Origin of the sequence: Pontibacter lucknowensis (assembly GCF_900156415.1) — a bacterium.
Classification (GTDB): domain Bacteria; phylum Bacteroidota; class Bacteroidia; order Cytophagales; family Hymenobacteraceae; genus Pontibacter; species Pontibacter lucknowensis.
Map to the genome: position 1 here is coordinate 229,119 of NZ_FTNM01000003.1, position 57,671 is coordinate 286,789.

Annotated in this window: 47 protein-coding genes (2 of these 47 cut by a window edge); 19 read left to right on the forward strand and 28 right to left on the reverse strand. The window is 51.7% G+C overall.

Annotation, left to right across the window (positions count from 1 at the left end):
- From BW972_RS11815 to BW972_RS11825, 3 genes are all read left to right on the forward strand, one after another.
- On the forward strand, window positions 1–1,167 hold the 3' portion of the coding sequence (locus tag BW972_RS11815) for a replication-associated recombination protein A (RefSeq protein ID WP_007654882.1). The gene continues 102 nt to the left of window position 1, outside the view; 1,167 of the gene's 1,269 nt are visible here — the last part of the coding sequence; its start codon lies beyond the left edge, outside the window; it ends in the stop codon at window positions 1,165–1,167.
- Between the two features lie 470 nt (window positions 1,168–1,637).
- Window positions 1,638–3,401: a signal peptide peptidase SppA gene (gene sppA, locus BW972_RS11820; RefSeq protein ID WP_076422292.1), complete on the forward strand. Its 1,764-nt coding sequence runs from the start codon at window positions 1,638–1,640 to the stop codon at window positions 3,399–3,401.
- Window positions 3,402–3,619: 218 nt separating this feature from the next.
- Complete coding sequence (locus BW972_RS11825) at window positions 3,620–4,435, forward strand: purine-nucleoside phosphorylase (RefSeq protein WP_076422462.1); 816 nt, start codon at window positions 3,620–3,622, stop codon at window positions 4,433–4,435.
- 79 nt (window positions 4,436–4,514) lie between these two features.
- Here the strand turns inward: BW972_RS11825 and BW972_RS11830 are convergent, their stop codons facing one another.
- From BW972_RS11830 to BW972_RS11870, 9 genes are all read right to left on the reverse strand, one after another.
- Window positions 4,515–5,282 (reverse strand): CPBP family glutamic-type intramembrane protease, encoded by a 768-nt coding sequence (locus BW972_RS11830; protein WP_076422293.1) that lies wholly within the window; start codon window positions 5,280–5,282, stop codon window positions 4,515–4,517.
- Window positions 5,283–5,290: 8 nt separating this feature from the next.
- The gene (locus BW972_RS11835) at window positions 5,291–6,106 is read right to left on the reverse strand and encodes a DUF4249 domain-containing protein (protein ID WP_076422294.1); all 816 of its coding nucleotides are present in this window, start codon (window positions 6,104–6,106) and stop codon (window positions 5,291–5,293) included.
- Window positions 6,106–8,421: a TonB-dependent receptor gene (locus tag BW972_RS11840; RefSeq protein WP_076422295.1), complete on the reverse strand. Its 2,316-nt coding sequence runs from the start codon at window positions 8,419–8,421 to the stop codon at window positions 6,106–6,108. The genes BW972_RS11835 and BW972_RS11840 overlap by 1 nt, the downstream gene beginning before the upstream one ends.
- Before the next feature lie 162 nt (window positions 8,422–8,583).
- Complete coding sequence (locus BW972_RS11845) at window positions 8,584–10,455, reverse strand: M61 family metallopeptidase (protein WP_076422296.1); 1,872 nt, start codon at window positions 10,453–10,455, stop codon at window positions 8,584–8,586.
- Between the two features lie 23 nt (window positions 10,456–10,478).
- On the reverse strand, window positions 10,479–10,931 hold the full coding sequence (locus BW972_RS11850; RefSeq protein ID WP_076422297.1) for a DoxX family protein: 453 nt from the start codon (window positions 10,929–10,931) through the stop codon (window positions 10,479–10,481).
- Window positions 10,932–10,934: 3 nt separating this feature from the next.
- Window positions 10,935–12,161, reverse strand: coding sequence for a hypothetical protein (locus BW972_RS11855; protein ID WP_076422298.1), 1,227 nt, complete (start codon window positions 12,159–12,161; stop codon window positions 10,935–10,937).
- 117 nt (window positions 12,162–12,278) lie between these two features.
- Window positions 12,279–14,669 carry an ABC transporter permease gene (locus BW972_RS11860; protein WP_076422299.1) on the reverse strand — a complete coding sequence of 797 codons (2,391 nt, stop codon included), beginning with the start codon at window positions 14,667–14,669 and terminating at the stop codon, window positions 12,279–12,281.
- A 165-nt stretch (window positions 14,670–14,834) separates the two neighbouring features.
- The gene (locus BW972_RS11865) at window positions 14,835–15,554 is read right to left on the reverse strand and encodes an ABC transporter ATP-binding protein (RefSeq protein ID WP_007660718.1); all 720 of its coding nucleotides are present in this window, start codon (window positions 15,552–15,554) and stop codon (window positions 14,835–14,837) included.
- 77 nt (window positions 15,555–15,631) lie between these two features.
- Window positions 15,632–16,885: an efflux RND transporter periplasmic adaptor subunit gene (locus BW972_RS11870; protein ID WP_076422300.1), complete on the reverse strand. Its 1,254-nt coding sequence runs from the start codon at window positions 16,883–16,885 to the stop codon at window positions 15,632–15,634.
- A gap of 290 nt (window positions 16,886–17,175) precedes the next feature.
- Here BW972_RS11870 and BW972_RS11875 point away from each other — a divergent pair, with 290 nt between their 5' ends.
- Both BW972_RS11875 and BW972_RS11880 read left to right on the forward strand, forming a co-directional pair.
- Window positions 17,176–18,555, forward strand: a complete 1,380-nt coding sequence (locus BW972_RS11875; protein WP_076422463.1) for a sigma-54-dependent transcriptional regulator — start codon at window positions 17,176–17,178, stop codon at window positions 18,553–18,555.
- Window positions 18,545–19,924: a sensor histidine kinase gene (locus BW972_RS11880; protein WP_076422301.1), complete on the forward strand. Its 1,380-nt coding sequence runs from the start codon at window positions 18,545–18,547 to the stop codon at window positions 19,922–19,924. The genes BW972_RS11875 and BW972_RS11880 overlap by 11 nt, the downstream gene beginning before the upstream one ends.
- 124 nt (window positions 19,925–20,048) lie before the next feature.
- Here the strand turns inward: BW972_RS11880 and trxA are convergent, their stop codons facing one another.
- Window positions 20,049–20,354 (reverse strand): thioredoxin, encoded by a 306-nt coding sequence (trxA, locus tag BW972_RS11885; RefSeq protein ID WP_007660722.1) that lies wholly within the window; start codon window positions 20,352–20,354, stop codon window positions 20,049–20,051.
- A gap of 242 nt (window positions 20,355–20,596) precedes the next feature.
- Here trxA and BW972_RS11890 point away from each other — a divergent pair, with 242 nt between their 5' ends.
- Window positions 20,597–21,832 carry a lipase family protein gene (locus BW972_RS11890; RefSeq protein WP_076422464.1) on the forward strand — a complete coding sequence of 412 codons (1,236 nt, stop codon included), beginning with the start codon at window positions 20,597–20,599 and terminating at the stop codon, window positions 21,830–21,832.
- A gap of 10 nt (window positions 21,833–21,842) precedes the next feature.
- Here BW972_RS11890 and BW972_RS11895 read toward each other — a convergent pair whose 3' ends face one another.
- Window positions 21,843–22,640 carry a class I SAM-dependent methyltransferase gene (locus BW972_RS11895; protein WP_007660731.1) on the reverse strand — a complete coding sequence of 266 codons (798 nt, stop codon included), beginning with the start codon at window positions 22,638–22,640 and terminating at the stop codon, window positions 21,843–21,845.
- 112 nt (window positions 22,641–22,752) lie between these two features.
- Here BW972_RS11895 and BW972_RS11900 point away from each other — a divergent pair, with 112 nt between their 5' ends.
- From BW972_RS11900 to BW972_RS11915, 4 genes are read left to right on the forward strand one after another with little or no spacing between them, the layout of a single operon-like run.
- Complete coding sequence (locus tag BW972_RS11900; RefSeq protein WP_007660733.1) at window positions 22,753–23,064, forward strand: hypothetical protein; 312 nt, start codon at window positions 22,753–22,755, stop codon at window positions 23,062–23,064.
- A complete protein-coding gene (locus BW972_RS11905; RefSeq protein ID WP_076422302.1) occupies window positions 23,064–23,723 on the forward strand; it encodes a hypothetical protein in 660 nt (219 codons plus the stop codon). The genes BW972_RS11900 and BW972_RS11905 overlap by 1 nt, the downstream gene beginning before the upstream one ends.
- Window positions 23,720–24,550: a sensor histidine kinase gene (locus BW972_RS11910; RefSeq protein ID WP_007660738.1), complete on the forward strand. Its 831-nt coding sequence runs from the start codon at window positions 23,720–23,722 to the stop codon at window positions 24,548–24,550. The genes BW972_RS11905 and BW972_RS11910 overlap by 4 nt, the downstream gene beginning before the upstream one ends.
- A 10-nt stretch (window positions 24,551–24,560) precedes the next feature.
- Complete coding sequence (locus BW972_RS11915) at window positions 24,561–24,983, forward strand: response regulator (protein WP_007660740.1); 423 nt, start codon at window positions 24,561–24,563, stop codon at window positions 24,981–24,983.
- A 42-nt stretch (window positions 24,984–25,025) separates the two neighbouring features.
- Here BW972_RS11915 and BW972_RS11920 read toward each other — a convergent pair whose 3' ends face one another.
- Complete coding sequence (locus BW972_RS11920) at window positions 25,026–26,282, reverse strand: MFS transporter (protein ID WP_076422303.1); 1,257 nt, start codon at window positions 26,280–26,282, stop codon at window positions 25,026–25,028.
- 584 nt (window positions 26,283–26,866) lie between these two features.
- Between BW972_RS11920 and BW972_RS11925 the strand changes: the two genes are divergently transcribed.
- A complete protein-coding gene (locus tag BW972_RS11925) occupies window positions 26,867–27,157 on the forward strand; it encodes an HNH endonuclease (RefSeq protein WP_007660744.1) in 291 nt (96 codons plus the stop codon).
- On the opposite strand, the gene BW972_RS11930 is transcribed toward BW972_RS11925, so the two are convergent.
- Window positions 27,154–28,671: a nicotinate phosphoribosyltransferase gene (locus BW972_RS11930; RefSeq protein ID WP_076422304.1), complete on the reverse strand. Its 1,518-nt coding sequence runs from the start codon at window positions 28,669–28,671 to the stop codon at window positions 27,154–27,156. The two genes, BW972_RS11925 and BW972_RS11930, sit on opposite strands and share 4 nt — an antisense overlap.
- Window positions 28,672–28,869: 198 nt before the next feature.
- Between BW972_RS11930 and BW972_RS11935 the strand changes: the two genes are divergently transcribed.
- Both BW972_RS11935 and BW972_RS11940 read left to right on the forward strand, forming a co-directional pair.
- Window positions 28,870–29,937 (forward strand): DUF6687 family protein, encoded by a 1,068-nt coding sequence (locus BW972_RS11935; RefSeq protein WP_076422305.1) that lies wholly within the window; start codon window positions 28,870–28,872, stop codon window positions 29,935–29,937.
- 420 nt (window positions 29,938–30,357) lie between these two features.
- The gene (locus tag BW972_RS11940; protein WP_007655963.1) at window positions 30,358–31,206 is read left to right on the forward strand and encodes a universal stress protein; all 849 of its coding nucleotides are present in this window, start codon (window positions 30,358–30,360) and stop codon (window positions 31,204–31,206) included.
- A 79-nt stretch (window positions 31,207–31,285) separates the two neighbouring features.
- Here BW972_RS11940 and BW972_RS11945 read toward each other — a convergent pair whose 3' ends face one another.
- From BW972_RS11945 to BW972_RS12000, 12 genes are all read right to left on the reverse strand, one after another.
- A complete protein-coding gene (locus BW972_RS11945) occupies window positions 31,286–31,684 on the reverse strand; it encodes a hypothetical protein (RefSeq protein ID WP_076422306.1) in 399 nt (132 codons plus the stop codon).
- 44 nt (window positions 31,685–31,728) lie between these two features.
- Window positions 31,729–32,565: a thermonuclease family protein gene (locus BW972_RS11950; protein ID WP_076422307.1), complete on the reverse strand. Its 837-nt coding sequence runs from the start codon at window positions 32,563–32,565 to the stop codon at window positions 31,729–31,731.
- Window positions 32,566–32,688: 123 nt separating this feature from the next.
- A complete protein-coding gene (locus BW972_RS11955) occupies window positions 32,689–34,737 on the reverse strand; it encodes a tetratricopeptide repeat-containing sensor histidine kinase (protein ID WP_076422308.1) in 2,049 nt (682 codons plus the stop codon).
- Window positions 34,738–34,960: 223 nt separating this feature from the next.
- The gene (locus tag BW972_RS11960) at window positions 34,961–38,611 is read right to left on the reverse strand and encodes an AAA family ATPase (protein ID WP_076422309.1); all 3,651 of its coding nucleotides are present in this window, start codon (window positions 38,609–38,611) and stop codon (window positions 34,961–34,963) included.
- A gap of 69 nt (window positions 38,612–38,680) precedes the next feature.
- Entirely contained in the window at window positions 38,681–39,907 is a 1,227-nt protein-coding gene (locus BW972_RS11965; protein ID WP_076422310.1) for an exonuclease SbcCD subunit D C-terminal domain-containing protein, read from the reverse strand.
- Window positions 39,908–40,177: 270 nt separating this feature from the next.
- Complete coding sequence (locus BW972_RS11970) at window positions 40,178–40,600, reverse strand: hypothetical protein (RefSeq protein ID WP_076422311.1); 423 nt, start codon at window positions 40,598–40,600, stop codon at window positions 40,178–40,180.
- 77 nt (window positions 40,601–40,677) lie between these two features.
- Entirely contained in the window at window positions 40,678–41,073 is a 396-nt protein-coding gene (locus BW972_RS11975) for a rhodanese-like domain-containing protein (RefSeq protein WP_234986367.1), read from the reverse strand.
- A 123-nt stretch (window positions 41,074–41,196) separates the two neighbouring features.
- Window positions 41,197–41,505, reverse strand: a complete 309-nt coding sequence (locus tag BW972_RS11980) for an ArsR/SmtB family transcription factor (protein WP_007655982.1) — start codon at window positions 41,503–41,505, stop codon at window positions 41,197–41,199.
- Window positions 41,506–41,657: 152 nt separating this feature from the next.
- Window positions 41,658–43,166 (reverse strand): catalase, encoded by a 1,509-nt coding sequence (locus BW972_RS11985; protein ID WP_007655984.1) that lies wholly within the window; start codon window positions 43,164–43,166, stop codon window positions 41,658–41,660.
- A 119-nt stretch (window positions 43,167–43,285) separates the two neighbouring features.
- Entirely contained in the window at window positions 43,286–44,236 is a 951-nt protein-coding gene (locus BW972_RS11990) for a YeiH family protein (protein WP_007655986.1), read from the reverse strand.
- 77 nt (window positions 44,237–44,313) lie between these two features.
- Window positions 44,314–45,462 carry a BamA/TamA family outer membrane protein gene (locus BW972_RS11995; protein ID WP_076422312.1) on the reverse strand — a complete coding sequence of 383 codons (1,149 nt, stop codon included), beginning with the start codon at window positions 45,460–45,462 and terminating at the stop codon, window positions 44,314–44,316.
- A 679-nt stretch (window positions 45,463–46,141) separates the two neighbouring features.
- Window positions 46,142–47,275 (reverse strand): BamA/TamA family outer membrane protein, encoded by a 1,134-nt coding sequence (locus BW972_RS12000; protein ID WP_076422313.1) that lies wholly within the window; start codon window positions 47,273–47,275, stop codon window positions 46,142–46,144.
- Between the two features lie 229 nt (window positions 47,276–47,504).
- Here BW972_RS12000 and BW972_RS12005 point away from each other — a divergent pair, with 229 nt between their 5' ends.
- Both BW972_RS12005 and BW972_RS12010 read left to right on the forward strand, forming a co-directional pair.
- Window positions 47,505–50,534 (forward strand): amidohydrolase family protein, encoded by a 3,030-nt coding sequence (locus tag BW972_RS12005; protein WP_076422314.1) that lies wholly within the window; start codon window positions 47,505–47,507, stop codon window positions 50,532–50,534.
- A gap of 99 nt (window positions 50,535–50,633) precedes the next feature.
- A complete protein-coding gene (locus BW972_RS12010; protein WP_076422315.1) occupies window positions 50,634–51,965 on the forward strand; it encodes an amidohydrolase family protein in 1,332 nt (443 codons plus the stop codon).
- Between the two features lie 59 nt (window positions 51,966–52,024).
- On the opposite strand, the gene BW972_RS12015 is transcribed toward BW972_RS12010, so the two are convergent.
- The 3 genes from BW972_RS12015 to BW972_RS12025 are packed head-to-tail and all read right to left on the reverse strand — an operon-like array spanning window position 52,025 to window position 55,608.
- The gene (locus tag BW972_RS12015; RefSeq protein WP_234986368.1) at window positions 52,025–54,130 is read right to left on the reverse strand and encodes a ComEC/Rec2 family competence protein; all 2,106 of its coding nucleotides are present in this window, start codon (window positions 54,128–54,130) and stop codon (window positions 52,025–52,027) included.
- Window positions 54,130–54,558 (reverse strand): GNAT family N-acetyltransferase, encoded by a 429-nt coding sequence (locus BW972_RS12020; RefSeq protein ID WP_076422317.1) that lies wholly within the window; start codon window positions 54,556–54,558, stop codon window positions 54,130–54,132. Before BW972_RS12020 ends, BW972_RS12015 begins: the two co-directional genes overlap by 1 nt.
- 21 nt (window positions 54,559–54,579) lie before the next feature.
- Entirely contained in the window at window positions 54,580–55,608 is a 1,029-nt protein-coding gene (locus BW972_RS12025; protein WP_076422318.1) for a PhoH family protein, read from the reverse strand.
- Window positions 55,609–55,706: 98 nt separating this feature from the next.
- On the opposite strand from BW972_RS12025, the gene BW972_RS12030 reads away from it, so the two are divergent.
- From BW972_RS12030 to BW972_RS12045, 4 genes are all read left to right on the forward strand, one after another.
- Window positions 55,707–56,483: an SAM hydrolase/SAM-dependent halogenase family protein gene (locus BW972_RS12030; RefSeq protein WP_007656919.1), complete on the forward strand. Its 777-nt coding sequence runs from the start codon at window positions 55,707–55,709 to the stop codon at window positions 56,481–56,483.
- Window positions 56,484–56,541: 58 nt separating this feature from the next.
- The gene (locus BW972_RS12035; RefSeq protein WP_076422319.1) at window positions 56,542–56,898 is read left to right on the forward strand and encodes a hypothetical protein; all 357 of its coding nucleotides are present in this window, start codon (window positions 56,542–56,544) and stop codon (window positions 56,896–56,898) included.
- 28 nt (window positions 56,899–56,926) lie between these two features.
- The gene (locus tag BW972_RS12040) at window positions 56,927–57,217 is read left to right on the forward strand and encodes a putative quinol monooxygenase (RefSeq protein WP_076422320.1); all 291 of its coding nucleotides are present in this window, start codon (window positions 56,927–56,929) and stop codon (window positions 57,215–57,217) included.
- Window positions 57,218–57,547: 330 nt separating this feature from the next.
- Window positions 57,548–57,671, forward strand: the beginning of a protein-coding gene (locus tag BW972_RS12045) for a catalase (protein WP_076422321.1). It continues 1,406 nt past the right edge of the window; 124 of the gene's 1,530 nt are visible here — the first part of the coding sequence; its start codon is at window positions 57,548–57,550; its stop codon lies off the right edge, out of view.

Genomic DNA, 57,671 nt, shown 5'->3' on the forward strand with positions numbered 1-57,671 from the left:
CGCTACATTGAGGGCGGCGTGATACCGAGCATGATTCTGTGGGGACCTCCGGGCGTGGGCAAAACTACCCTGGCCAACATCATCGCCAACCAGATGAAGGTGCCTTTCGTGGCCCTGAGTGCCATTAACTCTGGTGTGAAGGACATCCGCGAAGTGATCGATCAGGCCAAAAAGCGGCAGGGCACAGTGCTGTTCATAGACGAGATTCATCGCTTTAATAAATCCCAGCAGGACGCTTTGCTGGGGGCTGTAGAGAAAGGCACAGTGACTTTGGTGGGCGCCACGACCGAGAATCCGTCTTTCGAGGTGATATCGGCCTTGCTGTCGCGCTGCCAGGTATACATTCTCAAGCACCTCACCAAAGACGAACTGATCGAGCTGGTGGACAAGGCCCTGGAGCAGGACGAATGGATGCGCCACCGCAAGGTGCGAATAGAAGAGTACGAGGCACTGCTGACCATATCAGGCGGTGATGCCCGCAAATTGCTCAACCTGCTCGAGATCGTGGCTGAAGGTATAAAAGCCGACGAAGTAGTGGTGACCAATGATTTGGTGAAGCAGGTAGCCCAACAGAACATCGTGATGTACGACAAGTCCGGAGAGATGCACTACGACCTGGTGTCGGCTTTCATCAAGTCCATCCGCGGCTCTGACCCCAACGCCGCCGTTTACTGGCTGGCCCGCATGATAGAAGGAGGCGAAGATCCCAAGTTTATCGCCCGCCGTTTGCTGATCGCCGCTTCGGAGGACATCGGTCTGGCGAATGCCAACGCACTGCTCATGGCGACCAACTGCTTTCAGGCGGTGCAGATGATCGGGTATCCGGAGGCGGAGATCATTCTTTCGCAGTGCACCATCTACCTGGCCACCTCACCCAAGAGCAACGCCTCCTACAAAGCCATCAAGCAGGCCCGACAGCTGGTGCAGCAAACCGGCAATCTGCCAGTGCCGCTGCACATCCGCAACGCCCCGACCAAGCTGATGAAAGAGATCGGCTACGGCAACAACTACAAATACGCCCACGACTACGAAGGCAACTTCGTGCAGCAGGAGTTCATGCCGCAGGAGCTCAGCAACACCGCCCTCTACCAGCCCGGCAACAACACCCGCGAGCGCGAAATGCTCAAGCAACTGCAGGCGCAGTGGGGGAAGAAATATCGATATTAGTCCGTTTGGGAGTTTGAGGGTTTAGGAGGTATAAAGGGATGAACACCACGCTCGCTTCCCAGTGCTGTCAACTTAAGCTTTTTTGTCATTTCGACCGAAGGGAGAAATCTGAAGTATTGCTTAGGCTTTGAGAGATCCAGATCTCTTCTTTAGTCGAGATGACAGGTTAGAAGCGATATTCCTTAAGCTGACGGCATTGGGTTGCGACTTGTCCAATTGCGTACTGGCAATCATGCGGGAAATACTGCCAACTAGTGTATAAACAACAATCATCAACCAGCAATCAACAACTCAACCATTCAACCATAAACAATCCAACAATTAGGTTAGTCTATGAAATGGACCGATTGGTCGAGATTGCTGTTTGTTGGGGACTAGTATTGAACTTTAAGCGCTATTTTTGTTTATTGTATGCAGGGACCTGTATTTCCCGGTACTTAAAAACAGAACCTAAACATTAAATAGAACCTATGCTGAATTTCCTCAGATATGTGCTGGCTACCATTCTTGGCCTGTTCATATTCTTCTTCCTGGGCTTGCTGATCATGGTAGGCATCATTGCGGCATCAGCTTCCAAAGGCGATGTCACCGTAACCGAAAACTCGGTTCTGGAGCTCAAGCTTGATAAGTCTATTGTAGAGCGTGAGCAGGAGAATCCCTTTGGCGATTTCTCTATCGGCTTCTTTTCGATGAACAGCAATGATGGTCTTGATCAGATCAAAGCCTCTATTCGTCGCGCCAAAACAGATGATAACGTAAAAGGCATCTTCCTGAATATGCGCTTTGTGGATGCCGGTATGGGCAAACTGGAAGAGATACGCAACGAACTGATTGACTTCAAAGAGTCTGGAAAGTTCATCGTGTCCTATGGCGACATGACCAACGAGAAGGCTTATTACCTGTCTTCTGTAGCTGATAAAATTTACCTGAACCCGATGGGTACACTGGAGTTCAACGGCATCAGCTCTGAGGTGTTCTTCTTCAAAGGTACACTGGAGAAGCTGGACATTGAGCCGACTATCTTCAAAGTAGGTGAGTTCAAGAGTGCGGTAGAGCCTTTCTTCCTGGACAAGATGAGCGATGCTAACCGTGAGCAGATGACCTCGTTCCTGAACTCAATCAATGACTACCAATTGCGCAAAATTGCGGAGGCACGTGGCAAAACTTACGAGGAACTGAAAAAAGTGTCTGATGAAGTACTCGTTCGTGAAGCTGAAGATGCCAAAACCCATGGTCTGGCAACCGATATTGGTTACTATGACGAGGCCATCGACTACATGAAAGAGCAGATGGGTGTGGATAAAGACAAGAAACTGCAGCTGGTGAGTCTTGGTAAGTACAAGAAAGTGAAAGACACTGAGAAGAGCGGTTCTGCTAAAAACCGTATCGCTGTGATCTACGCCGAAGGCGACATTGTGGACGGTGAAGGCGGCGATGATGAAATTGGCAGCATGCGCTACGCTGAGGCTCTTCGTAATGCCCGCATGGACAAGAACGTGAAGGCTGTTGTACTGCGCATCAACTCACCGGGCGGTAGCGCACTGGCCTCTGACGTCATGTGGCGCGAGATTCAGGAGACCCGCAAGGTGAAGCCTGTCATCGCTTCTATGTCAGACATGGCTGCCTCTGGCGGTTACTACATGGCTATGGGCTGCGATACGATCGTGGCGCACCCGAACACTATCACAGGTAGCATCGGTGTGTTTGGCATCGTGCCGAATTTCGAGAACTTCTTCAAGAACAAGCTAGGCATCACAGTGGATCGTGTAAGCACAGGCAAACACTCTGACTTGCCGACTGTAACCCGCGCCATGACACCGTTTGAGAAAGAGATCGTGCAGCGTGAGATCAACAAAATCTATGAAGTGTTCACACAGAAAGCAGCCGACGGCCGCGGCATGTCGCAGGACCAGCTGAAGGAATTTGCTTCAGGCCGCGTGTGGTCAGGTATAGAAGCCAAAGAACGCAACCTGGTGGACGTGCATGGTGGTCTGGAAAAAGCCATCGAGATTGCCGCTGCCCGTGTAGGTATAGAAGATGACTATCGCATCAAAGAACTGCCGCGCCGTAAGACTTTCTTTGAAGAGATGTTCGGAGAAGCTGGTTCGCAGGTAAAAGAGCGTGCCGTAAAGGCCGAACTTGGTCAACTATACCCTGTGTACAAGATGTACAAGAAGGTAGAGAACATGCAGGGTATCCAGACCCGCATGCCATATGAACTGACAATCCAATAACAGCGATGGCAGGCTACTACCTGCTGTTGATAAAATACCCGGAAGCCCGCTGGTGTAAACCAGTGGGCTTTTTGTTTCAGGTCCAAGCCATTTTTTGCAAATTGCGGATGAGAACAAGGTAATAGCTTAAGGAAGCACATGACATAAGTCATTTATTCTATCAGATTAAATGAGCTATTTCGCAGACCAAAAACAAAGAACATAAAACGATGAACGATATGATGCAGCAATTACGAGAGTCCGCCTCTTACATACAGGACCAGACAGGCAACTTTCAACCGGAGTTTGGCATTATCCTGGGCACGGGCTTGGGCGCTTTGATCAAAGAGATTGAAATAGAGTATAGCCTCAACTACGCTGACATTCCGCACTTCCCGGTTTCAACGGTGGAGAGTCACTCAGGCCGACTGGCTTTCGGTAAGCTGGCCGGTCGTCGTGTGATTGTGATGCAGGGACGCTTCCATTACTACGAAGGCTATACCATGAACCAGGTGGTGCACCCGGTGCGTGTCATGAAACTGCTGGGCGTGCAGAAGCTTTTTATTTCCAATGCCAGTGGCGGTCTGAACCCTGCCTTCAACACCTCCGACCTGATGGTGATCACAGATCATATCAACCTGCAGCCATCTAACCCGCTGATCGGTCCGAACCTGGACGAACTGGGACCTCGCTTCCCGGACATGAGCGAAGTGTATGATGAGAAAATGGTACGCCAGGCCATGGTCATCGCTGAGGATGCCGGCTTCACGTTGCAGGAAGGCGTATACGCCAGTGTGCCAGGACCAATGCTGGAAACACTAGCTGAGTATAGCTACATCGCCCGCATCGGGGCTGATGCCGTAGGTATGTCCACCGTGCCGGAGGCCATTGCTGCCCGCCACATGGGCATGAAGATCTTCGGTATTTCGGTAATCACTGACATGGGTACACCGGATCGCATCAAGAAAGTGATCCTGGCGGATATTCTGGAAGCCGCCGCGATAGCTGAGCCACGCATGACCATGCTGATCAAAGAGCTGGTGCGTCAGCAGTAATAGCCGAGCACAGGTGCGACAGCACTTAAAAGAACAAGCAGGGGCGGTCAGATGGCTGCCCCTGCTTGTTTACAGTATTTTACATGGTCAGGTAGGCAATAGCGAGCAGCACTGCATTAAACAAGCCGTGCGATACGATTGCCCAGGTCAGGCTGAAGCGGAGACGGATGTAACCCCAGAAAAGGGCACCAATAAACTGCGGCACCACGAGTAAAGGTATAAGGGCGATGGGCAGGTGCAGGTTTTCATAGTTGGCCAGGTGCACCATGCCAAATACGATCGTGAAGGTATAAAACACCGTTGGGAAACGCTTTTCCCAGAGCCGCCTCAAATACCAGGCACGCATATCCGATAGTACCACCCATATGGCCAGCATCAGGGCCACAAGCCAGATCAGGGCGCTCAGGAGTGTGCTGATCTGCAGCATCTCGAGCAGGGTAGGGAGTATAAAAAAAATGATGGTCAGGAAAGCTACAAATAGCCGCATGCGGGTGTAGCGCAAGGGGGCACGAAAGAAGAATTCCTCAATGGCAGGACTGATCACGGCTACAGCCAATAGCACCAGCAGGGGGTTGTTTTCCTCCAGGAAACGGCCCATGCGATGACTCGCGAATGGGTTGTAACCCATCAGCTTGATCAGGCCAAATATGATGGCTGCTATACCCAGGCTCAGGATGAACTTGAGTACGAACAGTTGCAGCAGCGGCCTCCATACTTCCTCAGGCTTTTGGTGCAGCGCCTCCAGCTGTTTAGGGGCTTTCAGAAAACGCCAGAAGGCCAGTGCAGTTTCTTTTGGACGAGGGCTTGGGTTCTCTCTAACCCGGTCAGGAGGTAAAGGTGCTTCCATCGTTTGTTTTACTTCTCAATTACGACCGTTTTGCGGTTATAGGAGAGGTTTGTGAAGATGCCGATGCCTCCCTTCACTGAAGACACAATGCGCGAAGGCTGGGCAAATGGGTTTCCGTTGGCCCTGCGTGCATCCGAAATAGAGCTCAGGAAGTCGTAGTACTGCTTCTCGATGTGAAACAGCGACACGATCAATGTATCGCCCTCTTCGTAATCATAGCCTGACCCATAGGATACGCGCTGGCCATTGGTAAGCTGGTCACTGGATACGAAATCCCGCTGAGAGGAGTTGGACAGGCTGTCGCGGTGCACCATGTAGCGGTAATAGTTCGCGGCATCCGGGTCGTCCTGGTAAGAAGTGAGCAGATAGGCCTTGTTGCTTTCATTGAACTTCCACTCCACAGCCTCAATCGGAACCTGACCCATGACGGTGGTAGTGCCGGTCACGTGACGACCTTTCTTATCTTTGACCTCCAGCGTAAGCACATCACCGGGTTGCAGGTTGAGCTTCTCATTTTTGCGATGAGTATAGTACTTGCCCGTCGCCTTGTTTTGAATGGGGCTGAAAGGCAATTTGATCGTTCTGCCCTGGTGGGTGATGAACACTTCCGCATCGGGCACAAGCGGCAACTCGGGTTCGTTGAAGTAACTCACACTCTCCAGCACAACGGCCCGAAGGGACTTGCCGGGTTCCAGGTAGCATTCAACTACTAATTGTGATTCGTAAGGGGGCAACTTAATCTCCACTTCCTGCTCCATGTCACAGGATAGCAGCAAAAAGAGTAGGGGCAGCAACAAGGTATAGATCGCTCGTCTGGTCTTCATCAGAACTTGAAATTATAGGTAACAGAAGGTATAACCGGGAAGAGCGACACCTGCTTGGCCCGAAAACCGAGCGTTTCGTTGTCGTCTTCGTCCTTCACCTGCTCAAAATACACAAAGTATGGATTGCGACGGTTATAGGCGTTGTAGGCATTGAAGGTCAGGTCGGCCTCGCCACGTTTGGGCTTCAGCTTGAGTACCAGGCCCAGGTCCAGTCGGTGGAATGCATCCAGTCGGAAGCTGTTGCGGTCGCTGTACACAGGCACCACCGTAGCACTTTTGCCCTGCACATCCTGAAAGGCGAAGCGGGCTACAGGCAGTGAATAGGCGTTGCCGGTGCCATACACAAAAGCGCCGGTGAGGCTGATGCGCTTGCTCAACTCATGCAGCACCACCACACTCAGATCATGGCGGCGGTCGTAGCGGGTCGGGAAGCGGCGTCCCTCGTTGATGTCGTCGAACTGGCGGTAACTCCACGACAAGGTATAGCCTACCCAGCCGGTGGTGCGTCCTTTTATCTTTTCGAGGTATACCTCATTGCCGTAACTCTCGCCCTTGCCAAACAGAAACTCCGCCTCCAGGTTATCATTCACAAACAGATTGGCCCCGTCGCGGAAGTCGATCTGGCGGTGCATCCACTTATAGTACAGTTCGTTGGTAACCATGTAACGGCCACCGCCGAAGAGGTGGCTTATACCTGCGGCCACTTGTTGGGAGCGCTGCGGCTTTACGTAGTCATTGCTTGGATACCAGATGTCGGTTGGTAGCGATGCGCCGGAGTTGGCTACCAGGTGGATGTACTGCATCATGCTGGCATAGCTGGCCTTCAGAGAGGTGTTCTCGCTGAGGCTATACCTGGCAGAGGCACGTGGCTCAAAGGCACCATAAGTCTTGCCTCCACTGCTGAAGGCCGACACACGCAGGCCATAATTAAGTGAAAGCTGCGCATTTACCTGAAAGTCATCCGCCACATAAGCAGCGGCTTCCGTGGCTTCGTAATCATTGCCTGCACCAAAGCTGATGCGGTCATCGTCTGAGTCGAAGTTGAGGCGGCCGATCGTGAAGTTGTGCCGGGTGGCCATGGCACCGAATTGCAAGGTATGGCCTTTATCCAGGATCAGGCTGAAGTCGGTTTTGAGGGCAATATCACGGATATCAGAAGTCAGGTTAAAACTGAATACATCGATCTTATTGCTGACATTGTACTGGTAGCTGCTGCCCGAAAGCGTCGTGTTTACCTGGAAGCGCGGGTTGAACTTGTGCTGCCAGCGCAAAGCCCCTACCTTATTCCCCCAGTCGAAACCAAACTGAAAATCCGCGTCGTTAAACCCGAAGAAGTCGCGCCCAAAATAGCCGCTCAGAAACAGTTCGTCTTTCTCGCCCAGCTTGTAGTTAGCCTTGCCGTTGAGGTCGTAGAAGTAGTAGTCAGGTATAGGATTGAAGTCTTCTTTGCCTTCCTGTATCCGGTTGATCTGGCGGGTGAAGACATCAAAATAGGTACGGCGTCCGGAGAGAACAAACGAGGATTTATCTTTCACAATAGGGCCATCCACGGTCAGGCGTGAAGCAATCAGGCCGATGCCACCGGTTACGCCGATGCGCTCCTTATTTCCTTCACGCATTTTCACATCCACCACCGACGACAGTCTGCCACCAAACTGCGCCGGGAAGCCCCCTTTGTACAGCTCCACACTTTCAACCGCATCTGGGTTGAACACGGAGAAGAAACCAAACAAGTGGGAGGCGTTGTAGACGACGGCGTCATCGAGCAATACTAGGTTCTGGTCAGGACCGCCGCCGCGCACATACAGGCCTGAAGCTCCTTCGCCACCTGATTGCACACCAGGCTTCAGTTGCAGCGCCTTGATCAGGTCAACCTCGCCGAAGATGGCCGGCAGGAGCTTTGCCTCCCTTGTCGTCAGCGTCTCGACACTCATCTGGTTGGCATTGAGTTTCTGCTGGAGCGAATTGGCTTCGATCACGACCTCGCGCAACTGGCTGTTGGCTGGCAATAAAGCAAAATTGATGGTTAGGTCCCGGTCAGTGACCTCAATGGTGCGGGTAGCAGTTTCGTAGCCGATGTAAGTGGCCTGCAAGGTATGGCTGCCTTCGGGCAGTTGCAGGGTATAGAAACCACGGGCATCCGTTGCAGCACCGATACGAAGCTCGGGAACCGATACGGTAGCCCCTATCAGGGCATCTTCGCCGCCGGTGCCCCGAACGTAGCCACTAATGGTGTAGGTGCTCTGCGCAAACACATCAGGGGCAAGGAAACTGAGTAGACAAATAATGTATACAGCAAAAGCTGGTAAGCGCATCTAACTAAAATTAAAACCGGGAGCTTTGAGAATCAGGCACAAAGGTACACACAAATAACCTGATCCGCCCCAGAAAAACGCCCCTTATCGGATCGTCATTAGGAGAATATTTTTTAATGAAACAGCGCGATTTCCAAAATGTTCCTTTCGGGGGAGGGATTCTTAAGGCATGGTATCATTTAGCCAGGAGGCACGCAGGCGAAGCTGTCGCTCTGATGGAGAGGCAACCGGCTCTAGCAGGTGCAGTACTTCCCGTTTGACAGCGGTCACTTTTCCTGTGAGTTTTTTAGGTTTCACATTGCCCTTTGCGTCTTTGCGTCCTACGGTGATCTCTATTTTGCTGCCCGGCTTGGCCTGTTGCAGTTCTTCGCCTATGATGTCGCGGATGTTCATGGGCGTAATCTCTCTGCCGTTGAAAGCCAGCAGTTGGTCTCCTTCCCTGAATCCCATTTGCTGCCCGAATTCATCCATATCATCCGCCTCAGCCACCGTGATCTTGTCGGCTTCGCGGTCATAGCCTGGCACAAAACCCCCGTAGGAATTGACCAGCTGCACTGAAACAGGCTCGTATTTGACACCTACTTTGTTGAACAATTCTCCTAAAGGCAGCGGCTCACTGCCCTCCACATAGCGGGCGAAGAAGGTGCGCATCTCCGGGTAGGTGAGTTCGGCTATCTTGTCAAACAGCTCGTCGTCTTTGAAAGGGCGGCCTTTGCCGTAGGTTTTGGCCAGATCCTGCATCAGGTCTACCAGACCATACTTGCCATCTGACAGGTCGCGCAGCTGTATATCCAGCGCCATCCCGATCAAAGCTCCCTTCTGGTACACGTTGCCATACTGATTTTCGTACTCGTCCAGCACTTTGGCACTCATCTCCGTGAAAGGCAGGGTATCGTTAAAAGCCATGGAGTTGAAAATGTACTCCCGGATCTTCTGCATGAACTCGTCTACCGAAATCAGGCCTTCATGCACCTGCACATGCGAAGCAAAATACTCCGTAACACCCTCATACAGCCAGAGGTGCTTCGACATGCGGGGGTTGATGAAGTCAAAGTCGTGGATTTCTTCGGATTGAATGGATAGCGGTGTCACGATGTGAAAGAACTCGTGGGCGGCTACATCGCGCATGGTACTGTTGAAGCGCTCCTCCGGCATTTCTGGCAGGTAGTAAACGGAAGAGTTGGAGTGCTCCAATGCACCATAAGAACCTGACTTGCCCGGTCGCTCCGGCACATAGATCAGAAAGGCATACTTGTCGACTGGCAGGGTACCGCCAAGGTAGCTGCGCTGTGCTTCGAGTATGTCGCGGATGTTGTCGGCGATAGGCTTGGATGTCACCCGGCCGGTAGGGGAGTATACGGATACGAGCACCTCAGTCCCACCCAAATTCAGTACCGTCGTGTCAGGTTGATTATACATCAGCGGCGAGTCGGCCAGCTCTACGTAATTGGGCACAGTATAGGTGTCGGCAGTAGCTGTGCTGGACGTAGCCTGCAGTGCCGTGGAACCATAAAAACCGGCAGGTTTTGTAACAGTGAGTTCATAAGGTACCTGCTTTAGTCCGTCGAAATAACCCACGAAGCCAAACGGGTTGAGCAGAAAGTTCTTGTCTTCTTCGATGTTGGTGCCGCCCGGCTCAAACACCACATCCTGCCTTCTTTCGGCATCAAATGTATCGTCAACCCAATAGGTGATTCTGTCCAGGTTCTGGGCCTGTGTGATGCGCCAGCGGTTGGTGTCAATTCGCTCCACAGGCAGCGGCTTGCCCTGCTTGTCCAGCGCCTGAAACTCCGACACGAACTTGCCGAAGTCTGATACGGAGTAGGTGCCGGGCACGATCTTGGGCATGTTATAAATGGCCTCGCCCTGCTTGATGGCCGGTGGGCGCAGGCTTACCTGTACCTTATCACTTTTAACCTGAGTGAGGTCGATGGTAACGGCATAGCGAGGTTCAGGTGTCGACTGAGTGGCAACTGAGGAACAGCTGAAATGAAGGCTGAGCAGCAGGAGCAGGATTGTTTTGGTTAATTTCATGTTTGCGGACGCGAGTTAACAACCTAGTTAACGGTCACGGGCTGCTTTTGGGTTTGTACTTGCCTTTTCTCTAAAAAAGAATCGACGGAAAGGGGACCGGCACCGTTGAACAGGTAAAAGAAACCTGCAAAAATAAGCTCAGCTGCCGGATAGTACTGCGGAAAGGACTGCCCGATGTGTACGATCAAAATGGCAGCCGTGAAATTGATGATCAGCAACAGGCCCGCAATCCGCACACCCCAACCAAGCAGGAGCATCAGGCCAATCAGAAATTGGGTATAGACCGAAAGATGAGCGGCCACCAGCGGGTAGGGCACCCCATGTGACTGCAGAAAATCCCGGAACTCGAGCATACGCTCCCAACTAAACACGTTATCCTGTACGCCATAGATCAGAAAAACACCCATTGCAAAACGCAGGAACACCACCCCATAGGCTTTGTGACGACGAAAAAAAGTGAAAGCGTTCCTTGTCATAGGTTACCTGAGAGCACTGATGACTTTGTTTTTCTCATAATCGGAGCCAATGGTATTGGCTGCTTTCTCCACTTCCGCACGAAGATCTTTATTGTCGGCAGGTATAGCACTGGCAATGTTGCGTAGCACTTTGCCCTTTTCGTAGTCGGAGCTTATGCGGCTTACGACTGGCAGCAGCTCCTTGTACTGGGCCTGTGATAGTTTGTGGTTCTTTACAACAGCGTTGATGATTTTCGCCTTCTCGTAGTCTGATGAAAATTTATCGATGATGGAGAAGGCTGGCTTGTAGTGATACTGGATGAAGTCTGACTGTTTAGCCAGTTGCTGCAGTACTTTGGCTTTTTCGTAGTCAGAGGAGATTTTACCCGTCTGCTCCAGCGCCATGGCCATGCTCTCTTTGCTCAGATCCGGCGTCTCCAGCAAATGCAGAAGAGCTTTGCGTCGCTCGTAGTCTGAATTGATTTTGCCGCTCACCTGCAGGTAGCTGCTTACCACGTCCTTGTTTTTCAGGTGTGCGGCTGCTACGGTACCCAATGCTTTGCGGCGTTCATAGTCAGAAGTCACGTGCTTGTCTACAAACTGGAGCGACTGTTTCACATCGGCAGACTTCAGGTCAGCCTGCTGGTACAGGTGATGCACGAAGCGCATCTTCGCATGTTCACTGCCTGCTTTTTCCGCCTCAGCGAGTACTCCTTTCGCGCCTGCTTTACTATAAAGGTCGTTCACCAGCTCGGCTATACCTATACCTGTGTTGGCCATCAGGTCAGGCATTATCTGCTGCAGCCACTCTCTGCCTGCCGGCTCGTAGGCTACCTTCTTGCCGTTCTCTGAGTAAGTGCGGGTCAGGTTGCCGTTCGCATCGCTGGTAATCTCGAGCCGCTTGGTGTCGTCGTTAACCGAGCGCATGTACTTGAGGTAGCCGTTCGGGGAGATGCTTTTGATGTCTTTCAGGTCATCGGTGAGGGTGACAGTCCCTTGGCGCTTCAGCTCTTCCCGCTTGTTGTCATCCGTGTTGATGTATACCTGTTCTCCGTCCTTGCCGTCTTTGCCCTTTCCGCCTACCTGAATCCGGACATTGCTGTTTTTCTTCTTTGCCTTCACGGTGTCCTGCTGCATTATTTCCACACCGGTAATAAGGCGCAGACTGGTAGAGGCGGCAGGGCGCAGGTCAAGCATGCTCAGGACGCCAGCGGCAAGTGAAGCAAAAAAGATAGTAGATGGCTTTGTCATAGTTTTTATTTTTAATGATGCATTTTGTTGGGTAAAGGATGCTTCAGCGGGTATCTTTTTTTGATGACCCGCTGAAATTCACCTTCAATTAACAATACAAACACAAACTCAATTAAATTACTCCGTGCGCAGGGCCCTTATGGGGTCTGCCAGTGCTGCCTTCATGGCCTGATAACTGACTGTGGCTAACGCTATCGTCATGGCGGCTAATCCAGTTGTCACAAATACCCACCAGCTAATCTCGATGCGGTACGCAAAGTTTTGCAACCACTTATCCATGCTAAACCAGGCAATAGGTATAGCCATTACTATCGCAATAAGAACCAAGAGCGCAAAGCTTCTGGAGAGTAGTAGCACAATTTCTGACACCGATGATCCGAGCACAATCCTGATACCTATTTCCTTTGTGCGTTGCTCGGCCATGTAAGCTGACAACCCAAACAAACCCAGGCAGGCAATGACAATAGTCAGGATAGTGAAATATGTAAAGATGATCAGCATTTTCTCTTCGGCACGGTACTGCTGCTGAAAACTCTCGTCCAGAAACTGGTAATCCATCGGAAATGCGGGGAAGTGTTTCTTCCATACCTTATCCATATCCGCTAAGGTGGCAGAAAGATCAGCCTCGGTATTTACACGCGTCAGCAACCTCCCGAAGTGCGGCTCCAATCGGATAATGAGTGGCTCAATCTTGCTATGCAGTGATTTATAGTTGAAGTCTTTTACCACGCCGATCACTTTGCTGGTGAGCGTATCGTCGGGGAGTTTAATGCGTTTATCTAATGCATCTGTCCAGCCGAACTCTCTGGCAGCAGCTTCATTTATAAGGTAGCTGTGTGTTTCGTCGGAGCGAATTTCCCGTGAATACCCGCGCCCTTCGGCTAGCTTTATTCCCATCAGATCTATGTAGGAGTAATCCACGCCAATATGGTTAATTGTCCGCGTGACCATCTTGTGGTTAATCTCCACCTGAAAGTCAGAGACAAGGGCATCTTCACCTGGCAGTTGCTGGGCACTGGAGGTATAAGCAATTTGTGGTAACTCAAGCATCTCCTTCTTGAGGAGCGCCAGTTTTTCCTTCTGCCTCACCCAGCCGATAGATGGTATTTTAACAGAAATGACATGCTCTTTCTGAAAGCCAAGATGCACACCCTTTAAGTGTTGCATCTGGTTATACACCACTACAGTGCCTATAATCAGGATGAGGGATATGGTAAACTGCAGCACGACTAAAGCCTTGCGAAGCCTGGCGTTGCCGCTATTGGGGGTAGCATTTGCCTTGAGGGCTTCAACCGGCTTGTAGCCTGACAGGTATAAGGCCGGATATCCACCTGCCATAAAGCTTACAAAAATGACAATGCCGAGTATGAACAAGCCTACTTCGGGCTTCAGGATAAAGATGGTGTCAATACTTCTTTCGGTCAGGCTGTTGAACAACGGGAGTATTAACTCTACTATAGAGAGCGCCACTACAACAGCAATCAGGGTAAGCATGAAAGACTCAGCTAAAAACTGCTTGACCAGCTGACTGCGGCTGGCTCCGATTGTTTTGCGAAGGCCCACTTCCTTAGAGCGTTTGGCAGACCGTGCTGTGGCTAGATTAATGTAATTGATGGTTGCGATGAGCAGGATAAACACCGCTATGACACTGAAGATATAGATGTAGGTAATATTGCCTACATCTCCAACCGGATACTCCAGGTCTTTATCCAGGTAAGCGTCCGTAATGGGTTGAATGTTGTACCCGGTAACAGCGATACCATCCATCTGTTGGTTTGGCTTTGCTTTCCGGTTGTACAGTTCCGGCATTTTTGACGTTAACGCGCCCGCCTGCTCAGCTTTAAATAGTTTCAGATAGGTATAGCCACCCACCATCTGCCACTGGTTCAACATGTATTCTGTGTTGGTGTCAAAGTGTAATGGGAAGACAGCGTCGATCTGTAAGTGTGACGGCCGTGGGTGTGAGATTACCCCCGTCACCAGGAAAGTACTGGCGATATAAGTAAGTGGTTTGCCTAGTGCAGAGTCGGCACTGCCAAAATACTTTCGGGCCAACTCTTCGGTCACTACTACTGAAAATGGGTTTTGCAGGGCAGTAGCGGGATCGCCAGCTACAAAGGGAAAAGGCAGTACTTTGAAAAAATTACTGTCAGCGTAGGAAATGCCTACAGTAAGGGCATTTTCTTTTGAACGGAGCGAATTCTGGCCCATTTGCAGAAGAAACGTTGCCTGCTCTACCTCCGGATACTCCTCGGTCAGGGTTTGCGCGAGCGGACCATGGCTGAGTGCGGTTTTCTTAGCCTGTCCGTTCAGGCTCATATCACTCGTAACTCTATACAGCCTGTCAGCATCACTAAAACTCTGATCGTAGCTCAGTTCATGTTGCAGGAACAGGTAGATGAGTATGCAGGAAGCTATACCTACAGCCAAACCAATGATGTTGATGGCAGCATGTACCCTGTTTCGTGTTATGCTGCGCCAGGAGGTAAGCCAGTAATTCTTGAGCATAGATCTTTACCGCTTTAGTTACTCAGTTTATTTGGTCAATAGGCTAAGGCTATACCTGCAGTATGCTTACGCTACCAGGGCCGCCGCACACATGAAGGTGAAGCCTATCTGCTATTGCATAGAGGCTGACATCACACAAGGCAGAAGACTTTTCTGCTATCAGCCTTAGAGCAGCTCGGCAGCGTGCTTTCTGGCGTTAAGACTTTCTGTCACGATCTGGCCGTCAAACAGGTTTACAATGCGGTGCGCATATTCAGCATCAGAAGGAGAGTGCGTTACCATTACCACCGTCGTGCCGGCATCGTTGAGCTCAGACAGCAGCGACATCACCTCTCGGCCATGAACTGAGTCCAGGTTACCGGTCGGTTCGTCGGCCAGGATCAGGCTTGGGTTGGATACTGTGGCACGGGCAATGGCGACACGCTGCTGCTGACCACCGGAAAGCTGCTGTGGGAAGTGCGCATGGCGGTGGGCGATGCCCATGCGTTCCATGGCCTCTTTCACGCGCTTGTCTGCCTCGGCACGCGGTATACCCAGGTAAGCCAGTGGCAGACCAATGTTTTCCTCTACCGTGAGCTCATCGATCAGGTTGAAGCTCTGGAACACAAAGCCCAGGTTATGCTTGCGGATCTTGGCACGCTGGCGCTCCGATGCATGGCTGATGTCCTGGCCCAGGAAGCGGAAAGTACCGCCCGAAGGACTGTCAAGCAAACCGAGGATGTTCAGCAGCGTGGACTTGCCACAACCGGATGGACCCATCACCGCCACAAATTCGCCTTTGGCGATGCGCAGGTCCACACCCGCCAGGGCAGTCGTCTCAACCGTATCGGTGATGTATTTTTTCTCTAACTGCTGTGTTTCGATGATAAATTCTTCCTTGCTCATGATATCTTAATTGTTATGTTATTTAATAGTTAAATTATCAGATTTTTGATGGTTAAATTGTTCATTCAACCCTTAATTTACTTTAACTCCAGCCTATCTATATCGCCGTAGCTTTCATAGGAGGAGAGGACCACTTTCTCACCTGGCTTCAGTCCATCAAGCACTTCGTAATGCTTCGGGTTCTGGCGTCCGAGTTTGATGGAGCGTTTGGTCGCATGGTCTCCTGACTTATCCACCACGAATATCCAGCTGCCGCCTGTGCTTTGGTAGAAGCCGCCGCGTGGCAGGAGTACGGCCTTGCCGCCATCATTCAGGTTTAGCCTGATCTGCAGCGTCTGACCGCGGCGTATACCTTGCGGAGTGGTGTCCCCGGCAAATTCCAAGTCTACCTGGAAAGTGCCGGCTTGCACTTCTGGGAACACTTTGGCTACTTTTAGTTTATAGTTCTGTCCGTTGAAGTCGAAGTTGCCTTCCAACCCGGGGTATATGCGGGAGATGTAGTGCTCATCAATAGAGGCCCTCACCTTGTAACCGCTCATGTCGTCTACCTGGCCAATGTTCTCGCCGGGGCCTTTTGACTCGCCCACTTGCGCCTTCAGCGTAGAAAGCTGACCAGATATAGGGGCGGTTACATACAAGCTGTTCAGTGTGTTGCGGGCCATGTTGATATTGGCCTGCATTCTTCTGATGGACTCATCCAGCTGGCGCAGGCGGTCATCCAACAGCTTTGCGTCCTGCTTCACGGAGCGGTCGCCCAGAATCTTACGTTTCTTAAGGTACTCGTATTCGTCTTTAGAGGCTTGAAATTCCTCCTGCGAGATCACTTTTTCATCGAACAAGACTTTATTCCGGTTGTAGGCCCGCTCAGCAGTTGCCAGGTTGTATTCAACCTCGGCTAGCTGGTTCAGCTGTCTGATCTGCTCCTGCTTCATGGTGATCTCAGAATTCTGACGTTCGTTCATGAGGTCATAGAGCTGCGTTTCACGGGTCATGAAGTCAATCTGGAGCGTCGTGTTGGAAAGCTTCAGAATAGTGTCTCCTTTTTCCACCATGCGGCCGTCATCGGTATAGATCTTCTCCACACGGCCACCTTCTGATATGTCCAGGTAAAATGTTTTGAGAGGCTCCACCGCACCATCAATGGCGATGAACTCCTGGAACACACCATTCTCCACTGTGCCCACGGTAATGCGCTTGCTGTCAACGTTGAGTTTAGAGGAGTGTTCTGCAAAAAGTAGGTTGTATAGAATCACCACCAACAGCAGGGCAGCACCGGCTATAGCAGCAATTTTCTTAGGGGTGTATTTTTTCTTTTCTAGGACGCGATCCATAGCGGGGAAAGAGTTTCTGTGTAATGCTGATCAAAGATTGCCAATAAATGTGCCATTGTAATTAAGATGCTGTATAGCAGTCTTTTGTGTATTGTTTGACTGATGGTGTCAAGTTAAACTGTTCGGTATCGTACACTCCTTTGTCTGTATGCGAACACTTGAACACACAAGTAAAAATACACTGTTTTTCTCTTTCTGAATTTGCGGCGGGACATGGTGCTGTAACTTTTGGTATTCTGAAACAGAAAGTATTTCTTTACCCCGAAGAATTTGTAAAGCCCTTGCAGCTCATGCGGAAAATTGATTGTAAAATACTGGTTGTAGATGACGAAGAAGACATCCTGCTGGCAAGCAGACTGCTGCTCAAGCAGCACTTTGCTACGGTGGTGACAGCTTCGGATCCCTATAGCATCCCGGCTTTGCTGCAGGAGCACCGTTTTGATGTAGTGCTGCTGGATATGAATTACAGCACCGGCGCCACCTCCAGTAAAGAAGGACTGCACTGGCTGAAACAGATCCTGAAATTGGCACCGGAAGTCAAGGTAATTCTGATGACTGCCTATGGCGATATTGAGCTGGCAGTGCGTGCCCTCAAAGAAGGAGCCACCGATTTTGTGCTAAAACCATGGCAGAACGATAAACTGGTGGCTATCCTCAAAACTGCCTGTCAGCAGAATAGGGGGGTAGGCAAACGCAGTGCTGAAACAGCGGCGCGAAACCAGACCGCCTTCCACTATGCCGGTTTTATTGGCGTATCACCGGCCATGCAGCGGGTATACCAGACGATAGAAAAAGTAGCCGGTACGGATGCCAATGTGCTGATACTCGGAGAGAACGGCACAGGCAAGGAAGTGGCAGCACGTGCCCTGCACCGTAAGTCGAAACGGGCCGATAAGGTTTTCGAGAAAGTAGATTTGGGTGCTATCAGTGAGACACTCTTCGAAAGTGAGCTATTCGGCCACGCCAAAGGCGCCTTTACTGATGCCAAAGAAGAGCGCATGGGACGGATGGAGGCTGCAAATGGTGGGACTTTGTTCCTGGATGAAATAGGCAATCTGTCGCTGCCGCTCCAGGCCAAACTCTTGTCTGTGCTGCAAAACCGCCATGTGATCCGGCTTGGTACCAACAAGTCCCGCCCGATTGATATACGCCTGATCTGCGCGACCAATATGCCGCTGTACGATATGGTGCGGGAAGGCACCTTCCGCCAGGACCTGCTGTACCGCATCAACACAGTCGAGATATACCTGCCCCCATTGCGGGAGCGTCGGGAGGATATACGCTTGCTGGCGGAGCACTTCCTGCGCGTGTACAGCCAGAAATATGAGCGTGAAGGGCTAGGTATAGCACCAGGCACCATCCGCCGGCTGACCGAGTACCGCTGGCCGGGCAATATTCGGGAGCTCGACCATGCTCTGGAGCGAGCCGTGATTTTGTGTGACCAGCAGGAGCTGCAGCCAGAGGATTTTTATTTTGCACCGGGCGATGTGTCAGGCAAGGCCGCCGATAAAGAGCCTGTTCTGGAGAGTGACTATACCTTGGAGGCGCTCGAGAAAATGATGGTGCAGAAAGCCCTTGTCAAACACGCCGGAAACATCACACATGCAGCAAAGGAACTTGGTATCACCAGAACCGCACTTTACCGCCGAATAGAAAAGCATGGTTTATAACCGCTTCAGAGCAAACCTACTGCTGCGGGTGGGGCTGTTGATCATCAGCATCGCTGGGATCACACTGGTCCTGTACCGCACCGAATGGTACATGACCGCCGTGTGCATCGGCTTGTTGCTGCTCTTTCAGCTCTACGACCTCGTGCATTATGTGGAGCGAACCAACCGCGATATCTCGAGTTTTCTGGAGGCGATACAGCACTCGGACTTTACGCAGCATTTTGCTGTAAAAGGGGGTAACCCAGCATATAAGGAGCTTTACCAATCCTTCAACGATGTGACTGATGCCTTTCAGCGCATCAAAACCGACAAGCAGGCGCACCACCTGTACCTGCAGGCGATCGTGGAGCACATTGGCGTAGGTATCGTTTCTTTTGATGAGAGTGGACGTGTGGAGTTGGTGAATCACGTGTTAAAAGAAGTACTGCACACGCCCCACCTGGAGCACATAGAATCGTTAGGCCGCATTAGCGAGGAGCTGGTGGAGGTGATGCGCAGCATCGGGCACAATGAGAGAAGGCTCGTTACCCTGCAGGTACGGGATGAGCAGCTGCAGCTGGCCCTGCATGCCACCATCCTGTTTTCGCAGGGACGAACGCTCAAGATCGTTTCGTGCCAGAACATCAAATCTGAACTGGAGGAGCAGGAGCTGCAAACATGGCAGAAGCTGATCCGGGTACTCACCCATGAAATTATGAACACCATCACACCGGTCATCTCCCTTACGGCTACTGTTTCGCAGCTGATGGAAGAGGAGGTAGTTAGGAAAGCTGATGTCGGAGAGATACCTGAACAGGAGGTGCTGGAGGATATACAGACGGGATTACAGACCATTGAGAAACGCAGTACCGGGATGCTCCACTTCGTAAAGAACTACCGCCGCCTGATGCGTGTGCCAACCCCGGAATTGAGAACCGTAAAAGTAAAAGACCTGCTGAAGAGTGTGCAGACCTTACTTCAGCCTGAAATGGAAGCCAGGCAAACGAAGCTCTCCATCTACCTGCGGGAGGAAAAGGCGGAGTTGCAGATAGACCCGGAGCTGATCGAACAGGTGCTGATCAACCTGATCAAGAACGGGATGGAAGCAAGCCATAAGGCTGCAGGCCCCTGTGTGGAGGTAATTGCCTATCAGGAAGAGCAGGACAGAAATCGCTTTAGGATTGATGTGCAGGACAATGGGACAGGGATTGCTCCTGAAGACCTGGATAAGATTTTTATTCCTTTTTTTACCACCAAAAAGCAGGGCTCAGGTATAGGTCTCAGCCTCTCCAGGCAAATCATGCGGCAGCATGGAGGCAGCATACGTGTCAGCAGCCCCCCAGGCGGCCCTACCACTTTCAGCCTGATCTTCCATATCAATGATGAGTAGTAAGTAATTAAGAATGGTTTGGAAGTCGTTGAGTGGAAGCGCCAAGCAGCTGAAGCTCAGGTATACCAGCTTCCGCTACTCTTAATTACAAATTATAAAATTACTCACTACTCATCATTGATTCCTACAGGTTTTGCTGAATGATTTGGTTTAGCTGATGTCCCGGCACAGCACCGGCCTGTTTCCAAACTACCTGTCCGTTTTTGAAAAGCATAAAAGTCGGCACGCCCTGCACACGGTACTGCTGTGCGGCTGCCTGGTTCTTGTCCACGTTTATTTTGATGACCTTCAGCTTACCCGAAAAGTCCTTCGCTAGTTGCTCCACCACCGGGTTCATCATTTTGCAGGGGCCGCACCAGTCGGCATAAAAGTCCACGAGTACCGGCATGCCCGGGCTTTTGATCAGTTCAGCGAATGATTTCTTTGCCATAGCTCTCTTGTTTAACCTATTTTACGAAGTGCAAAGCTAAAGGATAAAAGCCGCGAACACCAACTAGTCATACGGAAGGCACATCATGTTACGCTTTTCTGAGTGGAGGATACACGGCGTGGATACTGCATCCCGGCATTATAAATGCAGGATGGACTGCGCTCTACCTGGTTTGTATACCAACCGGGAACTATAGCCAGCGCGGCTTGATTATTGTAATGACAAGATTTTCCCTGATTAACATGACGAAGTTAAAATATAAGCTGAAGTACTGGATCAGCTCTCTGGTGATTGCTGCTCTATTAGTAACAACCACCTTCCCGCTCAACTCATGCAGCAAAAGCGATGCGGCTGTACCTGAAAACGTAGTGGAGCGCGAACTGCTCGTTTCGTCAGAGAAGGTAGGCACCCTGCCGGCTGCCATGCTCAAGCAACTGGCCGGCGCCTATGCCGGTAGCTTCCAGAATCAGATCAAATATGATGTGGCGATTTACAAAGTAAATTACCGCACTACTTTCCAGGGACGCGAAACCGTAGCCTCCGGCTTAGTCGCTCTGCCGATGAACCTGACTACTCCCGCTCCGGTGCTGAGCGTGCAGCATGGTACCATCTTTAAACACGACGAGGCACCTTCTGCCACAAGCAGCGGCCTGGCTGGTTTTGAGGTGTTCGCCTCTGGTGGCTACATCACGCTTATACCTGACTACCTGGGTTTCGGTGCTTCTAAACAACTACTGCACCCCTACTATCATCAACAGTCCTCAGGTATAGCCGTGGTCGATATGATTAAGGCGGCCAAGTCGCTTTACGCCCAGGAAGGTATGACTGACAATGGGCAGTTGTTTCTGGCGGGCTACTCCGAAGGCGGCTATGTAACACTGGCTACACAAAAAGAAATAGAAACTAATCCGCAGCATGGCCTGAAAATCACCGCCTCCGGTGCAGGAGCCGGTGGCTACGACCTGACTGAGATGCTGGCCGATGTAGTTGCAGGAAAGCCTTATACCTATCCGGCCTACCTGGCCTATGTGCTGATGAGCTACAATAAAACGTATGAGTGGAACCGTCCGCTTTCTGATTTTTACCAGGAGCCTTACGCTACCCGACTAGCTGGTTTATTCAATGGCCAGCACAGCGGCAGTACCATCAATAAGGAACTGACTACTCAGACGGAGAATCTGTTTTCGGCTAATTTCCTGGAAGGACTCCGTGGGAATGGTGAGCAGACGCTCAAGAAGGCCCTGCAGGACAATAGCTTTAACAGCTGGGTGCCACAAAGCCCGACTCGACTTTATCATGGCACTGCCGATGTGATTGTACCTTACGCTAATTCTAAGCAGACCTATGAGCGTATGAAGGCCGCTGGTACCCCAAGTCTGGAGCTTATACCTATACAGAATGGCACACATGGCAGCAGCCTGATTCCGATGCTTACCGACTTGATTCCATGGATGCAGTCGTTTGGGGCAAACCCATAACCGGAGGAAGCTACACCTTGCTACATTTCAAACTATACACCATTGGGATCAGGTTTTCTAAATGCTTGATGCGCCAGTGGCCGTCGGGGCCCTGCACGGTGTGGCTGAAGCAATTGTAGGGGGAGTAGGGGAATTCGTGGAATAGCTCCAGTTGCAGCCCTTGGTTTAGCAGAGCCGTGATCACTTCGCTCAGGCTGTGGTTCCAGGTGTATTCTTTGTATTGGATCTGTGCCTCCGGATCGGCGTAGGTGCCGGTGCTTTCCTCTACAATCGGTTCGGGGGAGTTATGGTAGGGGTACTGAACCTGCGTGAAGTCATTGTCGAACATCCATACCACAGGATGGAACTCCGCCATGTAAAAAGTGCCGCCCGGCTTCAGGAAATGTGCGATTACTTCGGCCCAGCGGTTCAGGTCAGGCAGCCAGCCGATGACGCCGTATGAGGTGAACACAATATCAAACTGCCCCTGCAGGTTCTCTTTCAGATCATACACGTTGGAGCACACGAACCGGGCGTTCATGCCTAGCTCGTCGTTCAGCCTTTTAGCTTCTTTTATGGCCTCGTCCGATAGGTCTATACCTGTGACTTCGGCTCCCAGTCTGGCCCAGGAGAGGGTGTCCTGCCCGAAGTGGCACTGCAGGTGGAGCAGGCTCTTGCCGGCCACAGGTCCCAGCTCTTCCAACTCTATAGCATTGAGGCTCGACTTCCCTGCCTTGAAGCTGGCGACGTCATAGAAAGCTGAATCCTTATGCACCGCTGTGCGCAGGTTCCAGGCCTGTCTGTTCGCTTCAAAATATTCCTGTTCCATCCCTTCTTTTTTGAAGTGTAAGATTATTTAAAAGATAAAAATACTATAAATTGCTTAATCTAAAATTTTCTATATTTACATTTATTCTTCGCTACGAACAAATTACGATCGCATGAAAGTTACAGGAAAAGAAGGCGGGCCGATAGACCGTGCCCAAGCAAAGAGATGGACAGCCAAATACAGATCAAGCGGCAGAGGGAAAACCAATTCACACTTGTTTGGGGCTGATACGGTAAGAAAGCTGTTGGAGCAGGAGGGATGCGTAGGTATGCGGATTTATTATGCCCTGGATGATAATGGCGAACAGCAGTTGTTGTTAGTAGGAACAGATGAAGAAGGAAGCGATATGACTGAGGGCCTGATTCTGGATTTATCCAGCCCTTGCCCCCCAGATTGTTCTGTAAGTGGTGAATTAGCCGGTTAATGGACTTTTTCATAGGACATATTTACCCTTGGTTAAGGTGGACATCAATATTGAGTCCTGTTCTTCCTTTGGTAATTGGTTTGTGGCTGATTAGAAAGCAGAAGAACAAGAAGTTCATGCTGTTGCTTTTGTTCATCACTATCGGTGTGTTGACAGAGGCAGTGTCATTGATTACTGTATGGTCCGGTACCAAAAATAATCTGTGGCTTGGACATGTATATACCTTACTGGGCTTCAGCGTGCTGGCAGGGATTTTTTACTATAGTTTTGACAAGCTTATCCTGAAAAGATCTATTATTGGCGGGATTGTCGGACTTTGCTTGTTGATCTATTACGATTCCTTTATGGCGGATGGGATCATGAAAATGAATTCGGTCTCAAGGATTGCCGCAAATGCGATGCTAATCATGATGGCCATCACCTACTTCTATAAGGTCGCAAACAATGCAAAGATCATTTACCTCGATCGCGACCCTATGTTTTTGCTAAGTTGCACAATCTTAATCTATTATGCCGGTACAAGTATGTCCTATGCCATCTTTAACGAAGCACTGGCTATTTCTTACGACACGGCACGCATCTGCTTAGCCATCATATTCGTGCTGAATGTACTTTTTTACAGTAGCCAGGCATTTATCTTAAAGAGAATGGCCGCATGATAGAAACCCTAACTCCTTTACTCATCATCACCCCGGTACTGCTGGTGCTGGCCATCGGCATTATCGTGTTCGTATTCGCCTACCAGCGACGCATGTTGCAGCACCAGGAGCACCTGCGCGAACTGCAGGAGCTGCGCCAGCGGCAGATGCTCGAGGCTGCCCTGGAAGCACAGGAAGCTGAGCGACGCCGCGTAGCCCGCGACCTGCACGACGAAGTGGGCGGTATGCTGGCCCTGATCCGACTCAACATTGGACAGGTTGAGCGCAAGTGCGCTGAAAACGAAGCTGCCGCCGAAACAGCCCATCGATCCAAAGAATTGCTCGACGAGGCCATCCAAAGCGTGCGCCGCATCTCCCACGACCTGCTCCCTGTTGTGCTCGACAAAATGGGGCTGGTGCAGGCCATCAACAGTCTGGTGCATTCTGTGCCGCCGGATAGTGGCCTGGAAGTGAAGTTTACCCACAATCTTGAAAATTTCCGGTTGGAAGCCCGGCAGGAATTGCTGCTGTTCCGTATCCTACAAGAGCTCGTGAACAATACCTTAAAGTATGCGGAGGCTACGCAGATTACGATCAACCTGCATCGGGAAGACGATAAGCTGACTCTGCGTTATACTGATAACGGCAAAGGATTTAACTACGACGCCACCCTGGATACAGGAAGTGCAGGCGGTGGACTAGGCCTGAAAAACCTGCAGAGCCGTGTGGACCTGCTGAATGGTGCCATTAACTTCTTTTCGAAGTTAGGGGCTGGCATCAAAGCTGAAATAGTGATCCCTGTTGCATATATTATCATTATTATTTATAACTTTGGTTTGCTAAACTAAGCTTTACTATATGGAGCTGCAGCCACTTACACTAGCGATCGCCGATGATCATACCCTTTTCAGGAAGGGCGTAATCGAAATTCTAAAGAATTTTGAAGAGATTACTGTGATAAGTGACGCTGCAAACGGTGTAGAGCTGCTGGAAAAGATCGAGGCTAACCTTCCCGATATCATCATGCTGGACCTCGAAATGCCCGACATGGATGGTATTGCCGTAGCCCGTTACGTACTCAGCAAATACCCTACTGTTAAAATCCTGGTCGTTTCGATGTACGGAGAGGAAGAGCTGGTCAGGAAACTGCTTGACGAGGGTGTACACGGTTACCTGCTCAAAAGTGCCGATCCGGAGGAGCTTCGGGAAGTGCTCCAACTGCTCCGGAACGGTAAGACGCACTACCCGGTCTTCTCTCAGAATTTTTTTACGCTACGATAAGATATAAAAAGCCGCCCTTACGAGCGGCTTTTTACATGCTTGTCAGCCAACTGCCCGGATGCGGCTTACCACCCACACAGCCACCAACGTGGCTACACTCGCCATGATGCCCACCCAGTTGAAGTGAGTTAAGCTGCCATTGGCAGTTTCCTGCACAATGAGCCCACTCACGAAGGCGGCTATACCTGCGCCCAGCTGCTGCACAGACGAATTGATGCTCATGAAGCTACCGCGCAACTCCGGCTCTACACTGGAAGTAATGAGTGACATGGCCGGCACAAAGCGGGCTCCGAAGAAGATGAAGAAGATCGTGGACACAGTGAGCGCCAGCACCATACCTACAGGCGGCAGGTTGGTGATCAGCACGATCGGGATGATAGAAAGGATGGCAGCCCATCGAAAGATAAACTGCTTCCCATATTTATCCGCCAGTCGGCCCGCCCACTGGGAAGTGAAGACCGTCGCCAGTCCACCGAATAAATAGATGTAACTCAGGTCACGCTCCGTAAAACCCACATTGGCTACCATGTAAGGACTGATGAAGGGCACTACCAGAAAACCCGCCATGGTGAGCGTAACGGTGAGCGCCATAGCCCACTGCAGGTTAGGCTGCACTACCATCGCTTTGAGCGCCCGGAAGGGATTGCCACGTTTTGCATTGGTCAGGTGCCCCCGCATGGCTGGCAGAAAGCGCACCGCCACCAGCAGAATAAGCATACTCAGGCCCACGAGCAGGTAAAACGGAGCATGCCAGCTCATCTCACTGGCCAGGTATAGCCCGATCGGTATACCGGCAATAGAAGCCACCGAAAAGGCTGCCATCACACGACCGGTAGCAGCACCACGGCGCTGCTCCGGTATGGAATCGCCAATTATGGCCAGTACCAGCGCTCCCAGCACACCACCAAAACCGCCAGCCACGACCCTGGCCAGTAGTAAGAGTCCGTAGTTAGGGGCAATGGCACAACCCAGTGTTCCGATGATAAAACCCAGGTATAGTGCCAGCAAAGCATGTTTACGGTCAAACCGATCGATGAACAGGGCGCTCACAAAACCGGCGATGGCCGCACTGAAGGTATAGGCCGACACCAGCAGGCCAAACTCACGGGGCGAAATGTTGAAGACCCGCATCAGCTGCGGACCTAGCGGCATCATGATCACAAAGTCCATCATGTGCGTAAACTGGATAGCCGCCAGCAGAAAGATTAGCAGGCCCTCGCGAATCTGAACTTTAGGTACCAATGGCTCCTGCACAGGAGCACTTATCGAAGCAGGAGAATTTTCCTGAAAATTATTCATAGTTTAAACATTGAAATCAAAACAGGGCGCCAATGTACAAATAATTTGCGACCGCTGTAGGTAAATTTTATTTCTGTTCATGCTTCACGATAGTTCTCCAAATGATGCCCTGACTAATCGAAGAACTTTGGGTATACGTGATTCGGCCTTTGAGTGCCTTACTCCTTCAGCGGATACTTCAATTGGTTAGTTTCTCTGAGAAAATGTCAACAGGAAGTGAGCGATTGTAGCAGGGCGCAAGTATTGTAAATTTGCGAGCGGAACAAATGTTTTATGAATGCGTGAGGATATGATCTGTAAATAGGCTGTGCTATCGAGTATGAACCAGTGCAGCGGGCAAGGCTTAAGTCCAAGTGCCCGGAAATGTAATGCGGTAATCGAATTCGGAAGGCAAGGTTGAAGGGTTCCAGCAAAACAATCTTTCCAAAGGGAAAATCTCCGTTTTAGTATTCCTGACTGTATTGCCAGGAACTGACCATGATACTCAGAACATAACGGACCCTGTGCTCTGAAGAGGACTTTGATCAGGACAATTCAATCTTTTCAGCTGTAATTGAGAGCCCCTGTGAAAAGTAAAATCTTGTATGGCAAAGAAAGAAGAGCAACTGATTTGTGAACTATGCGGCCGGGAGGTGCAGTATCTCACCAGGCACCACCTTGTGCCCCGGGAGGAGGGAGGCCGCTACGGTGCTACGGCCGAACTTTGCCAGCCCTGCCACAGTACCCTGCACCTGACCTTCAGTAACCGCGAACTGGCCACCCTATACAACTCCATCCCCGCCCTGCAGCAAGCAGAGGATATGCAAAAATACCTTAGGTGGGTGCGCAACAAGCGCATTGAGCGCATCTCCAACAGACGTGGCCGCAGACGCTAGTCTGATTGTTTCTGTTGCATTAGGCGTTCTTGCATGGCTGCCTCACCTTTCTCGCGTATGGCCAGCACCAGGTCGGTTTTGAACTGGTGGAAGCTCCCCTCCAGACCGGCCGGATAGCTGTGCGGGTTTAACAAGCGACGAATGCTTTCATGCAGTTTGCTGAGCTCTTCTTCGCGGTGTTTGCGGATGGTTTTCAGGTCGGGTAGTTCCGTTACGAGTTTTCCTTTGTTCAGCACAGGTATAAGCAGGTCTTTGTAAAGGGTGTCCTCCGGTACTGATTTGCGACGGGTGCTGTCGAGCGGATTCACGATCAGCACTTTTTCAGGCAGAGGTACCGCTTCGTTGTAAATCATGTCTGCTATAAAGCCTTGCTCGTCATAGTAGCGGCGTACCTGCTGTATACCTGGGTTGGAGGTTTTTTCGAGTTGCTCCGATAGTTTCAGGCTGTAACTCCATTCCCCATTTTCCTGCTTGAAGGCAGCCAGTTTGTACACCCCGCCCAGCGCCGGCTGGTCGTATGCCGTCACCAGTTGCGTACCGATTCCCCACACATTGATCCTGGCGCCTTGCTGTTTCAGACTGTTCACGATGCTTTCATCCAGGTCGTTGCTGGCCACAATATTGGTATAACCCATACCTGCTTCGTCGAGCAGCTTGCGGGCCTCAATGCTTAGGTAGGTCAGGTCGCCGGAGTCAAGGCGGATGCCGTTGAGTTTAAAGCCAGTCGGCTCCAGTTTTTTGGCTACCTCAATGGCGTGGCGCACGCCTTCCAGTGTGTTATAGGTATCTACCAGGAACACGGAGTCGTGCGGGAAAGCCTGCCCGTAAGCTTCAAATGCTTGTTCTTCGCTTTCAAAAGCCTGCACCCAGCTGTGAGCATGCGTGCCTCGCACTGGTATGTCGAAGAGTTTGCCGGCCAGCAGGTTAGAGGTTGCATCTATACCTCCCACATAAGCAGCCCGGGTAGCTGCCAATGAACCGTCTATACCCTGGGCGCGTCGCATACCGAATTCAATCACAGTGTCGCCCTTGGCAGCGTCCTTTATGCGGGCTGCTTTGGTGGCGATCAGGGTCTGGAAGTTCACGATCGTCAGCAGGGGCGTCTCCACCAGCTGCGCCTGCAGCAAAGGTCCACGCACCCGGATCAATGGCTCGCTCGGGAACACAACGGTGCCTTCCGGTATGGCATCCACGTCGCAGGTAAAGCGCAGGTCACGCAGATAGTCCAGGAAAGCCTGCTCGAACAACGGTTCGCCCTGACTGCCTTGCAGGCTGCCCAAGTAGGCCAGGTCCTCATCTGTGAACTGCAACTGCTGCAGGTACTCCACCGCATGCGCCAGTCCTGCTGCCACGGTATACCCCCCTTTGAAGGGTGACTTACGGAAATAGAGATGGAATACGGCTTCACGCTCTGCTATACCCTCTTTCCAGTAGCCGTAAGCCATTGTGAGTTGATATAAATCGGTCAGAAGCGAAAGGGAGCTGCGGTAGAGTTGCTGGAGGGTATTGTTCATGTTTGCTTGTAATAAGATAGTCAGTAGAAAGAACGAAAGCGGACACAATTGGATGTGGTGCCTATGTGCTGCGAGTACTTCTTTCCTTCAGCCTGGGGAATGAAGAAATTGCTCAACCTAAGTACCGGGTCATTCTTTACCTGTTTTGTTGAATGCCCGAATTTAAAGGATGACATCAGATTTAGCTATATTTAAGGCATGATAAAGCGACAGTTTATACCTTTTAGCGAAGTAAAAGATAAAAAAGCCATCATTGTGGATAGCATGCACCCCAACGGACTGGTGCTGTCGCACTGGCGGGGCGCTCCCACACCGGCTGAAGTGCGCGACGATACCAGCGCTGCCATGGTGCTGCACGCCCTGCGGCTCAACCTGACCGGTCTGGAACTGCCCTATGTCACGGCCAACCATTTCGACATCGACGGATTTGTGGGTGTATGGAGTCTGCTGAATCCGGAGCTGGCGCTGGAAAACGAGGAATTGCTGCGCCTGATGGCCCACATCGGCGACTTCCGCGAACTCGACCTGAACCACCCGTTGGCAGGGGAGGCGCTGAAACTGGTCTGCTGGCTCAATACCCGGGAGCGCGACATGTTCTATGCTCCTTTTGCTGCCGACGAGTCTGAAGAAAAGGAAGCAAAACGCTGTGTGGATAAGTTCAGGTATTTTCTGCGTGAGTTCGGCCGTGTGCTCCAGGATCCTGATTGGGAAAAGCCGGTGTGGGAAGAGGAGGTGGCGGACGTGCTGCTTGGCTACCGCGACATGTACAAACCCGACACCAAACTACAGCGCTACCCCGACTTGGGCCTGATCGTGATCGACACCCAGCGTCCGGTGCATTATTATGCCCTCTTCAGCCGCACCATTGGATTTGACATCGTGCTGAGCTGCTACGAAGGCAACCGCTACGAACTGGAGTACAAGTATACCACCTGGGTTGATTTCGCCACCAGGCCCACACTCCCTCGCATAAGCTTGAAGCCACTAGCCGAGCAACTGAATGCCCTGGAAACCTCCGACTATACCTGGACGGCCGACAATTTAACAGAAACCGGACCGCTGCTGCGCCTCGAAGGGAAGGACCTCTCGCGTACAGAACGCTACGATCATCCAACCACCCGCGAGATTTACACCTCGTCTATACCTGCCAGTCAAGTGCAGCAAGTGGTGGTGGATTATTTCCGGGAGAAGTACGCAGGTATAGCCCCGAAGCACTACTGGGCCTGGGAGGAGGTAAAAGGGCTGAACAGTGAGATCGGTAGATAGTGTAGGAGCTATGCTCAGAGTTTGTTTCCTGGATCCGTTTCATACATTTTTTGTTATCCTAAAAGGATCGTGTTAAAGAGGGGGCTTACCCCCTCAAATAGCAGCAGCTCAACCTCCCGGGCTAGGGACCAATGTCGTTAACCTAAGGAATTGCTCTTCCGGATTGATCAATCCGAATCGGCTTTAAGACTGTCCCTTTGAGAGGACAGTGCTGATTAATAGGAAACCCCTGCAGTGGCTTTATGGAGAACATTTGGCTGGTTTCAAAAAGAACCCTCATTGGAGGTATAATGGGGTGATAGGGATTTTGCCGGAGGTGATGGAGGTCATTTTTATTATCGGGATTAAAGCACATTTTTGCTTCGATACGTATACATAGTAAATCTTTGATATAGATGCCTTGCGCAACCACCAGACACCATGAAAAAAATCCTTTGTCCAACCGACTTTTCTAAAACAGCTGCCAAAGCCCTGGATTACGCTGTACTGATCGCCCGCCAGTCCGGAGGCCACCTAACCCTACTGCATGTTGTACACCTACCGATTGTCGATACTTCTGAAACCGCCCTGGTGGCCAGCGAACTGCTGGGTGAGCAGATGCGGGATGCCGAAGAAAGACTGGTGAACCTCTGCCGTGAAATAGAGGAACGCCACGGGGCGAACCGGGGCGGGGGATTCACCTGCGACTACATCTTGAAGGAAGCGCTTCTCACCGATATAACAGAGCACCTCACCAAAACCAGCGGCTACGACCTGATTGTGATGGGCACGACAGGCGGCGGCAATGCCCTGGAAGAACTGCTGATCGGCAGCAACGCCGAAGCGGTAATGGAGCAGGTGAAATGCCCGGTGCTTTCCATACCTTCTACCTCAGAGTATCCGCGCATCAATAAGATCGTTTATGCCTCTGACTATGCGCAGGATGATATTGCCACTTTGCGTGAAGTGCTGGATTTTGCCAGTATGTTCGGGGCCAGCGTAGATGTGGTGCATGTAAATAAAGAAGGGCGCACGAGCAGCGATAAAAAAGGACGTTTTGTGCAGGAGATGGAAGCGGCATTCCCGGGCGCACCAATCCATTTTGAAGAAGTGGTGAGCAAGCACCGTGCTGACGGTATAAAAGAGTACTACGACGCTTCCGGAGCCGACATGGTAGCGGTGCTGCGGCGTGAAAAAGGTTTTCTGCGGGAGCTCTTCTCACAAAGCCTGGCCGAGAAAATGACCTACCAGGCAGAAGTGCCGCTACTGGTGCTAAAAGGCAGGCGATAGGTATAGAACAGAACAGCCATAAAAAATGCGGCAGTTTTCTCAATAGCTGCCGCATTTTTTATGTTCTGAAGTCAGTTTATTATTTGTCTCCAAGCCCTGTTTCCATGCGCACGGCACTTTCATCAAATACGTAAGCCAGGTCGGCGCTGCAGGTTTCGCAATTGTAGCGGTCAAAGGCCTCCACGGCACGTGGCAGCGTCAGGTTGCGGAAAGTACTCGCGCAGCTCACCAGTACCGGGCAGTCATGCTTCTGGTGAAACAGGTCATCCGTTGGGTCCATACAAATGTAGACGCGCTTTTTCTCCACCCCCTTAAAGGAGTAGTTTTCAGGCTTTGGTCGGGGAGTCCGCTGTGTCGTGTCAGCAACTGCAGTTGTCTCCTGTGTTTCGGTTTGTTCTGTTTGTGCGTTGTCAGGCGACTGGCAGGCAGCCAATGAGATGAGCAGGCCAAACATACCTGCCAGGGTCTTTTTAAACATATAAGTGATGTGTTGAATAGAATGCGAAACCAAAATAGGAGGAATTATTTAGGGCTGCAAGTTTTATCGGCCCGTCGGTTGTGCTGGCGGATCGCCTCGGCTTCTGTCACTGTCAGCACCTGCTCTTTGCAACGCTTCAGAACGGAGCAGTCCTTGCTATAGTGATACACAGCCGAGCCGGAGCTGTCGCAAAGGTATACCTGTCGTTTGGTGGCCCCGGCGGGTATAGCGGCTTTGCTGTTGTCTACAGGCTCGGGTTTCTGCTTGCGGAAATCCCAGGGGGCTACCGGATTAGGGTCTTGCCAGAGGCCTCTTTTAAAGCGTCGGGCATCGGCCTCCAGGTTGGCCAATGTTTTGTCTTTGGAATAGGCGGTATAGTGCCAGGCAAAACCTTCGCGCACCAGTTCCTCATTCAGGTTGCGGCCATCAGGCAGTATGATCGTGCCCACGGTGCGGCCATAGCGGTCTTTGTTGTGCTCAATCAGGCGCACGTTTTTACCGAAGGCCAGGTCGGAGGCAAATTGCTTCGCTCGCTGTCCGTAAGCCTGGTTCTTCTCAGGTGTATCAACTCCCAGTAAACGTACCGTGATGGTCTGCCCGTTACGCAGCAGCTCAAAGGTATCACCGTCTTTTACACCGACTACACGGTCACCAGGTATAGCAGGTGTTTCGTCATCAGGCGTGGCCCTGGTGTTGTCAGGTGGAACCACAACCGGCCTCTCCGGTTCATCGGATTGGGTCGTAGAGGTGGGCTCCACAGGATGCTCAATGGCCCCACGGCGCTGGCGGAATTCTTCGCGTGCTTTTTCGTTGTCCTGCTTGCAGCCGGGGGCAGCCAGCAGACTGGTGAGTGAGAGCAGGTATAAGATGAGCTTGTTCATGGGGCAAAGGTGCTGCTATTCTCCTTTTACCGCAAACAGAAGTATTTGTTTTTATTGCCTGCGGCTGCAAAAAAAGCTGCCTCCTGTCAGAAGCAGCCTGCACGAAGTTTTCCTATAAAAGCACTAGGCTAATTGCAGCTGTTCGGCTGTTTTTTCTTCCGTCTCCTCTGGGCTAGGTGGCGTGTTGATTTCGTCTTCGTCTTCCTCTGCTTTCACAGTGTGGGGTAGGGTAAACAGGAAAGTACTGCCCTTGCCCGGCATACTTTCTACCCAGATCGAGCCGCCATTGTGCTCCACAAAGTCTTTGCATAGCGCCAGGCCCAATCCGCTCCCTTTTTCGTTAGCGGTGCCCCGGCTGGAGTAGCTGCTGCCTCCAAACAGTTTCTTCTGCACTTCCTGTGTAATGCCTATACCGGTGTCTTTCACCGATACCAGCACGAAGTCATTTTTCAGCTTCGCAGTAAGTGTCACGGTATCACCGGCCTTACAGAACTTGATGCCATTGGAGATCAGGTTTCGCAGCACCAGGCGAACCATTTCCTTGTCGGCGCAGCCTGTCAGGTTGGGATCGATCTTGTTTTCCAGCACAATATCTTTGCTGCTGGCGACTGGCTGTAACAAGCGGATGTTCTCGTCCGCCAACTCCCGCAAAGGCAGTGGCTTGGGATCAGCCTCGAAGCCCTCCATCTGTGCCCTGGCCCAATCAAAAAGATTGTCAAGCATCCACAGCACATTTTGCTGCCCCTTTACCAAGCTGTTGAAAAGCCCCTCCTGCTTATCGGCGGGAACTTTGCCCATGGCCATTACATGCAGCAGTCCCTTGAGCGCCACCAGCGGGCCACGCAGGTCGTGCGCGATTACGGAAAAGAGTTTGTCTTTGATGGTGTTAAGCTGGGTGAGTTTTTCCTTCTGAATATTGAGCTGCTGGGCCTGCTCCGTCAGGGCTTTCTGATGCTGGTTCAGTGCCTCGTTCTTATGCATGATCAGCTCATTCTTTTGAGTGAGCAGTTTGTTGATGCGACTCTGGTGCTGCCTTCCCCTGAAGAACACATAGGCCATGGCGCATACCAACAGCAGCAGGGCAACAGTGAAGTACTGCACGATGCTGCGCTGTTCCAGCTTGCGCAGGTTCAGCTCCTGCTCTGCCCGCAGGAGCAGGTTTTCCTTGTCCTTCTGGGCTGTTTCGTATTTCACGCGTTCCTGTGCGATGCGGTCTGCCGCCCGTTCGTTGTGCAGGCTATCGTTATAAGCCATGTGCAACGTCAGGTAATGGTGTGCCATCTCGTAATTGCCCATGGCTGCGTATATGCGGTCCAGAATGGCTGCGTTCTCCTTCAGCACATACTTGCCCTCGTAGGCTTTGGCAAGCTCCATGCTGGCTAAGGCGTTGTCGAGTGCTTTCTCGTATTTACCTGCCTTGAGATACGATTCGGCCTTGCCCCGCAACACATACACCTCGTCGTGCGGACTACCCAGGTTATTGGCGATCTGGTGCGCCTTGTTGAAATAGGTGAGAGCCGTCTGGTAATCGTTCTTGCCATTGTAGGCTTCCCCGATATTGATCAGCGAAATCAGAATTCCCTGCTTATCGTCCAGGCCTTCCTGAATCGGGAGTGCTTCGCGGTAATAGACCAGCGCCAGGTCATACTTTCCCTGGTCCAGGTATACGCCGCCTATATTGCTCAGGGCACTGCTCATGCGCAGTGTGTCCTGTGCCGTGGTGGCAAGTGAGAGTGACTTTTTGTAGAGCGGAAGCGCTTCTTTGTGGTTGTGCTGGTCGGCATACACGTTGCCGATGTTGTTATAGCTGGCACTCAGGTCAGAGGGGTCACCCAACTTCTCGCGGATGCGAAGCGCCATGTAATAAAACTGAACAGCCTTGTCGATATCGCCGAGCAGGTAGTGGCCTGAGCCGGTTTCATTATAGGCCTGTGCCAGCAGTTTGTCATCGCCTGCCTTCTGGGCCAGTGCTACTGCTTTGTTGCCATAGGAAATGGTGGTTTTCGGGTTGATGCTTTTGTGCACCTTGCTCAGTTCGCAGTACAGCTCTATCTTCCGGGTCACATCTTCAGTCTGGTCCAATTCAGTTTTCAGATCCTGTATCAGGATCTTTTGCTGTGGCTGCGTAAGACTTATAAGTAGGAATAGACGAGTCAGGAATAGTAGAAGCATAGGTACCTCTCTACAGTTACAATTACCGTAATAAATTCAGTATTAGTGAGCAATATAAGGATTTAATGTTTACAAATGCTAATCTGAATCCGGGAATATAAAGGCACTTTAGAAAAATGCAATTAGCTTTTAAACGAAGTGCTGCTACTCGCCACAGGAGGGTGCAACTGCCTGTTTCAGGCAATTGTAATCCTATGTTATGAAAAGCTGCTGAAAAGCAAAATCAGCTGACCACGTGCACCGTACTCACTCCGCCCGGCTTTTTGGTAACCACGATTTGGGTATTGATGCGCTCTTTCAGTGCCTCCACGTGCGAGATGATCCCGATCGTTTTGCCGGCGGCATGCAGGTTGTCCAGCGTCGTGATGGCAGCCTCAAGCGTGTCAGCATCAAGCGTGCCAAAGCCCTCGTCGATGAAGAGGGAGTTGATCTGGGTCCGGCGACCGGCCAGGTCAGAAAGGCCAAGGGCCAATGCGAGACTTACCAGGAAGCTTTCGCCCCCGGAGAGGGTGTTCATCGGTCGCACCGCCTCTGCCTGGTAGGTGTCCACGATCTGCAGCGCCAGATCCTCGTCCGGTGACTTGAGAATACGGTATCGGTCGTTGAGCTTGAGCAGGTGCCGGTTGGCCAGCTCTACCAGGCGGGCCAGCGTGAGCCCCTGCGCAAAGCGGCTGAACCTGGAGCCATCGGCAGATCCAATGAGGTCAGCCAGCTGGCTCCAGCGGTGGCATACCTGTTGCTGTGTTTTCAGCTGCTCGGCCAGCTCTCTGTTCTTTTCGCGTTGCCGGGTGTCCTGCTCCAGGATTTGCTGATGCCGTGCCCGCTGCGAGATCAGCTCCCGTTGCAGGGCTGTTTTCTTTTGCTGCTGCTCTTGCAAGTCTGCTATACCTTCGTCTGCCAGCTGTTTTTGCTGAAGCTGCTCCAGTTCCTGCTGTACGTCGCTCAGGCTTTTGCGGAGCTCGGTCAGGTGCTTTTCGGTCTGCGCCTTCTGGTTGGCCAGGCGGTCGGCTTCGTCACGGTGCAGCAGCATCTGGCTCAGGGCTTCGATCGTTTCAATGCCTTTCTGGTGCAGTACGTGCAACAAGCCCTGTCGCAGCTCTTCCAGCACTGAACTGCTCTGCTGATGTTTTTGTTGACATTCCGTTTGGCGGGCACGTGCTTCCTGCAGCTCCTGCTGTTTCTGCAGTTGGCTGCGTCGTGCCTCTTCTGCCTGTCTGGCCCTGACGCTCAGCTCCTCGTTCGCCTGTCTGCGCTCTCTGTCCGGGTCTTTGTCGCCAAACAAGGTATAGCGCTCGTGCTTGAGTTTGGTCAGCTGTTCGTGCTCTTCTTTCAGGTGCTGTCTGCGCTCTTCCAGCTCTTTTAGCTTCTGCGTTTCGTTTGTCCTGAGGTTCTTCACCAACTGCTGTAGCTCAATGTAACGTTCCCGCATACCCTCCAGCGCCTGCTGCTTCCGGGTATAGGAAATTGATTGCTGCTCTAAAGTCTGCAGGAGGTTGTGGCGCTCCTCTGCTTTGTAAACTAAGCCAAACGTGGCTGCAAAGGATTCGGCCGTTTCAGTGTGCGCCTGTTGTTGCTCCTGCTCATCAGCCAGGTTTGCCTGCAGTTTCTGGAGCTGTGTGCTGAGGAGTTTGTCAGAGGCCTGCAGCTGGTTCAAGGCCGACTGGGCCTGCACCTGTGCTTCGCGTACTTGCTGCAGCTGTTGGTTTATACCTTCCAGCTCACGGCTCAGTGCACGTGCCTGTGCCAGCTGCTGTTGCAATGCCGTGGCGGTTTCCTGCTGGGTATGCAACAGTTGAGCTAACTGTTTTACATGGCCTATACTTAGTTCCTGTGCTATACCTTCGGCCACTTGCGCAAAGGTATGGCATAAGCGCTGTGCCTCCGTTTCAGCCTCGGTTTTGGCTGTTCTCTCCAATTGCTGTTTCTGCTCCAGGGAGCTGAGTTGTACCTGTAGCTGCTGCAGGTGTTGCTCCAATTCTTTTACCAGTTCCTGCTGCTTGTCACGCTTCTGCACTTCTTCGGGCAGGTCAAAGGTATAGCCGTCCTCGGCGAAAGGGTGGTGGGTGGAGCCGCACAACGGGCATGGTTCGTCCTGCGCCAGGGTATGGCGGGCTTCCTCGTACTGCTGAATCTGCTGCTGTAGCTGCACAAGTTTCTGGAGTGCCTGCAGGTGCTCGCTTGCCTGGCTATACCTGTTTTTGTGTTCCTGAAGGGTGATTTCTGCTTCTTTGTACTGCTGCTTTAGCTGCGTCAGCTGCTCGTTGCTGAGCTGGAGCTTCTGCTGTTGCAGGGTATGCTGCTGCGCCAGTTCATGCAGACGCTCAAAGCGGGCCAGCAAAGCAGGCTGGGACTGCGCTTCCTGCTCCAGTTCTTCCAGGCTTTTTGAGGCCAGTATACCTTGCAGGGCGCTTAACTTTTCCCCTTTCTGCTGCTGCAGTTGATCGTGTAAGGCTTGTTGTTTTGTCTGCTGTTCCTGCAGCTCAGTGAGTTGCCTGGTTTCTTTAGTTTGTTGCTGGCTCAGTTCCTGCTGCTCCTGCTGGTGCCGCCGGATGCGTTGTTCTACCTCCTGCAGATCGCGCAACGTGGCTTTGAACTCAGGTAGATGCTCTTTCAGGTTCTGCAGCTTGGCGTTTTGTTCCAGCCAGGTTTTTATACCTGTTGCCTCCTGGGTGAGTTTTTCCAGTTCAGTTTGCCTGGCCTGTAGTTGGGCCTGCTCCTGTTGCAGTTGCTGCTCAAAAGTGACGTAGCTGTTCTTATCCTTGGCGTAAGCATCACGGATGCTGTTGAGCTGATGGTCAAGACGAACTACCTGCGTCAGCACAGGGTCCAGCTTCTGGATGACTTCCTCCTGTAGCTCAAAGGCTTTTGTGGCTTCTATCGCGATTTTTCCGGCTGCCTCGAGTTCGGCCTCCAGTGCAGGCACCCGTTTTTGCAGGGTCTGCAGCTGCTCCTGTGTTTCGAGCACCTTGCTATTGGTACTCCGGATCTCGGCTAGTTCACCTACAAACTGATGGGCCTGCTGGTGTTGCTCGAGCTTTACAAAGTCAGGTTGTAGCTGCTGGAGTTTCTGCACCTGCACCTCCAGAGCTTGCTGGTGCTGTTGCTGCCGTGTTTGCAATTGCGCCACCTGCTGCAGCCACTGCACTTTTGCCTGCAGCGTTTCCAGTTCTTTTTGCAGTGCTCCTTCCTGTGCCGACAGTTCCTGAATGCTCTCTTCGTAACCTGCACGCTGCTCTTCGGGCAGTAACTGGGTATGCTGGAGCAGTTGCTCCAGGCTTTCGTATTTCAGTCGTTCCTGCTTGGCCTTTTCAAACGCAAACTTCGAGATGTCGGAGTAAATGCCGGTGTCGGTGATCTTTTCCAATAGACTGCTGCGCTCGTTCGGGTTTGCTTTGAGGAAGCGGGCAAAGTCTCCCTGCGACAGCATGACGGAACGCAGAAACTGGCTGTAGTCAAGTCCGCAGATATCGGCCACCATGGCGGGCACTTCGCTCGGTTTCAGATCCAGCAGTTCGTCTTTGTCGAAATCGTACAGTTCCATGTGCACAGGCTGTATCTTGCCATCCGCCTTGCCCCGGCTGCGACGGAGGTGCCACTTGGAGCGGTATATCTTGCCGGCAGCCTCAAACTCCACCTCCGAATAGCACTCCGCCGTGTGGCGTGTCATCAGCTCCAGCGGACGCTCGTTGCTGTGTCGGTGCGCCAATCCATAAAGCCCCACCGTGATCGCATCCAAGATAGTCGTCTTGCCCGCCCCGGTCGGACCGGTAATGGCAAACAGACCCGCATCAGCCAAGGGGCTCTGGTCGAAGCGGATCACGTGCTCACCCTTGAGCGAGTTCAGGTTCAGGAAGCGGACGGCGAGGATTTTCATGGGGATAATGACTTTGGTAATTGCAATTAAAAGTAGGGCTTGGATTTGCTGTGAACTTCCAGGAAGAAGCTATGCCTCCTCCTGCCGCATTAACTCCAGCAGCTCCGCAAAAGTGTTTCGGAGCTCGGTATGGTCGCTCTCTGGAAAGGCGCTTTCGCAGCGCTTCAGAAACACGTCTTTCTCGCTTAAAGTATGCAGGTCCACTTCTTCACGGACTTCCTGCTCCAGGGTTTTTCGGGCAGTCTTGATGATGGGCGGACGGTGGATCAGCAGGTGCAGCTCGGCGCTTTTCAGTTGCAGCACTTCTTCCAGTTGCTGGTTCAGGTCAGGTATAGGGGCATCTAATTCAACCTGTAATTCGGCCCAGGCAGGTAAGTTGTAGCCGCTGTTATCGTATACAGCAATTTTCTGTTTTACTTCTTCGAGCTCTCCTTTAAAACGCACCAATTTGCGGCAGACAGGTATAGCGATCTCTTTCAGGTCGGTAAGTTTTCCGCCTTCAAAGTCGAGCACATAGACAACTTTCTTGTCCGTTACTTCACTGAAGCTAAGCTGTATAGGGGAGCCGGAGTAGCGGATGTGGTGCGCCTTGTTGACCTGCTGCGGACGGTGCAGGTGACCGAGGGCCACATAGTCAAACTCTTTCGGGAATTGGTCTGCCCCGATCTGGCCGAGGTTGCCCACGTGGATCTCCTTTTCGCTGTCGGAGGCGGAGCCGCCGGCGGCAAACAAATGGCCCATCGCTACTACTGGTATACCTTGCGCTTTGTAAGGCTGTACATGCGGCACAAAGGCGGCGTAATGAGCAGCTATACCTTGCTTGATGCGCTGTTCCCGCTCCTCGTAGCTTTCACCGGGTACGGAAAGGCGCACGTCGCGGTCACGCAGGAAAGGTACGGCACACACAGCCAGCTCCAGTTGACCGTTTTCGTCCCGCAGCTCGATCAGTTCATCCAGCAGATCAGCAGTAGCGCCGCCTATCACTTTTATGTTAAAGCAGTCGAGGAGTTCTTTGGGTGCATTGAGCGTGGAAACAGAATCATGGTTGCCACCTGTGATAATGATATGGCGGCAGCAGGTTGCGCATACCCTGGTCAGGAAGTTGTAGTATTGGCGCAGGGCTGTGTTGGAGGGAGTACCCGTGTCAAACACATCGCCGGCCATTAGGAGCACCTCAACCTTTTCGGCTTCAATGGTTTGCAGGAGCCAGTCCAGGAAATGCTGGTGTTCTTCGGTACGTTCGAGGTTAACGAGTCGCTGGCCGAGGTGCCAGTCTGAAGTGTGTAGTACGCGCATATCCCTATTCCTTTCTCCTTTGCACCACAAGTTACATTAAGGTATACCTATACTGCAAGTTTGTGATATAATTTTTTCCGGATCAGGTATAGCGGTTTTTCTATATAAAACGGGTTTAGCAAATGAAGGGAAAGTAAAGCAATCTGGTCAAAAGGAAAGTAAGGGTTATAAAGCTGGTCAATCCCGGATACTTAAAGAGAGGGTAGAACGAGGGAATAACAGTTAGTTAGCAGACCAAAATGCAGGAAACCAGGTATAGCTGAAGCGGCCTTATTCGTTGATCCAAGCCAGTGCATCCTTCTGGCTGGAGAAGTTCTTGAATAAAAACTGGTTTATGTTCTGAGCCTCCGCACGGGTGGCGACAGCTTCGAGAGCTAACTTGGCGAACAGGCTGCTTGGCAGCACTCTGGCCAATTTTTGAAGCCGGGTCTGAGAAAGCAGTTCGTAAAAGGTGGTGGACATCCACTCTTTTGTAGGGGCATCCAACATGGTCAGGCGCTCCGCATTGGCCACTGCTCTGGTGATTCCTGTATCGCGAAGGGCTTCATAAAGTTTAGTGCCTCCCGCAATCATCTCGTCTTTGTTCACAGCCCGTTGCCACTCTGACAGCAACAGATTATTCTCCTTATCAATCTCTATCTTATAGAAATCAGAAGAATATAATGTCTGGAATGGAAATGGTTTTAGCAGCATCGAATCAGATAAATCATGTAAAGATACGCATAAATGCTAGGTGACGTTCATGCTGCTGTACCACATGCATAAAATAATTACTCTTTTATTGGCAGACCAGCGGCTTTCAGGTCCGAATAGCCCCCTATGTTATAAACGTTCTTAAAGCCGGCTTCTTCCATGAGTTTGGCAGCTTTTCCGCTTCGGTTGCCACTGGCGCAGTACAGGTAGTAGGTTTTGTCCTTGTCCCAGTTCTGCATTTCTTTTTCAAACTCCCCGCTCAGGAAGTCGGCGTGCTGTGTTTTTTCGAGGTGTCCCGCTTCAAACTCAGCAGGAGTGCGCACATCAACCAGCATAACTTCTTGGTTGTCGATCTTTTCATGGTGCTCTTTGTATTCGGTGGCCGAAATGGTTTTTACTTTGCCGTCGCTCTGTTGTGGGCTGGTGCAGCTCATCAGGCTGGTGGCTAATAGGGTTATTAAGAATAGTTTCATAAGGATGACGGATTAACCTGTGTTATAATAAACGAAAGTGAGCAGTTTTTGGTACTCCTACACATTCTGTTTCCAAATCAGAAAGTAATTATATGAAAATAATTTCATTTCAGAATACTGGACTTATTGCGTGGACTTGCAGCCTTTGATGCACTCAATGATATTGGAAATGCTAGAGTCGGTGAGAAAATAAAACACATTCTTGCCCTGGCGGCGGGTTTCCACAAGTCCTTTGTCACGCATATTGGTGAGGTGATGGGAGAGTAACGACTGTTCGATTTCCAGTACTTCCTGCAGCTGGCTCACGGTGAGCTGCTCCTCCTGCTCCAGCAAGTCAATAATACTGATGCGCACCGGGTGTGCTACGCATTTCAGGACATAGGCTGTTCGCTCCAGTTTTTTCTTATCTACCCTTACTTTAAGGTCGGTCATTTAAGTTCAAATAATAGGTAATTGGAATACATGATCATTTATTCATGTATAAAATTTAATACAATTTTAACCTGCATTAGGTTCCGGCTGTAAAATAGAAAAGCCGGCACAAGGGCCGGCTTTTCCATAGCACAAAATAAAACGTGTCAGTATTAGTTGGCGTGTACGCTGCCGCCCGCAAAGGAGCTCACATCCACACCCAATCCCTGCGCTATACCCAGTCCAAGACCGATGTCGGCGCGGAAGAAGTGACACAGCTGACGGTTTATAATCTCTGCCCGCTTCGGTCCGTCTATACCTTGCATGGCTCCCACGATGTTGCTGATGGTGTTTTTCTTCTCTTCCGGCGTCATCAAACGGAACAGATCGCCCGGCTGAGTATAATGGTCGTTCTCGCCTTCGGCGTTGCGGTCGTACCAGTCGGCCACTACGTTAGTGCCCAGGTTCTGGGCCGGCTCCTTGTAGCTCTGGTCTGCCTTGATGTTATCGAAAGAGTTCGGGAAGTAGTTCGGGGCGCTGCCACCGTTGCCGTCCACCCGCATGGCGCCGTCGCGCTGGTAGTTGTTCACTGCAAACGGACAACGGTTCACCGGTATCTGCTCGTAGTTCGCGCCGATGCGGTAGCGGTGTGCATCCGGGTAAGATAGGATACGACCCTGCAGCATGCGGTCAGGCGAGAAGCCGATACCGTCCACGAGGTGCGCTGGTGCGAAAGCAGCCTGTTCTACGTGCGCGAAATAGTTGTCTGGGTTTTCGTTCAGCTCGAGCACACCCACATCGATCAGTGGATAGTCCTTCTGCGACCACACCTTGGTCAGGTCAAACGGATTCCACTTGTAGGTAGCGGCTTCAGCCTCCGGCATGATCTGTACTTTCAGAGCCCAGCGCGGGAAGTCACCGCGGTCAATGGCCTCCACCAGGTCGCGCTGCGCCTGGTCAGGGTCCATTCCTTTCATGACAGTGGCTTCGGAGTCAGTGAAGTTTTGGATGCCCTGTAGCGTCTTGAAGTGGAATTTCACGAAGAAGCGCTCGTTTTCTTTGTTGATGAACGAGAAGGTATGGCTGCCGAAGCCGTGCATGTGGCGGTAGGAAAATGGCGTACCACGGTCGCTCATCAGGATCACCACCTGGTGCAGACTCTCGGGGTTCAGTGACCAGAAATCCCACATCATGGTTGCGCTCTTGGTATTGGTGCGCGGATCACGCTTCTGGGTATGGATAAAGTCCGGGAATTTCTTCGGGTCTTTGATGAAGAACACCGGGGTGTTGTTGCCCACGAGGTCCCAGTTGCCGTCTTCGGTATAGAACTTCACGGCAAAGCCACGCGGGTCACGCTCAGAGTCGGCGCTGCCTTTTTCGCCACCTACCGTGGAGAAGCGCAGGAAGACACGGGTCTTTTTGCCGATCTCGCTGAAAAGCTTGGCTTTGGTGTATTTGGTGATGTCGTGGGTAACGGTGAAGGTGCCGTAAGCACCGGAGCCTTTGGCATGCACGACACGCTCAGGTATACGCTCGCGGTTGAAGTGCGCCAGCTTTTCGTGCAGAATAAAGTCTTCGAGCAGGATCGGGCCGCGCGGACCGGCTGTCATGCTGTTTTCGTGCTCGTAATAAGGTTTGCCAGAGGCAGTGGTCAGTTTCTGATATGGATTCTCGTTGCTCATATAGGTAAGGGTTTTTGAGATTTCTGCTGAATTGATACCTCAAAAGTATAGCCCTACGCTATATAGTTCAAATCGATTAATTTTATGATGTGATAGAATATGTTTATAAAGTGGGTTTGTTAGCCTAAACCGTAGATAATTGCCAGCGATGAAGTCGAAATAATTAACCACAGGATCACTCCCTGCCAGAAGGGCTTTGGACTAATGGCTCTTAATGCGGTCAAACTGATGTTGGCACCAATCAAAAACAGACTGAGCAGTAACCCTTTCTTTGCCAGCATAACGATAGAAGGAGAAACAACCTCCATGGCTGGTATAAACGTGCTGATCACGGATGCCAGCACAAAAAGCAGAATGAATGCCGGGATACTCAGCTTCTTTTTCCCATCCTTGAACATCAGGCTGGAGAGCAGGACCAGCGGAACGATCCACAGCGCCCGGGTTAGTTTGAGGGTGGTGGCGATCTGCAAAGCTTCGTCGCCGAAGCGGGTGGCGGCACCTACCACTGAACTGGTATCGTGAATGGCAATGGCCGCCCAGATGCCGAACTGTTCCTGAGACAACCCAAGTGCCTGGCCGATGGGTGGGAAAACGAAAAGCGCAACGGCATTGAGCACAAATACGATCCCCAGCGCTACCGATATTTCCTGATCGTTGGCCTTGATAGCTGGTGCCACCGCCGCAATGGCGCTGCCTCCGCAGATGGCCGTGCCCGATGAAACCAGGTGCGTAAGACGGGGAGGGGTATAGAACAGTTTTCCCAGCAGCAGACCGATGACCATAGTGGCAGCCAGCGAAAACAAGGTATAGACGATACCGATCAAACCGGTTTCAGCCACCTGATACAAGTCGATGCCGAAGCCTAAGCCTACCACCGCAGCCTGCAACAGATACTTTGAAATTTTGCCGGTATACGCCTTAAACGGATTGCCCAGCAGCAGACCAACCACCAAACCAGCCGCCAGTGCCATCGCCGAGTTGAGCAGCGACGTGAACAGGATCAGGAGTGCAAGTGAGATGAAGATCGTTTTCTGGAGCAGGGTAGAAGTCAGCGGGAAAAGTTTGGGCATGCTTGTAGCGGCGTTTGGCTTATCGCAGACAAATCTACGCTTCTTTCCAATTTAAGTATGTGACTTTTGTCGCATAACTAAAAAGCCTCGCCGATCATCACATAGAAATTCATGCCTTCGCGCCCATACCCGATATCTGCCCGGATGTTGAGCTTTTGCTCCGGGTTAAGGGCGTAGCGCAATCCTGAGCCGATGGAGTATTTCAATGTAGAGAAACTGACGTCTTTCGGTTTGTCGAACACATCGCCTACACCTGCAAAGGCCGCCATGCCGAAGCGCCAGAACAGTGGGAAACGGTACTCCAGCTGCGTGCCGGCAAAGTTGTCTTCGAGGAAGCGGTTTTTAGCATAGCCTCTCAGGATGCGGTCGCCGCCGGCCATGGCCATACGCATGACAGGTATGTCGCCATTATTTAAGTTGAAACTCGTGTTGTGGGCGAGAATGTGATTCGGCTTCAGCTGGAAATATTTGCGGAAGTCGAAGTTGAAATTACTGTAGCCGAAGTCCCCGCCGAAGGTACTGCCAAAGCGGTAGCCGGACATCTCGAGGTAAGTACCGCTACTGGCAAAGGCCACGTTATCGCGACTGTCGAGCAGGAAGACCAGTCCCATACCGCTGTTCAGGCCACCCTGATAGCCGGGAATCTGTTGCGTGAGCAGTTGGCTCTCGCGGTCTTGGTTGATGGGATTGAGCTGCAGGTCGTAATAATTGGCAATCTGAAAATCCGGACCCAGGAAAGTTCTTGCTCCAACCTTCTTTAAAGCTGCCAGTCGGGCACTTACATAATCGTATTCATAGATCTCCTCGTCTGACAACGGGGTGTCGTTGCCGATGCCATAAAAGCGGTCGGTGTATACCCGGTGTCGCAGTTCGCCGCGCAGCAGGTATTTCTCGTCGCGTGTGAAAATAGTCCAGTCCAGCAACTGGTCGGTTTGCTTGCGCAAGGTATAGTCCGCAATAAGACGCACCTGTGAGAGGCGGGTGTAGCCTTCGTCTTCGCTGTTCTTCAGTTTGAAAAAGCCGAGCAGCGCTGCTCCAAATCCTAGTCGTGTGTCGGGGGTATAGTAGAGCACGGGTATAGGTATAAGCCCCCGTGTCTTCTCAGCCTTCGGAGGCATGGTGTCAGGTATAGCGTCGGCGGGTTGGTCCTGCGCCATTGCACGGTTAGTTGCGCCCAATAGCAAACAAAGTCCCAGCAAGCAGCTGGCAAGTGCATGTCGTTTCATAAAACCAGCAAGGTATAAGGTGAGGGGCGGGTTCTGTGTTATAACAGGTATAAATCAGGACTTTGCCTGTAGAAATGTAATGAAGTTTAAGGGATTTTTGCTAGTGGGGTGAGTGATTTTTTTGCCTGTCCGGCGGAGGGAAGTTGTGTTGCAACTGCTGTTGCAGGTATAGCTGGTATTACGCGAGCGTCCATGCTCGTTTACGAATTTCTCCCTCGCTCGCGTCCCGCGAGTGTGAGGTATATGGCGGACTCTGGCCGTTGGGGAGAGCTGGTGTTGCGGCGGCGGCTGGCTAGGTATAGCATCCTGAGTTGTTTCATAGCTTGCCCTGGCCGGGCGGGCCTTACTTTTTGTCTTGACACAAATCGAGGGCCCCTACCCCCAAAGTAAGCAAAAAAGTCAAGAACCTCCAAATCGAGGGCCCCTACCCCCACTCGCTGAACGCTCAAACAGTGGAGTGTCAAAGGGCGCACCTAGCCAAAGCGATTTGTTTTATAGCTACCGTGCAAGTTAGTCTTGCTATACCTGCCAGTGGTGCGTGCTGCTACAGAAACTACAGCGCCTATACCTATGGAGATGCAGTAGCCAAAAAGTCCCCCTTTGAAAGGGGCAGGGGGATGACAATCGTGCACAGCTCCTTCCCCTGTTTTGTGGATAGGGGCCCTCTTTAATCCTGATCCTAAAAAGCTTCCCCAATCATCAGGTACACATTAAACCCTTCTCGGCCATACCCTATATCTAGTCTCGAATTGAGTTTTTGTTCAGGCCTGATCGCGTACCTCAAACCTGTGCCGATGGAGTATTTGATCGTTGAAAGGCTAATGTCTTCCGGTTTGTCGAACACGTCGCCTATACCTGCGAAAGCGGCCGCTCCCAGTCGCCAGAAGAGTGGGAAGCGGTACTCCACCTGCGAGCCTACAAAATGGTCGTCGTGGAAGCGGTTGCGGGCGTAGCCTCTAAGTAACTTGTCGCCGCCGGCAGTGGCCAGGCGCTGTACCGGCACGTCTCCCTCGTTTAGGCGCAGCATGGTATTAGTGGCCAGTACGCGGTCCTTGCCCAGTCCATAGTAGCGGTTAAATTCCAGGTTGAAGTTGTTGTAGCGGAAGTCGCTGCCAAAAGTCTTGCCGAAGTGATAGCCTGAGATTTCCAGGTAAAAACCTTTGCTCGGATAGGCCGTGCTGTTGCGGTGGTCAATCAGGAAGATGGCACCCAAACCCACATTGCGGCCCGTCTTGTAGCCGGGAATCTGTTGAGAGAGCAGCTGACTGCCTTCTTCCAGTTCCACATCATAATACTCCGTGAATTGCAGGTCTGGCCCCAGGAAGCTGCGAAAACCTACGTTCTTGAGTACCGCAATTTTGGCGCTGATCATGTCATAGTCATACAGCTCGCGATCCTCTTCACGCGTGTCGTTGCCGATGCCGTAGAAGCGATCGGTATAGATGCGGTGCCGCAGTTCTCCACGCAGCATCAGGCGTTCTTCCCGGGTGAAAATGTTCCAATACAGCCATTGGTCGGTCTGCTTGTTCAGGGTGTAATCTACCACCAACCGGGCTAAAGAAAGGCGGGTATAGGTGGTGTCGGTATAGCTGCGGAGGCGGAAGTAACCCAATAGTGAGGCTCCAAAGCCAAGACGTGTGTCCGGGGTATAATAGATGACAGGCGCAGGTATAAGCCCTTTAACGCTGCGTCGTTCCGGCTCCGGCGGATTCGAGGTTTTTTCTTCGGTGGTTTGCTCCTGCGCCAGGGCAGGTATAGGATTTAGCAGTGTGAATAAAAACAGCGGGAGAATGAAGTATAGGTATAAGCGCATGCAGGCCTTGGTTCAATAGGGGTTCAAAATATTAGGAGTACATACGTAAAGTACTCTTTCGGGTATAAACCAAATAAGAACAGTCTTGTTTTGTTAATGTCTATACATTGAAATAGATCTATTTGTGGTGATTGTGAATATTTTAACAGCTTTGCGCGTGGAATTTTAGACAGAAGATGGCTATATTGTGTGTTTAAATCTAAACTACTCAATCACCTTAATCTGACACATGAGAAAAATCTTAACCATTGCAGCCTGTCTCGCTTTGGGAGCAGCAGGCAGTGCGATGGCGCAGGAGACCTTTCCGCGCAATGGCGTGTACGATGAACGCACCGGTCTTGTCGCGCTCACCAACGCCACCATCCACACCGATTACAAAACCAAAATAGAGAACGCCACCCTGCTGATCCGAAACGGGAAGGTAGAGGCCGTGGGTACCAAAGTACAGGTGCCTGCCGGTGCCGTGGTAGTCGATGCCAAAGGCAAGCACATCTACCCGGGTCTGGTGGATATGTTCACCAGCTATGGTCTGCCGGAGGTAAAAGTGGAGCGCCGCAGCTGGACAGCCCCACCACAGGAGGAGTCTACGAAGCAGGGCGCCTACAACTGGAACCAGGCCATTCGTCCGGAAACCAATGCTGTGGAGCTCTTTAAAGTAGACAAAAAGCAGGCTGAGGAAATGCGCAAGCTGGGCTTCGGTACCGTGCTGGCCGTGCACCGCGACGGTATAGCCCGCGGTACGGCCACGCTGGTAACACTGGCTGACAAGCGCGAGAACGAGGTAATCCTGCTCGACAAGGCTGCTGGTGCACTTTCATTTGAGAAAGGCTCTTCGCCGCAGGATTACCCGAACTCGCTCATGGGTTCTATTGCCCTGCTGCGTCAGACTTACCTCGATGCGCAGTGGAACAACATGAATCCGGGTCGTGAGCAGAACATCTCGCTGGCCGCTTTTACGGGTGCCAACAACTATCCGCAGATTTTCGAAGCCAACAGCAAGCTGAACCTGCTGCGTGCCGATAAAGTAGGCGACGAGTTCAAGAAGCAATACATCATCAAAGGTGGCGGCGACGAGTACCAGATGATCAAGGAGATCAAGGCGACCAATGCCCCAATCATCGTGCCGCTTAACTTCCCGGAGGCGTACAATGTGGAGGACCCGTATGATGCCCGCCGTGTGCCGCTCGACGCCATGAAGCACTGGGAAATGGCTCCGTCCAACCCGGCAGCTTTGCAGAAGGCAGGTATACCGTTCGCCTTCACCACAGCCGACCTCAAAGACAAAAAAGACTTCCTGCCAAACCTGCGCAAGGCCATTGAGTACGGTCTGTCAGAAGAAGAAGCCCTAAAAGCTTTGACTGCCACTCCGGCTCAACTCCTGAAAGCCGACAAGCACGTAGGTAGCCTCGACAAAGGCAAACTGGCCAACTTCATCATCACCAGCGGCAACCTGTTTGCTGAAGACAATGTGATCCTGGAGAACTGGGTGCAGGGCAATCAATACAAGATCACTGAAGTGCCAGCTGATTACAGAGGTGTGTATACGCTGAAGATCGGGCAGCAGCCGGAGCGCAAACTGCAGATTGCCGGTACGCCTGAAAAGCCGGAACTGAAAGTGATCGGTCAGGACACCGTGACAGGAAAGATCTCTGTTAGCGGCAACCTGGTAACGCTGTCATTCACTAAAGACAAGAAGAGTAAAGAGACTATCCGCCTGAGCGGCTGGTATGCTGATAAGAACCTGCAGGGCGAAGGCCAGTTGCCGGATGCGACACTGGTGAAATGGAATGCGAAGTTCTCAGAAGCAATGACCGAGAAAGCGAAGAAAGACGCTGCCAAAGAAGCCAAGCAGGCACTGGAGCTCGGCAACATGATCTATCCGTTCCAGGCTTTCGGTCAGGCTGAACTGCCAAAGCAGGAGACGGTGCTGATCAAGAATGCCACGGTATGGACGAACGAGAAAGAAGGTATCCTGCAGAACACTGACGTGGTGCTGAAGAACGGCAAGATCGCGAAAGTTGGCAAGAACCTGAGCGAGTCTGGCGCCCGTGTGATTGACGGCACTGGCAAGCACCTGACAGCCGGTATAATTGACGAGCACTCGCACATTGCGTTGCAGGGAGTGAACGAAGGTACGCAGGCGGTAACTGCCGAAGTACGCATGATGGACGTGGTGAACCACGAAGACCCGAACATTTACCGTCAGCTGGCTGGTGGTGTTACGACTTCGCAATTGCTGCACGGTTCTGCCAACCCAATTGGTGGTCAGTCGGCCATTATTAAACTGCGCTGGGGCAAGAGCCCGGAGGAGCTGTTTGTGGAGAACGCCGACGGCTTCATCAAATTCGCCTTAGGTGAGAACGTGAAGCACTCCAACCGCGCACCTTCGCACAACGTGCGCTTCCCGCAGACCCGTATGGGGGTGGAGCAGGTATACGTAGACGCTTTCCAGCGTGCCAAGGAGTATAAGCAGGCCTGGGCAGACTACAACAAAATGTCGAAGAAGCAGAAAGCCGCGGCCGGCGAGCCGCGTCGCGACATTGAGTTGGAGACACTGGTAGAAATCCTGGACGGCAAGCGCCACATCACCTGTCACTCTTACGTGCAATCTGAGATCAATATGATGATCAAGGTAGCCGACCAGATGGGCTTCAAAGTAAACACATTTACGCACATCCTGGAAGGCTATAAAGTAGCCGACAAAATGCGTGACCACGGAGCCGGCGGCTCTACCTTCGCTGACTGGTGGGCTTACAAAATGGAGGTGAAAGACGCGATTCCACAGAACGCAGGTATCATGCACAAGCTGGGCGTGACTACTGCCATCAACTCTGATGACGCCGAGATGGCCCGTCGTCTGAACCAGGAAGCTGCCAAGAGCGTGAAGTATGCTGGTGTGAGCGAAGAGGAAGCCTTGAAAATGGTGACGCTGAACCCAGCCAAACTGCTTCACCTGGATGATCGCATGGGTAGCATTAAAGCAGGTAAAGACGCCGACGTGGTACTGTGGAACAACCACCCGTTGTCGATCTACGCCCGTGCCGAAAAAACTTTTGTGGACGGCATTGCTTACTACGACCTGGAGCGTGACACGCAGCTGCGCACTGAGCTGGAGAAAGAGCGTATGCGCCTTGTTCAGAAGATGCTGCAGGCTAAAACCTCTGGTGCCAGAACACAGGCGCCTCCAAGAGGCCGCGCTGCTGTGGTACACTGCGAAGACGTAGAGCACCACGAGGAAGAGGATTTTCTGGCTTACTAAATGGTTAAATTGTTAAATGGCTAAATTGCTGTTTCGGAATTGAGGGAATCGCACCGCGAACCAACAATTTAACAATACAGCAATGCAACAATTAAAGAGATGAAAATTCACAAGAGATATATTTCAGCTTTCGTGGCGCTTATGCTGAGTGTGCCTGCCTTTGCGCAGGTGCCGGTGCCGGCTGCGAAGCAAAGCAAGCCTGTGTTGCTGACAGGCGCTACCCTGCACGTGGGTAACGGCAAGGTGGTAGAAAATGCCGCCGTTGGCTTTGATAATGGCAAGATCACCTACGCGGGGCCACTGAGTGGTGCGAACCGCAATGGCCACGAAGTGATCGACGTAGCCGGGCAGCACATCTACCCAGGCCTGATCCAGCCAAACGCACAACTTGGCCTGAACGAGATTGAGAGTGTGCGAGCTACACTCGACATGCGCGAAGTTGGACAGTTTAACCCGAACGTGCGTGCTGTGGTGGCCTACAACACCGACTCTGACATCGTGCCGACCATTCGTGCCAACGGCGTTTTGATGACGCAGGTAACACCGGTGGGCGGAACCATTTCCGGCTCGTCTTCAGTGGTGCAATTGGATGCCTGGAACTGGGAAGATGCCATCGTGAAAGCCGACATAGGTATTCACCTGAGCTGGCCAAACATGATCATTAACACAGGGGGCGCTCCGAACCCGCGCATGGCCAACATGGGCCAGCAGCGCGAAGAAGCCATTGCCGAGCTGGGTCAGTTGCTGCGCGACGCCGCTGTGTACAAGCAGGCCAAAAACGAGAAAGAAAACCTGAAGCTCACTTCGCTGAACGGTCTGTTCGATGGCTCTAAAAAGCTATACCTGCATGCCAACTATGGCAAGGAGATCATTGAAGGCGTGAACTTCGTGAAGCAGCATGGCGTGAAGGACATCGTGGTAGTAGGTGCCCGTGATGCGGTTGCCGTTGCCGATTTCCTGAAGGCAAACAACATTGCCGTGATCTACTCTGGCGTACATGCCCTGCCAACCCGCTCTGACGAAGATGTGGACATGCCATACAAGACGCCATACCTCTTGCAGCAGGCCGGCATACCTTTCGCACTCGACTACGACCTGAGCACACACGGTATCCGTAACCTGCCTTTCATTGCCGGTACAGCCGTAGCCCACGGTCTGGACAAAGAGCAGGCGCTGGCCGCCATCACACTCAACACGGCGAAGATCTTAGGTATAGACAAGCAGGTAGGTTCCGTAGAGGTTGGCAAAGATGCCACCATCGTGGTATCGGCCGGCGATATCCTGGACATGCGCACTAACAACGTAACGCACGCTTTCATCCAGGGCCGCAAGATCGATCTGAACGACAAGCAGAAGTACCTCTACGAGAAGTTCAACGGCAAGTACCAGGCTGAGCAGCCTGCAACTACAGGTCCGAAAGCACAGAATTAAAATATCTACTCTCACCTTAAGCAGGAAAGCGCTGTCATGTTGTGACAGCGCTTTTTTTTTTACAACTCTACCACCAACGCTCCCTGCTCCGTCACATCATAAAACGGTATCCCCGCCTCCGCTAACTGTGGCTTCAGGCGCTGGAGGTACCAGGGGGCGTTGGAGGCGTCGAGTACGAGTTGCTTGAAGCGGAAAGGCTGTAGCTCTTCGGGCTTTACCCGAACGTTCTGCGTGAGCAGCAGGTAATCCACTTCAAAATCGGGTAGCGGTTGCACCTTGATCGGCTTCGAGACCACTAGCAGGCGCTTGCCCTGCCATACCAGCAGGCTGTTGCTGTCGGGCAATACAACATGGCTTATACCTGTCGTTGGAGCATTTGCAAGGGTATAGGTGTCGGCTTGCGACACGCCTTTGTGCCAGAGGTAAGGCTGAATGTTGAAGGTATAGATTTGTGGGGCCAGCGGCTGGTTGCTCACCACGGTCGCCTGCTCCCCCTGCAGGAAACTGAAAGCGGTGGCGTTGCGCATGTTGTACACTACCAGGCTGCGTTGGTCTCGCTGAGCTACTATTTCCAGTACCTCCTGCGCCGCCAGCACTGCTACAACTGCAGTCGCCAAGGCAAAGTAGCGGAGCTGTTTGTAGGCGAAGAAAAGGATAAACAAGAGCAGCAAGGTATAGAGCAGCCAGGTTTGGGAGGCGCTGATGTCGATGCCGTTGATGACAGCCTGTGGCAGCTGATTCACCCGCAGGTTGAACTCGTTCATGGCCCAGGTGATGGCAAAGTGAACCTGGAACAGCAGCGTGCTGAGCAGCGGTACCCAGGAGAAGAATAGGGCAGCTACACCCGAGTAAAGTACCAATGTAGCGGCTGGCACTACCAGCAGGTTAGCCAGCCAGAAGTAGACCGGGAACTGGTGAAAATAGTATAGCCCTAGCGGGAAAGTAGCCAGTTGAGCCGCCAGCGCCGCCGTGAAGAGGGACCATCCTTTGTCCAGAACCCTGTTGTCGAACTCCAGCAGTCTGTAGAATCTTGGCTGCAGGTATACGATGCCGAGCAGCGCCAGAAAAGAGAGCTGAAAGCCCACCTCCAGCAGGAAATACGGATTATACCACAGCAGTGCAAAAGCAGCTATGGCGAGGGTATTGTAGATGTTGTGCTGTCGCCTGGAAACCATAGCCAGCGTGATCAGACTAAACATGAAAGCAGCCCGAAGCACAGAAGGGGAGAGGCCCGTAATGAAAGCATACAGCCAGAGCACACCCAGAATAACAGCGGCATAAATTACCCGTTGCCTGGTTGTTTTCTTAAAGCCAGCCAGCAGAAAAGCCAGTATCCCATAGATCAGCCCCACATGCAGACCCGATACCGCCAGCACGTGCATGGTGCCGGTCTGGGCATAGGCATCCCGGATGGAATTGTCAAGTTCGTCTTTCACTCCCAGGATCAAGGCAGAAGAAATGCCGTACTCCCGCCGCTCATTGATCGACTCCTTCAGCAAAGCGTCGAGTTGGCGGCGCAGGTATATGCTGAAGTACAGCACCGGGTTTGATGGATCCGATTCGATTTTCTGATACTGGTGCGCCTGCAGAAAATGGCGGTAGTGAATCTGTTTGTTGGCCAGAAAAGCACGGTAGTCAAACTGGTTCGGATTGGCGGGCAGCGCGACAGGTAGCGGTGTGCCTTTAATCAAAAGCCGGTCGCCGTAGGCAAGCTCGTACTCCCGCTGTGAGTCATGGGGTACCGAAAGCTGTACCTTGCCTTCGGCGGGTTGCCACTGGTCGTTTACCTGCACCAGCTCTACCTGCAGTACCGTGTTCTGGTAACCAGGTTTCTGCACCACGTAATCATTTACCACACCCGTATAGTAAGCAGGCTGTCCAGACAAATTGCGCAGGTGCTGCGGACGGTGCGAATCGGTATGCAGGTGGGTGACCCACATACCGCCTGCCGCGAAACAGAGGAGGCCGGCTATACCTGCCAGGGTGTTGGCTTCTACCGTTTTCGCCTTGCGTGCGATCAGGTATAGTACCAGGTAGAGGGCAACAAAAAAGGCAAAGAGTTCAGGACTATACCTGAACGCTTTGCCTGTGTGCAGGTACACGAGTATACCTGCTATAAAGCTAAGGACAATGCGAACGAATGGGTAGGGAGCCCACCGTTTCATCAGCCCTTATAAACCATCTTGTAGTGCTGTATGTCGCACTCCGTGAACATGTCGCCTTCGGTTACAAAGCCGTGGCGCTTGTAGAAATTGACGGCCGGTAACTGCGCGTTCAGATATACCTTACTGCCAGCATGAGCTGCCTGCACGTCCCGCAGCACGGCCTGCAACAGCGCAGCGCCCACCTGTCGGTTGCGGTAGTCGGCCAGCACAGCAAAGCGCTCCAGCTTTATACCCTGGTCGGTCTGTCGCCAGCGGGCGGCTCCACAGGCTATACCTTCGCAGGTGGCCAGGTAGTGGCGGGCAGTCGATTCAAACTGATCACGCTCCGCCTCACGTGGTACCTGCTGCTCTTCTACAAATACCTGTTCACGTATATTGAACGCAGCAGACCTATCCTGCTCGCGTTCAGCACGTATTACCTCAATCATCTTGTGTTATCAGATCAGCTGCTATACCTTCTTTTTGCGGCCATTCACCGATACGGGCTTGCCTTCTTCGGCGGCTTCGGCTTCCAGCTTGGCAGACAGACGTGCCTCGTCAGCCTGTGTATAGGCGTCTACGATGTCACGCACCAGGCGGTGACGCATCACGTCCTCCGGCTGCATCTCGATAAAGCCAATCCCTTTCACGTTACGCAAGGTATGCAGGGCATCGATCAAACCGGACTTCTGTCTGTGCGGCAGGTCAATCTGCGAGCGGTCACCGTTGATCATCACCTTCGAGGTTGGGCCCATACGGGTCAGGAACATCTTGATCTGTGCCGGCGTCGTGTTCTGTGCCTCATCGAGCAACACAAAGGCATTGCTCAGGGTACGGCCACGCATATAAGCCAGCGGCGCGATCTCGATGATCTTGCTTTCCTGGTAATATTTGAGCTTCTCCATCGGGATCATGTCCTCGAGTGCGTCGTAGATCGGGCGCAGATAAGGATCCACCTTCTCTTTCATGTCACCCGGCAGGAAACCCAGATTTTCGCCGGCTTCCACCACAGGGCGGGAGATGATGATCTTCTTCACCTCTTTGTTTTTGAGGGCGCGCACGGCCATCGCCACCGAGATGTAAGTCTTACCGGTACCCGCAGGCCCCAGTGCAAACACCAGGTCATTGTTCTCCACCAGGTCCACCAGTTTTTTCTGGTTTGGCGTCTTGGCTTTGATGATGCCGCCCTTGCTACCGTACACGATTACGTCCGGAGAAGTCACGATTACTTCCTCATCCGTAAAAGGATCAGAAGAAAGGTATCTATTTACGCTGTTATGCGTAATCTTCCCGAACTTGTGATAGTGATCGATCAGCGAAGAAAGGATCTCGTGTATCTTGGTTATCTCAGGCGTCTGGCCCTGAATTTTAATTTCGTTACCTCTGGATATGATCTTGCTGCTCGGAAAAGCGGCTGCAAGCTGCTTGATATTCTGATTCTCTGTCCCCAGAAAATCGATAAGAGAGATATTCTCTAATGTTATTACTTTCTCTACCAAATGTTTATGTTATATATAGTACGTTGGTAATATATTCTGTAAATTAGCTAAAATTGTTACATATAGATTACAAATCTACTCAAATTATAGTTCGCTCTATGGCTGTAATTACGTTTACCTCAGACTTTGGCTACACCGATCATTACGTAGCTGCTGTAAAGGCCGCCATGCTGTCCCTGCAGCCTCAGGCCCATATCGTGGATATTTCCCATGGGATTGAGCCTTTCAATATCCCGCAGGCCGAGTACATTATCGGTTCGGTGTTCCGGGAGTTCCCTGAAGGCACGGTGCACCTGGTGGCAGTAGACACGCACGGTTGCAAACAGGGCAAATATCATGCTGCAAAATACAAGGGCCACTACTTTCTACTCGCTGACAATGGGTTGCTTTCGTTGCTGACAGACGGGGAGCCAGAAGTGGTAGTGGAGCTGCAGACGGATGAGGAACTGCTTCCTTTCCCAGCCAAAAATCTGCTGGCTCCTGCTGCGCTATACCTGGCTAAAGGTGGCGACATCGACGTGCTGGGTGAGCGAACTACCTCCTATAAGCAACTGCTTAACCGCCAGTTGCGCCTCAACGATCACTCCATAACAGGGCATGTCATTCATGTGGACCACTACGGCAACCTGATCACCAACATTACCAAAGACAGTGTAGAGACCATTGCCCATGGCCGCACCTACACCGTGCATTTCGGCCGCGAAACGGTTGGACGCATCCACCAGAACTATACCCAGGTAGAAGACGGCGACTGCTGCTGCCTTTACAACCATCTTGGCCAGCTCTGCATCGGCATCAACAAAGGCAACGCTGCCGAACTGCTCGGTCTAGACTTCGACTCACAGGTAGATGTGCGCTTTTATCCGGGAGCCTGAGTTGGTGATTGAGTGAATTAGTGATTGAGCGAATGAGTGATTTTTTTGACGGCTTCGCATGAAAGATAGGAACCACCGACTTGGCCTGCTGGTGCATGTGCTCACGGTGTTTGTGCTGCTCCTGAAAGGGGCAGACAAACTGAGCCAGCAGCATGTGTTGAGTGGTGGTTTTTTTGTGGGGTTGGGTATATTGATTATCCTTTTATTAATTTTGGAGAAGGTTTACCACTGGTCTCACAGAAGTGTCAAGATCGCTTGCTTTTTGATCGAGTCGGCGGCACTGGCAGGTATGGCCATCGTGTTTTACCAGGAAGGCAAGCAGTACTTGCCTTATGTTTTCGGCTTAAGTGCTACTATTTACCTGATCGTTGCCCTTGTCTCGATTTTCAAAAAGGGTGAGTCCATCCAACATTAATACAATCACTAACTCACTTAATCACTCCATGTTAATCCGCATCGTACGAATGACCTTTCAGCCGGAGAAGACGGCCGACTTCCTGGAAATTTTCCGCAACTCAAAAGAGAAGATCAGGGCCTTTGACGGCTGCAACCATGTAGAACTGCTGCAGGACCTAAATCACCCCAATATTTACAGCACCTACAGCCTCTGGGACTCCGAGAAGCACCTCAACAACTACCGCGACTCCGAGCTGTTCGGGCAGGTATGGAAGGCCACCAAAGCACTGTTTGCCGATAAGCCGCAGGCTTGGTCGAATGTGCAAGTAGACATTTGAACTGTCTCTAACTGGAGTGGTATAGCCCCTTCAATAGCACTGCGTAATTCCTGCTGAACCAATCTTTAAAGCAGGGCTGTTTCATTCCATTCTTTTTGTCATCCGGCAAGGATCCAGGTAGCAAATAGTATAGGCTTCACCTCACGTGGCTATATCTTTTGCTATCGAATTTTGAGGTGGTTTAGGCGTATGCTGTCATTGGTAAACCTTTTTGAATAAGCAGCTTATTCAATGTTATAGTTTTTAACTATAATCCGTTTACTTTAATCTATTTGATCTATATAGACTTTCCGCGGACTTTTGTGGCGTTAATCAACCCAAATTCCACAAATGTTACGGAAATCTTTACTAGTGTTAGCTATTGCAGCAAGCGGACAGTTTGCCATGGCGCAGCAGAAGCCCCTTACCACCAACACAGGTGCGCCAGTGGGCAACAACCAAAATTCCAAGACAG

Coding starts and splice junctions, on each gene's coding strand:
- sppA (WP_076422292.1), top strand. CDS start 1,638: ATGCTGAATTTCCTCAGATATGTGCTGGCTACCATTCTTGGCCTGTTC.
- BW972_RS11825 (WP_076422462.1), top strand. CDS start 3,620: ATGATGCAGCAATTACGAGAGTCCGCCTCTTACATACAGGACCAGACA.
- BW972_RS11830 (WP_076422293.1), bottom strand. CDS start 5,282: ATGGAAGCACCTTTACCTCCTGACCGGGTTAGAGAGAACCCAAGCCCT.
- BW972_RS11835 (WP_076422294.1), bottom strand. CDS start 6,106: ATGAAGACCAGACGAGCGATCTATACCTTGTTGCTGCCCCTACTCTTT.
- BW972_RS11840 (WP_076422295.1), bottom strand. CDS start 8,421: ATGCGCTTACCAGCTTTTGCTGTATACATTATTTGTCTACTCAGTTTC.
- BW972_RS11845 (WP_076422296.1), bottom strand. CDS start 10,455: ATGAAATTAACCAAAACAATCCTGCTCCTGCTGCTCAGCCTTCATTTC.
- BW972_RS11850 (WP_076422297.1), bottom strand. CDS start 10,931: ATGACAAGGAACGCTTTCACTTTTTTTCGTCGTCACAAAGCCTATGGG.
- BW972_RS11855 (WP_076422298.1), bottom strand. CDS start 12,161: ATGACAAAGCCATCTACTATCTTTTTTGCTTCACTTGCCGCTGGCGTC.
- BW972_RS11860 (WP_076422299.1), bottom strand. CDS start 14,669: ATGCTCAAGAATTACTGGCTTACCTCCTGGCGCAGCATAACACGAAAC.
- BW972_RS11865 (WP_007660718.1), bottom strand. CDS start 15,554: ATGAGCAAGGAAGAATTTATCATCGAAACACAGCAGTTAGAGAAAAAA.
- BW972_RS11870 (WP_076422300.1), bottom strand. CDS start 16,885: ATGGATCGCGTCCTAGAAAAGAAAAAATACACCCCTAAGAAAATTGCT.
- BW972_RS11875 (WP_076422463.1), top strand. CDS start 17,176: ATGCGGAAAATTGATTGTAAAATACTGGTTGTAGATGACGAAGAAGAC.
- BW972_RS11880 (WP_076422301.1), top strand. CDS start 18,545: ATGGTTTATAACCGCTTCAGAGCAAACCTACTGCTGCGGGTGGGGCTG.
- trxA (WP_007660722.1), bottom strand. CDS start 20,354: ATGGCAAAGAAATCATTCGCTGAACTGATCAAAAGCCCGGGCATGCCG.
- BW972_RS11890 (WP_076422464.1), top strand. CDS start 20,597: ATGACGAAGTTAAAATATAAGCTGAAGTACTGGATCAGCTCTCTGGTG.
- BW972_RS11895 (WP_007660731.1), bottom strand. CDS start 22,640: ATGGAACAGGAATATTTTGAAGCGAACAGACAGGCCTGGAACCTGCGC.
- BW972_RS11900 (WP_007660733.1), top strand. CDS start 22,753: ATGAAAGTTACAGGAAAAGAAGGCGGGCCGATAGACCGTGCCCAAGCA.
- BW972_RS11905 (WP_076422302.1), top strand. CDS start 23,064: ATGGACTTTTTCATAGGACATATTTACCCTTGGTTAAGGTGGACATCA.
- BW972_RS11910 (WP_007660738.1), top strand. CDS start 23,720: ATGATAGAAACCCTAACTCCTTTACTCATCATCACCCCGGTACTGCTG.
- BW972_RS11915 (WP_007660740.1), top strand. CDS start 24,561: ATGGAGCTGCAGCCACTTACACTAGCGATCGCCGATGATCATACCCTT.
- BW972_RS11920 (WP_076422303.1), bottom strand. CDS start 26,282: ATGAATAATTTTCAGGAAAATTCTCCTGCTTCGATAAGTGCTCCTGTG.
- BW972_RS11925 (WP_007660744.1), top strand. CDS start 26,867: ATGGCAAAGAAAGAAGAGCAACTGATTTGTGAACTATGCGGCCGGGAG.
- BW972_RS11930 (WP_076422304.1), bottom strand. CDS start 28,671: ATGAACAATACCCTCCAGCAACTCTACCGCAGCTCCCTTTCGCTTCTG.
- BW972_RS11935 (WP_076422305.1), top strand. CDS start 28,870: ATGATAAAGCGACAGTTTATACCTTTTAGCGAAGTAAAAGATAAAAAA.
- BW972_RS11940 (WP_007655963.1), top strand. CDS start 30,358: ATGAAAAAAATCCTTTGTCCAACCGACTTTTCTAAAACAGCTGCCAAA.
- BW972_RS11945 (WP_076422306.1), bottom strand. CDS start 31,684: ATGTTTAAAAAGACCCTGGCAGGTATGTTTGGCCTGCTCATCTCATTG.
- BW972_RS11950 (WP_076422307.1), bottom strand. CDS start 32,565: ATGAACAAGCTCATCTTATACCTGCTCTCACTCACCAGTCTGCTGGCT.
- BW972_RS11955 (WP_076422308.1), bottom strand. CDS start 34,737: ATGCTTCTACTATTCCTGACTCGTCTATTCCTACTTATAAGTCTTACG.
- BW972_RS11960 (WP_076422309.1), bottom strand. CDS start 38,611: ATGAAAATCCTCGCCGTCCGCTTCCTGAACCTGAACTCGCTCAAGGGT.
- BW972_RS11965 (WP_076422310.1), bottom strand. CDS start 39,907: ATGCGCGTACTACACACTTCAGACTGGCACCTCGGCCAGCGACTCGTT.
- BW972_RS11970 (WP_076422311.1), bottom strand. CDS start 40,600: ATGCTGCTAAAACCATTTCCATTCCAGACATTATATTCTTCTGATTTC.
- BW972_RS11975 (WP_234986367.1), bottom strand. CDS start 41,073: ATGAAACTATTCTTAATAACCCTATTAGCCACCAGCCTGATGAGCTGC.
- BW972_RS11980 (WP_007655982.1), bottom strand. CDS start 41,505: ATGACCGACCTTAAAGTAAGGGTAGATAAGAAAAAACTGGAGCGAACA.
- BW972_RS11985 (WP_007655984.1), bottom strand. CDS start 43,166: ATGAGCAACGAGAATCCATATCAGAAACTGACCACTGCCTCTGGCAAA.
- BW972_RS11990 (WP_007655986.1), bottom strand. CDS start 44,236: ATGCCCAAACTTTTCCCGCTGACTTCTACCCTGCTCCAGAAAACGATC.
- BW972_RS11995 (WP_076422312.1), bottom strand. CDS start 45,462: ATGAAACGACATGCACTTGCCAGCTGCTTGCTGGGACTTTGTTTGCTA.
- BW972_RS12000 (WP_076422313.1), bottom strand. CDS start 47,275: ATGCGCTTATACCTATACTTCATTCTCCCGCTGTTTTTATTCACACTG.
- BW972_RS12005 (WP_076422314.1), top strand. CDS start 47,505: ATGAGAAAAATCTTAACCATTGCAGCCTGTCTCGCTTTGGGAGCAGCA.
- BW972_RS12010 (WP_076422315.1), top strand. CDS start 50,634: ATGAAAATTCACAAGAGATATATTTCAGCTTTCGTGGCGCTTATGCTG.
- BW972_RS12015 (WP_234986368.1), bottom strand. CDS start 54,130: ATGAAACGGTGGGCTCCCTACCCATTCGTTCGCATTGTCCTTAGCTTT.
- BW972_RS12020 (WP_076422317.1), bottom strand. CDS start 54,558: ATGATTGAGGTAATACGTGCTGAACGCGAGCAGGATAGGTCTGCTGCG.
- BW972_RS12030 (WP_007656919.1), top strand. CDS start 55,707: ATGGCTGTAATTACGTTTACCTCAGACTTTGGCTACACCGATCATTAC.
- BW972_RS12035 (WP_076422319.1), top strand. CDS start 56,542: ATGAAAGATAGGAACCACCGACTTGGCCTGCTGGTGCATGTGCTCACG.
- BW972_RS12040 (WP_076422320.1), top strand. CDS start 56,927: ATGTTAATCCGCATCGTACGAATGACCTTTCAGCCGGAGAAGACGGCC.